The 57,671-nt window shown below is 41.7% G+C and carries 57 protein-coding genes and 1 tRNA gene (1 of these 58 cut by a window edge); 50 read left to right on the top strand and 8 right to left on the bottom strand.

Annotated features, from left to right (window positions below):
• The 36 genes from QJ048_RS09370 to QJ048_RS09545 all read left to right on the top strand — a co-directional run.
• Positions 1 to 667: the 3' portion of a hypothetical protein gene (locus QJ048_RS09370; protein WP_282334078.1), read on the top strand. It extends 8 nt beyond the left edge of the window; the window shows 667 of its 675 coding nt (coding positions 9–675); its start codon lies off the left edge, out of view; the stop codon is at positions 665 to 667.
• A 132-nt stretch (positions 668 to 799) separates the two neighbouring features.
• On the top strand, positions 800 to 1,435 hold the full coding sequence (locus QJ048_RS09375; protein WP_282334079.1) for a hypothetical protein: 636 nt from the start codon (positions 800 to 802) through the stop codon (positions 1,433 to 1,435).
• A complete protein-coding gene (locus QJ048_RS09380; RefSeq protein WP_282334080.1) occupies positions 1,435 to 3,327 on the top strand; it encodes a phage terminase large subunit family protein in 1,893 nt (630 codons plus the stop codon). The genes QJ048_RS09375 and QJ048_RS09380 overlap by 1 nt, the downstream gene beginning before the upstream one ends.
• An 11-nt stretch (positions 3,328 to 3,338) precedes the next feature.
• A complete protein-coding gene (locus QJ048_RS09385) occupies positions 3,339 to 3,713 on the top strand; it encodes a hypothetical protein (RefSeq protein ID WP_282334081.1) in 375 nt (124 codons plus the stop codon).
• Positions 3,680 to 3,892: a phage head-tail joining protein gene (locus tag QJ048_RS09390; RefSeq protein ID WP_282334082.1), complete on the top strand. Its 213-nt coding sequence runs from the start codon at positions 3,680 to 3,682 to the stop codon at positions 3,890 to 3,892. Before QJ048_RS09385 ends, QJ048_RS09390 begins: the two co-directional genes overlap by 34 nt.
• A gap of 10 nt (positions 3,893 to 3,902) precedes the next feature.
• The gene (locus QJ048_RS09395) at positions 3,903 to 5,414 is read left to right on the top strand and encodes a phage portal protein (protein ID WP_282334083.1); all 1,512 of its coding nucleotides are present in this window, start codon (positions 3,903 to 3,905) and stop codon (positions 5,412 to 5,414) included.
• A gap of 122 nt (positions 5,415 to 5,536) precedes the next feature.
• Positions 5,537 to 7,591, top strand: coding sequence for a phage major capsid protein (locus QJ048_RS09400; RefSeq protein WP_282334084.1), 2,055 nt, complete (start codon positions 5,537 to 5,539; stop codon positions 7,589 to 7,591).
• 66 nt (positions 7,592 to 7,657) lie between these two features.
• On the top strand, positions 7,658 to 7,984 hold the full coding sequence (locus QJ048_RS09405; RefSeq protein ID WP_282334085.1) for a DUF2190 family protein: 327 nt from the start codon (positions 7,658 to 7,660) through the stop codon (positions 7,982 to 7,984).
• 19 nt (positions 7,985 to 8,003) lie between these two features.
• Positions 8,004 to 8,342, top strand: a complete 339-nt coding sequence (locus QJ048_RS09410) for a head-tail joining protein (protein ID WP_282334086.1) — start codon at positions 8,004 to 8,006, stop codon at positions 8,340 to 8,342.
• The gene (locus QJ048_RS09415) at positions 8,339 to 8,812 is read left to right on the top strand and encodes a Gp37 family protein (RefSeq protein WP_282334087.1); all 474 of its coding nucleotides are present in this window, start codon (positions 8,339 to 8,341) and stop codon (positions 8,810 to 8,812) included. The genes QJ048_RS09410 and QJ048_RS09415 overlap by 4 nt, the downstream gene beginning before the upstream one ends.
• Before the next feature lie 3 nt (positions 8,813 to 8,815).
• Positions 8,816 to 9,022 (top strand): hypothetical protein, encoded by a 207-nt coding sequence (locus QJ048_RS09420; protein ID WP_282334088.1) that lies wholly within the window; start codon positions 8,816 to 8,818, stop codon positions 9,020 to 9,022.
• Positions 9,022 to 10,443: a phage tail sheath family protein gene (locus tag QJ048_RS09425; protein WP_282334089.1), complete on the top strand. Its 1,422-nt coding sequence runs from the start codon at positions 9,022 to 9,024 to the stop codon at positions 10,441 to 10,443. The genes QJ048_RS09420 and QJ048_RS09425 overlap by 1 nt, the downstream gene beginning before the upstream one ends.
• A 5-nt stretch (positions 10,444 to 10,448) precedes the next feature.
• Complete coding sequence (locus QJ048_RS09430; RefSeq protein ID WP_282334090.1) at positions 10,449 to 10,973, top strand: phage major tail tube protein; 525 nt, start codon at positions 10,449 to 10,451, stop codon at positions 10,971 to 10,973.
• Positions 10,974 to 11,052: 79 nt separating this feature from the next.
• The gene (locus QJ048_RS09435; protein WP_282334091.1) at positions 11,053 to 11,454 is read left to right on the top strand and encodes a hypothetical protein; all 402 of its coding nucleotides are present in this window, start codon (positions 11,053 to 11,055) and stop codon (positions 11,452 to 11,454) included.
• On the top strand, positions 11,451 to 11,621 hold the full coding sequence (locus QJ048_RS09440; RefSeq protein WP_282334092.1) for a hypothetical protein: 171 nt from the start codon (positions 11,451 to 11,453) through the stop codon (positions 11,619 to 11,621). The genes QJ048_RS09435 and QJ048_RS09440 overlap by 4 nt, the downstream gene beginning before the upstream one ends.
• Positions 11,614 to 13,440, top strand: a complete 1,827-nt coding sequence (locus QJ048_RS09445) for a phage tail tape measure protein (protein ID WP_282334093.1) — start codon at positions 11,614 to 11,616, stop codon at positions 13,438 to 13,440. The genes QJ048_RS09440 and QJ048_RS09445 overlap by 8 nt, the downstream gene beginning before the upstream one ends.
• Positions 13,440 to 14,306 carry a phage tail protein gene (locus QJ048_RS09450; protein WP_282334094.1) on the top strand — a complete coding sequence of 289 codons (867 nt, stop codon included), beginning with the start codon at positions 13,440 to 13,442 and terminating at the stop codon, positions 14,304 to 14,306. The genes QJ048_RS09445 and QJ048_RS09450 overlap by 1 nt, the downstream gene beginning before the upstream one ends.
• Complete coding sequence (locus QJ048_RS09455; RefSeq protein ID WP_282334095.1) at positions 14,303 to 14,551, top strand: tail protein X; 249 nt, start codon at positions 14,303 to 14,305, stop codon at positions 14,549 to 14,551. The genes QJ048_RS09450 and QJ048_RS09455 overlap by 4 nt, the downstream gene beginning before the upstream one ends.
• 1 nt (position 14,552) lies before the next feature.
• Complete coding sequence (locus QJ048_RS09460) at positions 14,553 to 15,581, top strand: phage late control D family protein (RefSeq protein WP_282334096.1); 1,029 nt, start codon at positions 14,553 to 14,555, stop codon at positions 15,579 to 15,581.
• 1 nt (position 15,582) lies between these two features.
• A complete protein-coding gene (locus QJ048_RS09465; protein WP_282334097.1) occupies positions 15,583 to 16,266 on the top strand; it encodes a phage baseplate assembly protein V in 684 nt (227 codons plus the stop codon).
• Between the two features lie 85 nt (positions 16,267 to 16,351).
• Positions 16,352 to 17,287 (top strand): GPW/gp25 family protein, encoded by a 936-nt coding sequence (locus tag QJ048_RS09470; protein ID WP_282334098.1) that lies wholly within the window; start codon positions 16,352 to 16,354, stop codon positions 17,285 to 17,287.
• Positions 17,287 to 18,396, top strand: a complete 1,110-nt coding sequence (locus QJ048_RS09475; RefSeq protein WP_282334099.1) for a baseplate assembly protein — start codon at positions 17,287 to 17,289, stop codon at positions 18,394 to 18,396. Before QJ048_RS09470 ends, QJ048_RS09475 begins: the two co-directional genes overlap by 1 nt.
• Positions 18,389 to 19,033: a phage tail protein gene (locus tag QJ048_RS09480; RefSeq protein WP_282334100.1), complete on the top strand. Its 645-nt coding sequence runs from the start codon at positions 18,389 to 18,391 to the stop codon at positions 19,031 to 19,033. Before QJ048_RS09475 ends, QJ048_RS09480 begins: the two co-directional genes overlap by 8 nt.
• A gap of 11 nt (positions 19,034 to 19,044) precedes the next feature.
• Positions 19,045 to 19,389, top strand: coding sequence for a hypothetical protein (locus tag QJ048_RS09485; RefSeq protein ID WP_282334101.1), 345 nt, complete (start codon positions 19,045 to 19,047; stop codon positions 19,387 to 19,389).
• A 3-nt stretch (positions 19,390 to 19,392) separates the two neighbouring features.
• Positions 19,393 to 20,481, top strand: a complete 1,089-nt coding sequence (locus tag QJ048_RS09490; protein ID WP_282334102.1) for a hypothetical protein — start codon at positions 19,393 to 19,395, stop codon at positions 20,479 to 20,481.
• Positions 20,481 to 20,900, top strand: a complete 420-nt coding sequence (locus QJ048_RS09495; protein WP_282334103.1) for a hypothetical protein — start codon at positions 20,481 to 20,483, stop codon at positions 20,898 to 20,900. The genes QJ048_RS09490 and QJ048_RS09495 overlap by 1 nt, the downstream gene beginning before the upstream one ends.
• Positions 20,900 to 22,423 carry a hypothetical protein gene (locus QJ048_RS09500; RefSeq protein ID WP_282334104.1) on the top strand — a complete coding sequence of 508 codons (1,524 nt, stop codon included), beginning with the start codon at positions 20,900 to 20,902 and terminating at the stop codon, positions 22,421 to 22,423. The genes QJ048_RS09495 and QJ048_RS09500 overlap by 1 nt, the downstream gene beginning before the upstream one ends.
• Before the next feature lie 26 nt (positions 22,424 to 22,449).
• Positions 22,450 to 22,854, top strand: coding sequence for a hypothetical protein (locus QJ048_RS09505; protein WP_282334105.1), 405 nt, complete (start codon positions 22,450 to 22,452; stop codon positions 22,852 to 22,854).
• An 8-nt stretch (positions 22,855 to 22,862) separates the two neighbouring features.
• Positions 22,863 to 25,964: a hypothetical protein gene (locus QJ048_RS09510; protein WP_282334106.1), complete on the top strand. Its 3,102-nt coding sequence runs from the start codon at positions 22,863 to 22,865 to the stop codon at positions 25,962 to 25,964.
• A 17-nt stretch (positions 25,965 to 25,981) separates the two neighbouring features.
• Complete coding sequence (locus QJ048_RS09515) at positions 25,982 to 26,179, top strand: hypothetical protein (RefSeq protein WP_282334107.1); 198 nt, start codon at positions 25,982 to 25,984, stop codon at positions 26,177 to 26,179.
• A 1-nt stretch (position 26,180) separates the two neighbouring features.
• Complete coding sequence (locus QJ048_RS09520; protein WP_282334108.1) at positions 26,181 to 26,429, top strand: hypothetical protein; 249 nt, start codon at positions 26,181 to 26,183, stop codon at positions 26,427 to 26,429.
• Positions 26,426 to 26,944, top strand: coding sequence for a hypothetical protein (locus QJ048_RS09525; RefSeq protein WP_282334109.1), 519 nt, complete (start codon positions 26,426 to 26,428; stop codon positions 26,942 to 26,944). Before QJ048_RS09520 ends, QJ048_RS09525 begins: the two co-directional genes overlap by 4 nt.
• A gap of 2 nt (positions 26,945 to 26,946) precedes the next feature.
• Complete coding sequence (locus QJ048_RS09530; protein WP_282334110.1) at positions 26,947 to 27,174, top strand: hypothetical protein; 228 nt, start codon at positions 26,947 to 26,949, stop codon at positions 27,172 to 27,174.
• Positions 27,171 to 27,521, top strand: coding sequence for a hypothetical protein (locus QJ048_RS09535; protein WP_282334111.1), 351 nt, complete (start codon positions 27,171 to 27,173; stop codon positions 27,519 to 27,521). Before QJ048_RS09530 ends, QJ048_RS09535 begins: the two co-directional genes overlap by 4 nt.
• 2 nt (positions 27,522 to 27,523) lie before the next feature.
• The gene (locus QJ048_RS09540) at positions 27,524 to 27,793 is read left to right on the top strand and encodes a hypothetical protein (protein WP_282334112.1); all 270 of its coding nucleotides are present in this window, start codon (positions 27,524 to 27,526) and stop codon (positions 27,791 to 27,793) included.
• Positions 27,790 to 28,344, top strand: coding sequence for a lysozyme family protein (locus QJ048_RS09545; protein WP_282334113.1), 555 nt, complete (start codon positions 27,790 to 27,792; stop codon positions 28,342 to 28,344). The genes QJ048_RS09540 and QJ048_RS09545 overlap by 4 nt, the downstream gene beginning before the upstream one ends.
• A gap of 438 nt (positions 28,345 to 28,782) precedes the next feature.
• Here QJ048_RS09545 and QJ048_RS09550 read toward each other — a convergent pair whose 3' ends face one another.
• Together QJ048_RS09550 and QJ048_RS09555 are read right to left on the bottom strand one after the other, a co-directional pair.
• On the bottom strand, positions 28,783 to 29,925 hold the full coding sequence (locus tag QJ048_RS09550; RefSeq protein WP_282334114.1) for a site-specific integrase: 1,143 nt from the start codon (positions 29,923 to 29,925) through the stop codon (positions 28,783 to 28,785).
• Between the two features lie 126 nt (positions 29,926 to 30,051).
• A tRNA-Cys gene (locus tag QJ048_RS09555) sits at positions 30,052 to 30,122 on the bottom strand.
• 145 nt (positions 30,123 to 30,267) lie between these two features.
• Here QJ048_RS09555 and QJ048_RS09560 point away from each other — a divergent pair.
• From QJ048_RS09560 to QJ048_RS09590, 7 genes are all read left to right on the top strand, one after another.
• On the top strand, positions 30,268 to 31,140 hold the full coding sequence (locus QJ048_RS09560; RefSeq protein WP_282334115.1) for a nucleoside phosphorylase: 873 nt from the start codon (positions 30,268 to 30,270) through the stop codon (positions 31,138 to 31,140).
• Between the two features lie 153 nt (positions 31,141 to 31,293).
• Positions 31,294 to 32,082: a diaminopimelate epimerase gene (dapF, locus tag QJ048_RS09565; protein WP_282334116.1), complete on the top strand. Its 789-nt coding sequence runs from the start codon at positions 31,294 to 31,296 to the stop codon at positions 32,080 to 32,082.
• A gap of 201 nt (positions 32,083 to 32,283) precedes the next feature.
• Complete coding sequence (locus tag QJ048_RS09570; protein WP_282334117.1) at positions 32,284 to 33,222, top strand: magnesium transporter CorA family protein; 939 nt, start codon at positions 32,284 to 32,286, stop codon at positions 33,220 to 33,222.
• A gap of 108 nt (positions 33,223 to 33,330) precedes the next feature.
• Positions 33,331 to 33,786 (top strand): NUDIX hydrolase, encoded by a 456-nt coding sequence (locus QJ048_RS09575; RefSeq protein WP_282334118.1) that lies wholly within the window; start codon positions 33,331 to 33,333, stop codon positions 33,784 to 33,786.
• Between the two features lie 90 nt (positions 33,787 to 33,876).
• Positions 33,877 to 34,281: an HYC_CC_PP family protein gene (locus QJ048_RS09580; RefSeq protein WP_282334119.1), complete on the top strand. Its 405-nt coding sequence runs from the start codon at positions 33,877 to 33,879 to the stop codon at positions 34,279 to 34,281.
• A gap of 115 nt (positions 34,282 to 34,396) precedes the next feature.
• On the top strand, positions 34,397 to 36,961 hold the full coding sequence (locus QJ048_RS09585) for a TonB-dependent receptor domain-containing protein (protein ID WP_282334120.1): 2,565 nt from the start codon (positions 34,397 to 34,399) through the stop codon (positions 36,959 to 36,961).
• Positions 36,962 to 37,269: 308 nt separating this feature from the next.
• The gene (locus tag QJ048_RS09590) at positions 37,270 to 39,222 is read left to right on the top strand and encodes a M1 family metallopeptidase (RefSeq protein ID WP_282334121.1); all 1,953 of its coding nucleotides are present in this window, start codon (positions 37,270 to 37,272) and stop codon (positions 39,220 to 39,222) included.
• A gap of 142 nt (positions 39,223 to 39,364) precedes the next feature.
• On the opposite strand, the gene QJ048_RS09595 is transcribed toward QJ048_RS09590, so the two are convergent.
• The 5 genes from QJ048_RS09595 to QJ048_RS09615 all read right to left on the bottom strand — a co-directional run bounded on the left by QJ048_RS09595 (position 39,365) and on the right by QJ048_RS09615 (position 47,985).
• The gene (locus QJ048_RS09595) at positions 39,365 to 40,795 is read right to left on the bottom strand and encodes a SusD/RagB family nutrient-binding outer membrane lipoprotein (RefSeq protein ID WP_282334122.1); all 1,431 of its coding nucleotides are present in this window, start codon (positions 40,793 to 40,795) and stop codon (positions 39,365 to 39,367) included.
• A 30-nt stretch (positions 40,796 to 40,825) separates the two neighbouring features.
• On the bottom strand, positions 40,826 to 44,104 hold the full coding sequence (locus QJ048_RS09600; RefSeq protein WP_282334123.1) for a SusC/RagA family TonB-linked outer membrane protein: 3,279 nt from the start codon (positions 44,102 to 44,104) through the stop codon (positions 40,826 to 40,828).
• 523 nt (positions 44,105 to 44,627) lie between these two features.
• Positions 44,628 to 44,936: a DUF3467 domain-containing protein gene (locus QJ048_RS09605; RefSeq protein WP_282334124.1), complete on the bottom strand. Its 309-nt coding sequence runs from the start codon at positions 44,934 to 44,936 to the stop codon at positions 44,628 to 44,630.
• A gap of 164 nt (positions 44,937 to 45,100) precedes the next feature.
• Positions 45,101 to 47,158, bottom strand: coding sequence for a ComEA family DNA-binding protein (locus QJ048_RS09610; RefSeq protein WP_282334125.1), 2,058 nt, complete (start codon positions 47,156 to 47,158; stop codon positions 45,101 to 45,103).
• A complete protein-coding gene (locus QJ048_RS09615) occupies positions 47,155 to 47,985 on the bottom strand; it encodes a hypothetical protein (protein ID WP_282334126.1) in 831 nt (276 codons plus the stop codon). The genes QJ048_RS09610 and QJ048_RS09615 overlap by 4 nt, the downstream gene beginning before the upstream one ends.
• A gap of 206 nt (positions 47,986 to 48,191) precedes the next feature.
• Between QJ048_RS09615 and QJ048_RS09620 the strand changes: the two genes are divergently transcribed.
• From QJ048_RS09620 to QJ048_RS09630, 3 genes are all read left to right on the top strand, one after another.
• Positions 48,192 to 49,073 carry a bifunctional 5,10-methylenetetrahydrofolate dehydrogenase/5,10-methenyltetrahydrofolate cyclohydrolase gene (locus QJ048_RS09620; RefSeq protein WP_282334127.1) on the top strand — a complete coding sequence of 294 codons (882 nt, stop codon included), beginning with the start codon at positions 48,192 to 48,194 and terminating at the stop codon, positions 49,071 to 49,073.
• Between the two features lie 19 nt (positions 49,074 to 49,092).
• Entirely contained in the window at positions 49,093 to 49,713 is a 621-nt protein-coding gene (locus QJ048_RS09625) for a 7-carboxy-7-deazaguanine synthase QueE (RefSeq protein WP_282334128.1), read from the top strand.
• A gap of 150 nt (positions 49,714 to 49,863) precedes the next feature.
• Positions 49,864 to 51,783, top strand: coding sequence for an OmpA family protein (locus QJ048_RS09630; RefSeq protein WP_282334129.1), 1,920 nt, complete (start codon positions 49,864 to 49,866; stop codon positions 51,781 to 51,783).
• A gap of 95 nt (positions 51,784 to 51,878) precedes the next feature.
• Here QJ048_RS09630 and QJ048_RS09635 read toward each other — a convergent pair whose 3' ends face one another.
• Positions 51,879 to 52,253: a hypothetical protein gene (locus QJ048_RS09635; protein WP_282334130.1), complete on the bottom strand. Its 375-nt coding sequence runs from the start codon at positions 52,251 to 52,253 to the stop codon at positions 51,879 to 51,881.
• Positions 52,254 to 52,408: 155 nt separating this feature from the next.
• Here QJ048_RS09635 and dprA point away from each other — a divergent pair, with 155 nt between their 5' ends.
• From dprA to QJ048_RS09655, 4 genes are all read left to right on the top strand, one after another.
• Positions 52,409 to 53,506 carry a DNA-processing protein DprA gene (gene dprA, locus QJ048_RS09640; RefSeq protein WP_282334131.1) on the top strand — a complete coding sequence of 366 codons (1,098 nt, stop codon included), beginning with the start codon at positions 52,409 to 52,411 and terminating at the stop codon, positions 53,504 to 53,506.
• Positions 53,507 to 53,799: 293 nt separating this feature from the next.
• Positions 53,800 to 55,299 (top strand): IMP dehydrogenase, encoded by a 1,500-nt coding sequence (guaB, locus tag QJ048_RS09645; RefSeq protein WP_282334132.1) that lies wholly within the window; start codon positions 53,800 to 53,802, stop codon positions 55,297 to 55,299.
• Between the two features lie 179 nt (positions 55,300 to 55,478).
• Complete coding sequence (locus QJ048_RS09650; protein ID WP_282334133.1) at positions 55,479 to 56,666, top strand: lipoprotein N-acyltransferase Lnb domain-containing protein; 1,188 nt, start codon at positions 55,479 to 55,481, stop codon at positions 56,664 to 56,666.
• A gap of 99 nt (positions 56,667 to 56,765) precedes the next feature.
• Positions 56,766 to 57,560, top strand: coding sequence for an alpha/beta fold hydrolase (locus QJ048_RS09655; protein WP_282334134.1), 795 nt, complete (start codon positions 56,766 to 56,768; stop codon positions 57,558 to 57,560).
• Positions 57,561 to 57,671 lie beyond the last annotated feature (111 nt).

A 57,671-nucleotide genomic window follows, 5' to 3' on the forward strand; every position in this document is an offset into this window, starting at 1 on the left:
TATTTCTGTTAAAGACGCTTTAAAAACTCTCGATTCAGCAAAGGAGCAGCTTTCTGAAAGGCAGCTTAATTCTGTCATCTCAAGAGCAATAAACGAATCAATTCTTCAAGGGCGTACAGAAGCAAGAGCTTCTGTAAAATCATTATATAACATACCTCAACGGTATGTTTCTGGCATTAATGTAGATAGAGCGACGCCTGGTTTATTAATCGCAAAGCTTAATGCTAGCTCTACTCCTATTCCGATGGATGCCTTCGCGCCAAAATTCCAGACTGCAGCAAAATCATTGACGATATCAAAAAGAGGAGAACAAAAACAACGCACTTTCAAAAGAGCCAAATCAAACTATGCAGTGGGTGTTAGTATCGAGGTTGTAAAAGGCAAGCGTGAAACCGTTCCTTATGCCTTCCTTATACCAGGCGCTAAGCCACGCGTATTTGCTCGAGGTGAATACAGAAACGGCACTGCCTATGGATTTGTACAACGCAATAAGCGTGTTAATAAAGATGGTTCTGATAAGCCTGTCAAACCGTTATTAAGCATCACCACTCATGCAGCTGTAATCAATAAAGAATCATTAAACAGGATAGAAACGCGGGTTAATAGTGTATTCCCTGTCTCAATTCAAAGGAATATTGAATTCATGTTGAGCAAGGTAAGCACTTAAAGGAGTGTAAGGGGGAGGGCGGTTTGGGTCCTTAACTCGTTGACAATCATGCGGCTACCCCGAGCCGCAAAAAATCGCTAATGAAAGAAATTTTATAAGTCCGCATTTGGTAATCAATCCGCAGGTGTCAGTATGGCAGAAAATAAAGGAAAAGCTATCTCAATTAGGGCATATGCTGCGCTTTTAAAGGTTGATGAAAAGACCGTCAGAAAAGCGCGGGATGCCGGTTTGATAAAAGAAGGCTATGACCCTGAAACAAAAAAAATCTTTCCGGAGATCGCGGACAGGGAGTGGGGTTATAGTCAGGTTATTAAACCAAAAGCTGGCGTGAGCAAAGAGAAAGCTGCAAAGAAGCTTTTTGAAAAGTTCGACAACAACGATAAAGATGATTTCTCCTTTGATGCTGATGAAGATGAAAACAAATGGATGGATGAAGAAGAAATTCGGACGGGAACGCTGGTCAGTGAAATTAAGGTAACGAGTAGCTTGACTGCGCAGGAGGCAGTAAGACGGAAGCTGATCGTTGAGCTGGCCCTGGACAAAAAGAAACTGGAAGAGGCGGAAGGCATTTTAGTGAGGCGCGACGCAGTTGAGAAAGCTTTGTTCCTCCTGGGTAATGAATTAAAAAGAGCGCTGCTTGATATTCCATCAAGATGCATAGCCGATGTACTGGCATCTAAAAACGAAGTGGAAGGAATGAAAATACTCAATGATGAACTTTCCCATGTGCTTAACATATATGGACAATTAAAACAGAATTCATTTTAATGTTTGACGGCATAGGCAATATCGATTTTTCTTTAGTAGCTGCTTTTCAAAAAGGCATCACTCCGGATCCTACTATCTCATGTAGGGAATGGGCCGACACGTATCGCTTTTTGCCGTCAACATCCGCTCGACCTGGGAAATTCAGTAGCGAGTTCACTCCGTATGTTCAGGAAATCATGGAGCGCTTATCCGTGTACGATACGGCGCAAAAGGTTATCGTAAAGAAGTCCTCGCAAACGGGCCTGACCGAAACTGGTAACAACTGGCTTGGATACGTAATCGACATGGCGCCAGCTCCTTTTCTGTATGTTATGCCAACGGACATGATGATGAAGGAAACTTCAAAGAAACGTATCGCTACGATGATCGCAAGCACACCAGCGCTGAATGCAAAGATCAGTGTAGGCCGGTCGCGTGACCAATCAAACACGTTGCTTTATAAAGAATTTCCTAATGGATTCGTGAAGATGGTAGGCGCCAACTCTCCCAACGGCTTGAGTTCTGATGCGGTCCGATTCGTTTACATGGATGAGACAGACCGTTATCCAGCTTCCGTTGATGGAGAGGGGTCTGCTGAAGGTCTTGCAGAAACGCGTACAATAACTTTTGGATCTCGGAAGAAGATATTCCTAACAAGCACGCCAACACGAAAAGGCGAAAGCTTCATTGATCAGCGATTTGAGACTACTGGCCAGCGATACTACCACGTGCCATGCCCATTCTGTGGAGAGTACCAGCGGTTAGTTATTGAGCAGATCCGTTACGAGGCGGGCAACTATAAAACAGCAAAGTACGAATGCGAGCACTGTAAAGAGCTGATTGAGGAACGCTTTAAAGCACGGATGCTTAAGCAAGGGAAATGGGTGGCCAAGTATCCGGAGAGAGAAGACGGTTTAACCTACGGCTATTTCATTAACGCCCTATACTCCCCTTCTTCCTGGTACCCGTGGAGCCAACTTATTAGAGAAAGAGACGAATCAGAAAATGATATCCCCAAGAAAATTGTATTCACCAACACAAAGCTTGGTGAAGCATACGAAGAAGAGAATGGAGAGAAGCTTGATTGGGAGGGATTGTTTGAAAAGGCAATAGAGTACGAACCAAACAAGCCGTTTACTACAGTGGCATTCCTTACAGCTGGGGTCGATGTGCAAGCTGATCGATTGGAAATTGAAATAGTAGGTTGGATGAAGGGAAAAATTAGTCAGAGCGTAGATTATCGGGTGATCATCGGAGATACAAGCCAAAGTGAAGTGTGGGCTGAGCTCGGCAAGATACTTGGCCAGACTTGGATAAGAGAGGACAATGCCATCATGCCATTGCGTTTAATGGCTATAGATACGGGTTATAATACGGAAAAAGTATATGATTTTGCCCAAAAACACGGGGTTTCAAGGGTAATTCCAGTAAAAGGAAAGGATAATCTTTCTGTTTACTACTCCGCGCCACAATCCATTGATATTGCTAAGGCAGGAAAGAAAATAGGCAAGATCAAAGTGTGGGGCGTAGGGGTATCGTTGCTAAAAAGTGAACTGTATGGCCTATTGAAAAAACGCATCAATGCTGAGACCGGCGAGGTGCCTGAAGGATACTGTTATTTCCCAAAAAGAGAACCGTCATATTTCAGAGGCTTAACAGCGGAGGAACTTGTTTCCGTGGTTTCTAAAAAAGGCAGTATGAAATATGAGTGGCATAAGAAATATAAAAGGAACGAGCCCCTTGACTGCCGCAACTATGCCCGGGCTGCTGCTGCAATGATAGGGTTAGATCGCTGGAGCAATGACAGATGGGATCGCGAGCGTGATATGTACGAAATCAATGTTCCGGAAGAAATAAAACCCACAATTCAAAAGTCATCAACACCAAAAAAGAAATCGAATTTCTGGAAATAAAAAAGACTGATATGGAAAATACTGAATACAAGCTGCCACTATGTGTTTCGCCTGATGATCAGGAACTAATCGAATGTGTCATCAAAGCCGCCTGCAGGCATTTTGAGATATCCGAACAGCAACTGATCGGAGAAAACAAGCTGGCCAACATACGCCATCTTTGTTTTTACATCATCTACAATGGTACCCATGGCGTTTACGACTACGCTATCGGCCAATTCTTTAAAAAGAAAAGAACAGCCGTTCAATATGGAATCGATTTGATCGAGCATCAGAAAAATATCTATAGGCAAACTTTAGGCAACCTTAACAGCATCACCGCTATTGCCAATAACTTTGAAAAAAAATATTCATGGCATTTACCAACGATCAATATAACACCTTAGTGGAAGCGATCGCTCAAGGTGCGCTAACTGTGAAATATGCAGATAAGGAGGTAACATACCGCAGTCTGGAGGATATGATTCGAATCAAGAACCTAATGGAGGCAGATTTGGGAATGTCTTCCGGCGGCATCAAAACGACATACGCTTCTTTTTCTAAAGGCCTTAACAGCAAATGCTAAACATTTCATGATGAGAAAAAACATTTTCGATAGAGCAATTGAACTAGTGAGCCCCGCCATGGCGTTAAACCGGTATCACGCAAAAGCTCGGTTGGAAGTTGCAAATAAGCACTTCGAAAAAATGGTAAAGAACCAAGAAAGAAAATATGATGGAGCCTCTAAAGGGCGCCATTATTCTGATTGGTTCTCTCCGGAACAGAGTGTGAACCAAGAGGTGATTGCAGCGTTGACGACCCTACGCAATAGATCCCGCGAGCTTGGACGTAACAATCCATATGCGATTAATGCTGTAAGAGCAATTCGAAATAATGTTGTTGGCACCGGTATCATTCCAACAGCAAAAGGAGCAGGAATTGGTAAAAACCAACTGAAGCAATTAAAAGAAGCATGGAATGATTGGGCTGGGAAAACCAATTGCGATTTCGATGATATGAATACCTTCTACGGGTTGGAAAGCATTATCATGAAAACGGTTGTCGAATCTGGAGAGTGCCTTATCCGTAAGGTCCGTAGCACAAGCGCAGACGACATCCCGCTGCGATTGCAGATATTAGAAGGTGATTATATCGACAGCTCAAAGCACAATGGCCAATGGCAACCGGACAATACAATGCTATACTACGGCATCAAGTTCGCCAAAGATGGTAAGCGTTTAGGCTATTGGATATTCAGACACCACCCTAACGAGTTTGGAGCCGTGTCTGATTTTGTTCCTGCATCAGATATGATTCACGTCTACGAGGTAGAGCGTCCCGGCCAGATGAGGGGTGTGCCATTTAGCTGTGGCGCCATGCTGCGTTTAAAAGATCTGGATGATTATGAATTTACTGAACGGATAAGAAGTAAAGTAGCTGCAGCTTTTGCTGTATTTATCACAGACGATGCGACCTCGGAAAACAAGCCAGGGGATGGCGTTGACGATTTGGAAAAGGTAGAACCTGGAATGATTAAACATTTGAAACCAGGACAAGGTATTTCGGTTGCTCAGCCTCCAATGACACAAGGGTTTTCCGAATTTGTAAAATCAAATCTTCGTGGAATATCCGCAGGCTTCGGAACCAGCTATGAAACGCTGACAAACGATTACAGCAATGTAAACTTTAGCAGTGGTCGTATGGGATGGCTTGAGTTCAATCGGAACGTCGAACATCTGCAGTGGAATTTACTTATCCCTCGTTTTTGTGATAAAGTTTATCCATGGTTCGTTGAAGCTTGCCAGTTGAAAGGGATTATACCTTTTGGTGCCAAAGTAAAAGTAACATGGACGCCACCACGCAGAGAAATGATAGATCCGTTGAAAGAAATACAAGCCATTAAGGAACAGTTGCGCGCCGGTCTATGCTCATGGCAAGATGTAGTGAGAATGTTCGGATACATACCTGAAGAGTTGACGGAAGAATTGAAACAAGATGCTGAGATGTGGGATAACCTGGAACTCAAACCAACCATTGATGCCCGCTTTGATCCCAACAGACCTCCGGATCAAGAACCGCAAGATGTTTCTTCAGAAAAACCAGAATAACATTAAGGCTCCTTCAAAGGGGCTTTTTTGTTGCTCACAACTTGCCTAAAGTTTGCCTAAAGTTTGCCTATAAACACGATTGACTGATTTCTAGTTTTGAATTCGATAACAAAAATGCATCGATGCCGAAAGAAAACAGAACGATAATAGGTAAGCAGTATTTCAGAGCAACATTTGACAAAAATTCAATCTCAAAGGAAGATAGAACGGTCGATGTTGTATTTGTAACAGAGCGCCAGGTAATGATGTACAATTGGGATATCGGTCTTTTCTATGAAGTTCTCCCATGCAACGAAATCAATGGTGATTTAGGAAGGCTTAATAATGGAGCTCCGCTATGCGACACACACGACACTTCAAGTGTTCGTAATGGATTAGGAGTTGTCGAGAAGGCTTGGTTTGATAATGGTATTGGTCGCGCTACTGTAAGGTTTTCCAAAAGAGCCGATGTTGATCCTGTATGGCAAGATGTACAAGACAGTATCATTACAGGAGTTAGCGTTGGATATATCGTTTACGAATATGAAGAAGTTGGTGTAAAGGAAAACATTCCACTCATCAGAGCAAACAAGTGGGAAGGAACTGAAATATCTCTTGCTCTAGTTCAAGCTGATAGCGGTGCAGGTGTTGGCCGTGCAGCGTCCGATGACGTTAAGCAAGATGTAATAATGATTCGCAAAAATTCAAATTCAAATACAATGACAGAAGCTGAAAAAGCTGCACTGGCAGCAGAGCGCAAAAGAAGCGCCGAAATTTTAAAAGCATGCCGTGCGGCTAATTTTAGCAATGAGTATGCTCAGGAATTGATCGAAAGTGAAAGAAGCCTTGAAGAGGCTTTGACCGCCATCAATGCCAAAAAAAGTGAAACGCCTCCTGTTAACGAAAGCGAGGTTCGTACACAAGCAACTAAAGCTGAAAGAACACGTGCTTCGGAGATATCAAAAGCATCCCGCGCAGTCGGCTTGCCTGACTCATTTGCGCAAAAACTTATTGATGACGGAACAAGCTTGGAAAATGCCCGCGCTGCGATCATTGATGAAGCTGCAAAAAAGAATCCTGTGGAACCAAAACCTCAATCCGGCGTAATAATTGGAGCGGATGAAAAGGATAAGAAACAACGCGGCATGGAATCTTCCATCATGCATCGTGCGGGTGTTTTGAAAGCTGAAACAGCTGGTGATCCTGGCGAATTCCGTAGCATGACCTTGATGGATCTTGCAAAGGATTGCTTGACAAATGCAGGCATCAATTATCGCGGCTTGTCACAGATGGAAATTGCATCCCGTGCGTTACAAATGGGCTCTCGTGATGGCGGCGGATTAGCGACAGGTGATTTCTCTTATATTTTGGCCAACGTTTTGAATAAAACATTGCGCACAATGTACGATCTGCAAGCAAGGTCATTCACGCAGTGGACTCGCAAATCAACAACCTCCGACTTCAAACAGATTTTACGCACGCAAATTTCCGACTTGAAACTGACACCAGTTCAAGAAGGTGGCGAATACCAATATGCGCAAATTTCTGATTCTGGTGAATCATACAAGGTTGCGAAATGGGGTAAGATCGTTAATATCAACTGGGAAGCGATCGTTAACGATGACCTGAGTGCATTTTCAAGAATCCCCTCTTTCCTTGCCGGAGCTGTTGCTCAAATGCAATCTGATGTGATCTATGCGATCCTTACAGGCTCTCATATTATGGGCGACACTAACGAGTTGTTTGATGCTACAAATCACGGCAACTATACATCAACTGGTACTGCGATCAGTGCAGTCAGTATTGGCGTTGCTCGTCAGATGATGCGTGATCAAAAATCTCCTGGCAACAACATTCTGAATATCGCTCCTAAGTTTTTGATTGTTGGTTCTCAAAACGAGGCCCTTGCGTTGCAGTACAGCTCACAAAACTATGTTGCTACGAAGCAAGCAGATATTAACGTTTGGACTGGCCTTATCACTCCGATCGTTGATGCCCGTATTTCTGGCAAACAATGGTTCATGACAGCTGATCCAGCTTTGATCGACACAGTTGAATATGCAACGTTGGAAGGCAATGACATTTACACTGAATCCAAATACGGATTTGAAGTGGATGCATTGCAGTACAAACTGCGTACTGTATTCGGGGCAAAGGCAATCGATTGGAGAGGCATGTACAAAAACACTGGCGCGTAATTCAATTTCAAAACCACATTAAATAACGCCCCATTGCAAAGGCAATGGGGCACTAAATAAAACAAGATGAACACGTTAGTAAGTAGCGGTAAAACAGTCGAAGTTGTAACCCCTTCTGGTGGCTATGGTAGTGGCCAACCAGTATTACTTGGCAGCATCGTAGGGATTAGCGCAAATAAATATGCGCAAAATGATACTGCGGTAATTTACCTGGTTGGAGCACATAAGGTAGCAAAAGCATCTGGAGCAGCATGGGCCGTTGGTGATAAAATTTACTGGGACGATACAGCAAAAGTATTTACCAAAACAGCAACCAGCAATACTCTTGCGGGATACGCATGGGCAGCAGCTTTAAGCGCAGATGCAACGGGCGTAATTTTCCTTCGTCAATAAAAATATTCGCCAATATTTTATGAATCTGTTTGATGGATTACAAAGGGCAGCACAAAACGTTGTTACCAATGCAATGGGTTATGATGCCCTTTGGACGCCATCAACAGGCGGCGAAACATTAACGGCCAGAGTTCTTTTCAATAAGCCAACGCAAAAAGAAAATGTAAGTGATGATGATTATTTAGCAATCAGGCCGCGCATGGAATATTTCTCCGGAGATTTCCCTGGTCTGCTTGATAGCGTTAGAGACAACAACAATGAAATGGTGATCATCAGCGATATTTCTTACGTCGCTTTCCGTGGCGAAATGAAGTTTGATGGCAAAACAATCATAATCTATTTAGAACAGCAACAATGAACATCAGCGCAATTCAAAGCAGTATTGTAACCAAGCTTTCGACAGAGTTTGAAGCATTAGGATTACAGTTTCTTGCGAAAGATGTTCCTGATTCTGATAAAGACTATGACATTGCTGTTACAAAGCCGGTCGCTTACGTCGTATACATGGGAAGCCAGGCACTGCCAAGCATCTCAACCAATGTAATAGCACAGGTTAGAAACCTTCAGTTCAATGTTGAAATTCATGCCCGCACATTGTATCGGGAAAACGGATTGCATGTTGTAAGAGACATTGTTGAACAAATTCTAATTGGATTCAAACCATTAAACAGCCAACGGCTTTTCCTACTTAAGGATGAAATAAGCAAAACTGATCAAGGCATTTGGGTCCACATCCTGCAATTACAATGCGAGTCAAGACTCATTCAGGTCGACGAACCCCGAAACATTATCATCCCAGAATTTAAAGAACTGGTAAAAGAAGATTAAAACATGAAAAACTTTTTATACATCGGCCAACAGCCACACAATTCAACCATCTTGTTCGATGAACAAGGTAAGAAAGTGCAAAAAGATATTCGCCTCGCTGCTGGAGATGAGGCGCTTCTCCCGGAAGAAAATCCGGTTGTAATTGCACTCGTTGCAAATGGTTTGTTGGTGGAAAGCAAACAAAATTCTACACCAAAAAATTCAAAATAATGTCCGCAAATTACTTACACGGCGTTGAAACAATCGAAAGCGAAGTTGGCGGGCAACCGATAACAGTTGTTAAGTCAAGTGTTATCGCGTTGATTGGTATTGCTCCGGTCGGAGCAAAAAACGTATTGATTTGCTGCAACAGCGCAAAGGATGATGCTGTATTCGGCAAACCAGTGCCAGGGTTCAACATTCCTAAAACCCTGCAAATCATTCGTGCGATCGCTGGCAGTGCTCCCATCCTTGTTGTAAATACATTCGATGCAACGACAAACACTGTTGCTGTATCGAACGAATCGCAGACCGTTACAAATGGCAAATTAAAACTTGCATTTGCGCCGATCGGGACTGTTACGATCAAAGCGAGCGATGGAACTACACCAGCACCGATCGTAAAGGATGTCGACTATACGCTTGATGAGTATGGAAACTTTCAGGTGATCAGTACAAACATCGCGGAAGGAACTACTTATAAGTTCTCTTATAAAAAGCTTGATGCAAGTACTGTTACAACTACGCAGCTTATTGGTAGTGTGGATGTAAACAACAACCGCACCGGTATGGCTTTGTTTGATCTTGCGTACAACACATTTGGCTTTAAACCCAAAGTGATGATCGCGCCAACATACAGCAGTCTTTCGGCAATTTCTGACGCGCTGGCAACATGTGCGCAAAAGTTCCGCGCAATCTATTTGTTAGACGCACCTTATGGAACTACGATCGCAGGTGCAATTGCTGGCCGTGGCATCGCTGGTACCATTGTGTTTAACACAAGCGACCAGAGAGCGGTACTTCTTTATCCATATGTCAAAACGTTTGACGATTACTCTCAAGCGGATGCGGACTACCCGTTCTCTGCATTCATGGCGGGTGTCATCATAAAAACCGATAGCAATCTTGGCTACTGGTATTCTCCATCTAATAAGGAGATCAGCAACGCATCAGGAAGCGAAAGAGTTATCGAGTGGGCAATCAATGATGCGAATTGTGAAGCCAACCAGTTGAACGCTGTTGGTATTGTTACCCTTGCGGCAGGATTCGGTACCGGCATTCGTACATGGGGCAACCGTAATGCTGCTTTCCCTACTGATACTACCATCAAAAACTTTATCAACATCAGGCGTACTGATGATATGGTAGTAGAAAGCATGGAGATTGCATCATTGCCATACATTGACCTGCCGTTGGATCAGGCCCAAATTGACAACATCCGTGAAGCCGGCAATACGTTCATGAGAACACAGATCCAGAGAAAAGCTGTGTTGCCTGGTAGCCGTGTTGAGTACAATCCGGAGGATAACAGCTCCGCTGATCTGGCTGCCGGCAAGCTAACGCTTACCAGAATTTACATGGTGCCGCCTCCAACCGAGCGCATAACGTTCAAGGATGTTTTGGACACTTCATTGCTTAACCAATTCAAATAATAACGATGGCAGGTATACAAATAAATAGTCTCGTGAATGCCAATGTATATAACAATGGCAACAGCCTTCTTGGCAAGGTTGAAGAAATTCAACTGCCTGCGATCAAAGCGAAGGCAGTTGATGTAAAAGCCTTGGGCATGTTCATGGCAACTGAAATCCCGAGCGGGTTTGAAAAGATGACCGGCAAAATGAAATGGAATGCTGTTTATCCGGACCTGATTAAAGAATTTGGTAGCCCATATTCTACAAAGCAGATCCAGGTGCGCGGAAATCTTGAGTCGTGGGATTCAAGCGGACGCATTTCAGAGGTACCGGTTGTTGCTTTCCTTACAGTTCGTTTCAAAGACGTAATGCCAGCGATAACGTACAAACAAAACGACAACCCAGAGCAGGAAAGCGAGTTTAGCTGCAGCTATTACAGACTTGAAATCGACGGTAAAAAGATGATCGAGGTAGATGCAATGGCGAATGTTTTCTTCATCGGAGATGAGGATCAACTAACAAAGTACCGCGCAAATCTCGGTTTCTAATTAAAATAAAAAGGCAAATCAAATTATAGGCTGACTGTAAATGCAGTCAGCTTTTTTAAGCACTATCAACACAAAAAAAATGGAACAACTTAATCAAGACAACACAACACAAGCGTCAACAACAACTGCAACTGAGCCAGCCGTTACCTACCCAACAACTCCGAATGCAGAAGGGTTCTTTTATGAATCAGAAGAAGACAGCGAAATAGGAATATTAACAAAAATATACCCTAATGGAAATAAGATTAAAAAGGTGCTTCTGCCAAAGTGTGGACGAATTGCTGTAGTAAGAGAGTTGACAGGAAACGACAATAAGGAAATTGCCAAATTCATGGGGAAAGACGTTGAGAAATATCAAAGCGCTTCACTTACGATAGCGACTACCATCGATGGGCAAAGAGAAACATTCGAATTTTTCAATTCGTTAAAACTGAAAGACTACAACAGATTACTAGCTATTCACTCTGATCTAAATTTTTGATCAGCCGCGAAACGATCGCCGACGTAGCGGCATATTATGGACAGAGTCCACTGCAGGTGGAAAGGTGGACAACGGCTCAAATATATGAATGGCATAGTGCAGCGATAAAGCTGGAAAAGATGGCAGCTGAATCATACAAAAAGAAAAAAGAAAAAAACAGTGGATAAAAATTTAAAAATAGTACTTGTCTTAACTGCATATGATAAGGCTTCTGCCGTAATGGGTAAAGCTTTTTCCAATGCAGAAAAGCATGCAAAATCCATTGAAAAGGCAAGTAAGGCAGTCGGAGAAATTGGCGATAAGAGCCTTATCGCCGGTGGAGTTATAACAGCTTTCTTTGGCAAGACTGTAGAAGATGCCAGGGAATCTGAAAAAGCAGTGAGGCGACTTGACCAGGTATTCAAAAGCATGGGCGAAACATCTTCAGCTGCAGCCGAGCAAGCAGCGGAGTTTGCCGGTAATCTAGAGTTTAAAATCGGTGTCGAGGATGAGGAGATTATGGCAGTGCAGGCAAAGCTTGCAACATTTAAAAAAGCAAGTGATGAAGCCGCCAGAAGTACGGGAATATACAATAGAGCTACCCAGGCAGCATTTGATTTGCAAGCGACTGGATTTGGAGACGCCCTGAGCAATGTTACACAATTGGGAAAAGCATTGCAAAACCCTGCACTTGGTGCTCAAGCATTGGCAAAAGCCGGCGCGATCAACAAGGAAGATATGCCGATGATTAAAATGCTTCAGGCAACAAAGGGTGTTGCGGCTGCTCAACAATTCGTTTTGGCAGCAGTAGAGAAGCAAGTAAAAGGAGTTGCCGAAAGAACTGCAGATCCTGTTAAAAAAATGAAGATTCAGTTCACTGAATCTTCTGAAGCAATAGGGAAAGCGTTACTTCCTGAAGTGAATAAGCTTGCTGATAAATTTGCGACGTTCGCGCCGAAAATCATCGACTTTGTTGAAAACAACAAATCATTGATAATTACTGCCGCTAAAGTTGGCGTTGCGCTTTTGGCTTTCGGTGCTACTATGAAAGTTGTGCAATTCATTATGACAGGATTCTCCACTGTTATGAATGTTATAAAAGCTGTCAAGGAGGTAGGAACCGTAGTGGGGACCGTTGGAAAATTTATGTTAGCGAATCCTATGATTTTGGCGATTACGGCAATCGCAATCGCGGCTTTTCTAATTATTAACAACTGGGATAAAATCAAAGTGTTCTTTATCAATCTATGGGATAAAGTGAAGCAAATTTTCACAGCCACATGGGAGTGGATAAAGAAGCTATTTTTGAATTACACGCCGGAAGGTCTTATAATTAAGAATTGGGATAAGATATCGGCATTCTTTACAAATCTATGGAACAAAGTAAAACAGGCATTTGTAGCTGCTTGGGAATGGATAAAAAGCATGTTCCTGAATTACACTCCCGAAGGTTTGATAATAAAACATTGGGACAAGATTGCTGAATACTTCAAGGGTATTTGGGATAAAGCAAAAAAAACATTTCTTGAATTTGTCGGCTTTACCTTGACGTTGGGAGACAAATTTCTGCAAGCTGGCAAAAACATTGTCAACAGTTTATGGGAAGGAATGAAGTCAATGGCTCATAAGCCTATTGAAATGATTGAAAACATAGTAAAAAAGGTTCGCGACTTTCTCCCATTCTCTCCGGCTAAAGTTGGTCCTTTAAAAGATATCCATCGCATAAAGCTTGTGGAGACAATTGCACAGAGCATTAAGCCCCAACCAATGATAATGGCTATGGCAAAAGCTACTGGCTCTTTGTACGGTCAGATGAATCAGCCATTGCCATCATTAGGCAGATCAGGAGGCTCTACGCAATTGCATTTCAATCCTGTGATTCACTTATCAGGAAGTGCCACAAAAGAAGATGGGCAGATGTTGACCGACGCTATGCGAAAGGACTTTTCAAAGATGATGAGAGAATATAATCGAAATCAAGGCAGAGTATCATTCAATAATAGCTAATGTTTGCACAATTAGGAACTACAGTATTTGATGGGCAGAAAAGCTTTGTATCGTTCAACAACGAACAAGAGGCAATCATTGTTGAGCATGCTCTTATTGGGAGAAGGGCGCAATTACAAGGAGCTGCTATCGGATTGAGAAATATAAACCTCACCATTTTCCTTCACCAGGAATACTGCAAGGTTTCACAAGAGATAGAGAAACTTCGAAAATCTCTCAACACTTTTGAAATATTGCCTCTTCTATGGGGTAATGGCAAAATTGAGGGAGAATTTGTAATACAGAGCCTGTCAGTTACGAATCAAGACATGGACGCGCTCGGCAATATCATTGCAGCAGAAGTAAGCCTTTCATTGAAAGAAAACGTTAGTGATGATAGGGTAAATCAGCAAGAACAGGAGGCAAAACAAAACGCCTTTGCTGTTGGCGATAAAAAACCACCAACTAAAAGTAACAGGATTAATCCTGAAAAATGTAATGCAAAAGTTAGCAATATTATCTCTGAAATCAAGTCCCATGCTTATCAAGTGGATGTGCACAGCCTAAGATATTCAAGCACCCCAAACGATAATAGTGTAATTCTTAAATGCTTGTCAATAATATTCAGTGGCTGTCAAAAGCTCATGGATGCATCAAATGATACTACAAGCTGCATTTATCAGACAAGTGTCGGACCAAGCGCCGTAAAAGTTCAATCAAGAGCTAAAATAATGGCAGATGATGTCAAAGCAAATCAGGCAGATTACTTAAATCCATTTCCAAATATTTCAGGGATAAAGGCAGACAATTACAACTTACAAACCGAAGTAAGAGTGTTACAAAGTTCAGCTAACGGTATAATTCAATCATCAATAGTTAAGAAATGAGAACAGCTGAATACATAACAAAGCCGGGTGACAGATGGGACCAGATCGCTTATAAAGCGTATGGGACTGTAAACAATGTCACGCTTGAAGATGGGAGAATTGTTAATGCTATCAGCCTGATCATTGAAACAAACTCATCACTGGCCATCGATAGTATTTTGGAGCCTGGACTTTTATTGAACATACCGATCATACCGAGCACAACCATTAAAACACAAGCGGATCTGTTGCCGCCTTGGAAATAATATGAATTTACCCGTTGCAGAATACACGCTTGTTTACAATACAAAGGATATCAGCCGTGATATCGCTGATCAGGTTATCAGTATCAACTACACCGATAAGATCGGTGGCGAAAGCGACACGTTGGAGCTGGTATTGATGGACAAGGACCTTCGCTGGCAAAACTCATGGTATCCGCAAAAAGGAGATTCAATAAATCTGATCATCAGGCAAAATGGTTTACAGATGGATTGCGGTTTGTTTGAAGTCGATGAGCTTTCATTGAGCATCTCTACATCCGGAGACGTGTTTTCCATCAAAGGCCTAGCAGCCGGCATTAAAAAACCGATGCGAACAAAAGAAAGCTACGCACATGAGGATAAAAGCCTGAAAGAAATCGCCAACACCGTTGCCAACGATATGCAATTGAAACTATTGGGTAATGTGCCGGCGATATCAATTCACCGGGCAACACAGTATAGAGAATCGGCCCTTTCCTTTTTAAATCGTATCGGTAGCACCTATGGATGTATCTTTTCCGTTCGTGGCGCGAACCTGGTATTTACATACTACAAGGATCTGGAGAATAGAAGCGCGTCATTAACCCTCACCAAGCAACAGTTGATATCGCTTGAGGTCCACGATCAAACGCACAAAACATTCAAGGCCTGCAGGGTTCGCCATCATGATCCCCTAACTAAAGATGTTCAGGAGTTTACAGCGAATCCGGATGATGATAGTGACAGCGATGTCGATAGTTCCGACACGTTGGAAATTCGTGGCAGAGTAGAAAATAAACAGCAAGCGGAGCAAAAGGCTCGTTATGCTCTTTATAAAAACAACACTGAAGGTGTTGGCGGTGATATCACATTGCCAGGGAACATCCTGTTTGTAAGTGGAAACAACTTCCAGCTGAACGGCGCTGGAAATTTCTCCGGCATTTTCCATATAATGGAATCCTCGCACTCCATTAGCAGCAATGGAGCTTACGTCACATCCGGAAACATCAAGAGAGTTAAAACAATTGATTCCGTAAACTTTAAAACACAATAGCATGCAGTTTAAGATAGGACTTGTAAGTGATGCAAAGGCTGGATTTGCGAAAGTGTATTTCAAGGATGACGATATAACTTCTGATTGGTGGCCCGTGATCGTTCGCACTTCCCTAAAGGACAAAGAAAGCTGGATCCTAAATGCAAATGAGCATGTTGCTTGTATTACTGATACCCATTGCGAAGAAGGGTTTATTATTGGTGCCATACATAGCAATGCGGAACCGCCAGACAGCGGAGCCAGTAAAAACAAATTCAGAAAAGTTTTTGAAGATGGAACTTACCTTGAGTACGACAAGTCATCGCATGAACTCACTGCCAACGTGCAAGGTAAAGTAACAATATCTGCAAACGGAAACATTAAGGCCACAACCAATACGGGAAATATTGAAGCAACAACTACTGCAGGAAACATTAATGCGAAAGCTTTGCAGGCAACAATCGAAGCGCCTGTGATCACACTGAAAGGAGCCGTGACAGTACAAGGAACTATTACTGCCGGTGGACTATCACTCACTGCAATGCCCGGTGTGTCTGGTGCTGATGGTAAAGTACAAGGTGACATTAATGTTACTGGTGCAGTTAACGCAGACGGCGCAGTTAAATCAGGCGCAATATCGCTCGGTACACATAAACACACTGGAGTACAAACAGGCAGCGGCACATCAGGTACACCTGTCCCATAATCAATTTGCCTAAAGTTTGTCTAAAGTTTGCCTAAAAACGGAATCACATTAATTCAATTTTTGTGATTCATAACGCAAGCTAATATTGGCAACTCTTCAACAAATAAAATCACCAGTATGGACCTATAGTATAGGAGGTGGCGGGGCAATCGCTGAAGGCGTTGCTGCCATCCGTCAATGCATAGACGTAATCATTCGCACAACCAAAGGAACGGATCCTTTGCGTCCTGAATTTGGTAGCGATGTTTACAAATACCAGGATCAGCCAGTTGATGTTGCAATTCCCAATATTAAGAAAGCAATCCTTGATGCTATCGCAACGTGGGAGAAAAGAGTTTCAATCACCTCGATCGATCATGAAGTAAAAAAAGAAAACACACAGTTCTTTATTACTTATGCACTCGTAGATGAAAATCTTTCTGACACGCTGCTTATTGATATCGGCAATGAAAATATTTCCACTGGTGTTTCGATAAACCGTTTGATTTTACAAGGTTTATTTCCTCCCAATCCTTCGGCTCTTCAATATCAAATTCAATGTTCGTTAGATAATAGTGATCTATTGCCTTCGCCACCGGCGCAAGGATTTGCTGATACCTATGAGATGTACCTGTGGGTGAAAGAAAATTGGTCCAACTATGGCCAATGGTACTATACATCAAGCAGCATTGTGGGATATATCAATCCTCAATATTCGATTGGTTCGATCTCAATAAAAGTCCTAAGCAAAACGAAATTTCTAGGAGGCATCCCCTCATTGCCAGTTGGCTATAAATACAATGTATTGATTAATGTAGACTCAACAACCTACGTTAACGCTATTGATCTTTTCACCGCTGACCAAATAAAACAGTGGGCAAATGATACACTTGGTAATGTAGGTGATTGGTTCATTGAAACAAATGGCGGCGCTTTTAGCGATGACTTTAATGAAGATTTTGAAATATTTCAACAGCTGCTCGTGGTTTATACCGACCAGGCAAAAAGCGTAGTAATTAACATCACAACCATACCGCAGTAATGGCAGAAACTTTACCAATAGTATTTGAAGAAGATATACAACCGATTTTACAGCGGATGCAAACCAGCTTGGAAAGTCAGTTGGGTAGAGCTTTGGCGCCAGGTGACATTGAGATGTTGTTGATTAATTCTTTTGTTTATGAGCTGCAGCTCTATCGCGTTGCCGGTAACCAGGCTTTCAGACAATGCCTGACAAGATTTGGAACCGGTGCGGCCCTCGAATTTCTCGGAGAGTTAGTTGGAGTTAAACGACTGCCGGCAAGCAGTGCAGAGTGTACCATCCAGATGAATCTCATTGATGGGCACAATCCCGTACAGATCCCACAAGGAATAAGAGTTCAATCGATCGATGGCAATGTAACATTCATTACCAATAGCCCTGTAGCTGTGCCACTTGGAGTGAATGTAGTAACAGTGACAGCGCTTTGTCAAACAGCTGGCGTTGCAGGTAATAACTATGATCCTGGTAAGATTGCAGTTGTCCTTGACCCTCAACCATATCTCGTAAGTGCTGCCAATATAGATAAAACTGCAGGCGGTAGCGATGCAGAAACGGATGATCAATTAAGAAGCAGGATCAACCTTGCCCCTTCTTCTTTTTCCGTTGCCGGTCCAAAGGGAGCATACATATTTTTTGCAAAGTCTGCTCATCCTTCCATCGTTGATGTTACCTGCGTGACAACAAACCCAGGAGAGGTTACTCTATATCCTCTTTGTGCCGGTGGCGAATTGCCATCTGATGAAATTCTTGATAAAGTGCTTTCAACCTGTGACGATGAAAAGGTACGTCCGCAAAACGATACAGTTTTGGTAGATGTGCCGACTGTAATTGAATACGCGATTGAAGTTGAACTCGAAATCTACACTGGCGCTATTGATGCAGAAGTGCTGGCCCAGGTTAATACAAATCTGAACGCGTTCAAAGATGAGCGAAATAATAAACTAGGAATGGATGTGATCAGATCTCAAATATCTGCGTTGAGCATGGTTAAAGATCAGGTGTACGATGTAACAATAGTTTCACCAGTTGCCGATATCGTAGCAGATGAAAAAACATACCCAAAATGTACGGGAATTAATGTAACAATAACTGGCAGTAACAATGGGTAATGTAGCAATGGCCGATAGCATCTCGTACTTACCAGAGTTTAAAAGCTGGTATAGTGTATTCAAAGAAGAGCTTGGACAACTTGACTTAAGCAAGCTACTCGTATACATCATTGAGACTGTTGACGCAAGTGCGTTGCCATACCTCGCTGAACAGTTTGATGTATTGGGATACAAAGGGTTTAGAATGGCACAGACCGAAGCCGATCAGCGAGAGGTCCTGAAAAGAGCAATTGAATTGCATCGATATAAGGGAACAGAATGGGCGATAAAAGAAGGTCTTAAAAGTATTGGTTTCCCGGATGTCGAATTAAAGAAAACAGGTTATGATCATTGGGCAAAGTTTGGCGTAAAACTCACAAACTCCAATGTTCAATTAACGGCCAATTCTTTTAACGACATCATTCAAATGGTTGCAGAATACAAACGGGCCGTTTGTGTTTTGATGGATGTCACCATAGATCTTTTATTCGACGACACGATTGATTTAAGCGACGATGACGCAAATGCATTACCGGCTGTTTCAGGAGATGATAATATCGAGATGACCGGAACACTCAAATATGATGGCGAAGGAATGTACGATGGAGATTATGACCACAGCGGAGATAGTGATGTAGTAACAATTACACCGATTTAAACAAAAATATTATGCTTTTAGCAGCAGGAAGAACGAACGTTGAAAAACTACTGGCGGGCGATGCAGCCGGAAAAAAAATAACGAAGATCGTCGTGGGAACGAGCAATACCGCTGTTTCAGAAGGAGACACTACCATCAGTGGCGCTGTCGCAAAGGATATCGAGACTGTTGATTATTTCTCCGACGGACATGTGCAGTTTAATGCAACGCTTGTGGCTGGGGATCCTTCAATGGTAATTCAAGAGATCGGTCTTTATAACCAGGATGGAACATTGTGCCATAGAAAGGTGGTCCCGTCGATCAACAAGGTTTCCGGAACTACTTATGCTTTGTCTTACAAAATAAAAGTTCAATAACCAATGATAGATTATACCGCACTGGATGAATTTACAGACACACAGATCTATGACCTTTCAGATTTGGTGAAGGGCGGAGATCTTGGTGCAAGTAACATCCCAATCAAAGCGCTATTGGATAGATCGCTTTACCTGTTAAACAGGTTGGTTTCTTATGAAGGAATTGTTCTGCAACCAGCTGACTACACATATGATGTCGCGGATAAAAGAAAGCTGTTTGTATTCAATCTGTCAACCAATGCAACATTCAATCTTCCGGACGTTGCGTCTTTAAGAGTTGGCAGCATCGTGCCTATTAACTGTTATACAACCGGTATCAAGGCGCTTACAATTCAATGTAATGGAACGCAAAAAATAAAAGGCGGCAACTTCGATGGAACTGATACATCAGTGATGTACATGCATAACAATGAGAAGCTTTCTTTGGTTGCAGCCGGTGATCATTGGGAGATAGACAAGGCAGATGGCAATTTCTTCACCGTTGGCGAAAGTGTTTATTCACGCCGGATCGTCGGTAATTGTGTCGGCACTAATGGTACGACGTTCAATAGAGCAGACATGCCGCGTCTATCCGCTTATGCATTGTCATTAGGTATTAATCAGGGAATTATTTCTGATGTAATCTGGTTAACCGATAACATAAATAAAGGATTTTTCAGCACTGGAGATGGTGCGACAACATTGAGATTGCCTGATGAGCGAGGACTCTTCCTAAGAGCGCTTGATCAAGGTCGTGGCTTTGATACCAGTAGAATAAATGAATACCCTGGCGGCTTCGCAAATGACTCCAATAAGAAGCACAACCACACCGAAACGCCCGATACAGCAGCTGATGCCAATAACGCTGTAAACACCAGTAGATCAAACTATGACTTCGGCAATATTCCAAACGGCGTTCCGGAAGGGAAACCAGGATTGATTCGTCGATCCTACAAAACAGGTGGAGTGGGCAACCCAACTCCCGCAGGCGGTGATGACACCGGACGAGGGTTTGAGCCAGCTTTCCGTGAGACGCCGGTAAACATTCCATTCGACGGAGGCCCACAAAGTCAACCTAAAAACATCGGACTGTTAAATCAAATCAGATACTAATGACACTCGAAGAACAAATAGAGTCAATCAGGAGCTATGTCAACACGAACATCGTTCCTAACGGGACCAAGAGCATTAAGGCTGATAAGGTCAATATTCCGTTCAATGAAATTCTGAATGTAATGATAGCCATTCTTGGTACAGGCGGCGGCAGCGGTAGCGGATATGAATTTAAGGAAGGCTATGCGATAACTGCCGGTGTTACTTCAGGCTTTGTAGGAAATACAAATACAGTAACTCATGCCGATTGGATAGGATGGGAAATCCAGCCGTTCAGAATGGGTTATGGCCCGCTTGATGAATCTACGGACTTCACCTACAACAAAACAACTGGCACACTCACACTCTCCAACTCAGGAGATGTATTTGGCCCTAACGAAAAACTGTTCATAACATTTAAACCTCGATTGATAGTATAATGAAAGGAATAATCAAACTCATCTTGGCGATTTTCACAATTGCCATTTCGTTAAACTGCGTTGCGCAAGATGTCTTCTATTTAAATCCTAACGCACCAGGGTATCGATACAAGCGCTTGCTTATTGACAGTGCATTAAGAGTGCCGAAAAAATACAACCTGAAACAACAGGATAGCAACTCCATTGCATTAGATCATGGTTTCATCATCTATTGGGACGGTATTAAATGGGACACTGCATCTGCTAAAGGCAGTGGTGGTGGAGGTGGTGGTATCGATACGGTTGCGCATGGTTTAACGCTGAAAGGGAAAGGTATTTCTTCCAGCAAACTTGAAGTGGATACGAATTACCTCGCTACAAGGAATTATGTCGATACTCTTAGCTTGAACATGCAAAATATTGGCACTGCAACGGGAGCGGTTGGATTCTTTTCTCCATTGTCAAACAAGTACACTGCCAAGTATAAAAAAATATACTCCAGCGATAACGCATTTCAATTTACCAACGTCAATGATTCTCTTGTCAATGCAACCGCTCTGAATGTTTATAAACGGGGCGGCAACTCTTTTGGCGCAAACGGTATCATTGGCACCAATGACAATTACCCATTTATTTTCAACCAAAACGGCGTTGAACGGGAACGGTTAGCCGCCACAACGGGCAACCATTTGATCAACACCACATCTGACAATGGCACCGATAAACTACAGGTGAACGGAAGCGCTTCCGCTAAATTTTTAACGCTGCATAGCGAAGGAATAGGAAACACAGAAGATTATAATTTTAATTTAACCAGATCCGAAAGCGGTACTACATTTGGTCTTTTGATCGGTACAAATTATTTCTATGGATCAAGTGCTATATATTTTAGAACGGATGTTCCTATTTCATTCGGTACACCGCTTGCCTCTTTTTCCGGGTCCACGTATGTTGAAAATGGTATTACTACCGGCGGCGGTCTTCTGTTTAGTGGAAGAGCTGCAATCGCATCAAATGACAAGGAAGGCCTAGATTTTATTTCAGGGTGGTACACAACGGGCCGAGATGCAACAAAGCCTATTTTAAAAATAGGCAACGATGGACAGGTTAAAATATCAACATACCCAACTACTACAGACATTGATAACTATGCGGCTGCCTTAGATATTCAAAGCACATCGGGCGGTTTTTTACCGCCCCGCATGACAACCGCAGAAAGAGATTCATTAACCGGAATATTTGCGTACAAAGTGACAAACGGTGGAAGCGGGTACGTTTCACCCACTGCGACCATAACAGGCGGCGGCGGTACAGGTGCAACAGCTAACGTGGAAATTTCGGCGGGCACGATAACAAAAATATTTGCAACAACGCACGGTGTTGGGTACACTAGTCAACCCACGATAACAATCACAGATAGCGGCGGTACCGGTGCAACGGCGGTTGCAAAACTTGGGATTCTTGCAGAGGGGCTGACTATCTACAACCTTACTACACACAAAATGCAAGTGTGGAACGGCTCAAGCTGGAACGATCTCTATTAGAAATTTTAATCAAATACATTACCAAAATGAAAAAAATAATTATTCAACTACCAATGAAGCTTGCTCTTTGGGCAGGTCAGGGCTTGTGGCACAATATGGATTATTTGCAAGAAACAAGAAGCTTTGATGCGGCGATCTTGAACAAGTCATATAATGCTACGGAAAATATTTCCATTGAGCTTCGTCCCGACACCATAGTTGACATCTATAAAAGACTGTCGAATCTTCCGGAGGGAATTGCAGCACGTCCAAACAAAGATGCAAAGGATATTCTGTTGCCTCAACTCATTGCCATGACCGAAGGCGCAGATACTGATCTTGCCCAAAGTGCCGGTTATGTTTTGACAACGCTGCAAGCGTGGGACAACAAACAAATTGCAGATACTGCAGGGATCATCAACCGCCTTGCATCAGAATTATTCATCTCATAAACTTTGGCATGCGAAAGATTTTAATCACGATTTTGCTTTGTATAGGTACTGTTGCAATGTATGCACAGTACAACGGCATGGATAGTGTTATGATTGGATCGTCCAATATCAAAACACTGATTTATCCGCGTGCTGCTAATCGCGTACCTGGAAAGAAATACGCAGTGATGATTCACTACAACAGTGATTCAACGATCGGAGCAGATCTTTCGCTAATGTTCAAAACTGGATTTCCGCGTCAGGTGGCTAATGGTAAGGTACAAGGCACTATTGCTGATTCTATCATTCACGTTTGCCCGCAAGCTTATACTGCAGGGGCGCTCAAAACACCTGATATGTTCAACCAGGTGATGGACTATATCGCGGCGTCTCTTCCATGGGATTCTACCAAGTGGACCAATGGCATGTACAAGTACATCTGTCTCACCGGCATTGCGCAGGGAGCCAATGATGCATGGGATGCAATTGCATGGTATGGTACCGGTAACGGTGAATTGAAATACACGTTGAAGATTAGTCATGCAGTATTCAGCAGCTTACCAAACATATATCCTGCATCCCAGGCGTTCGATAATTACATGGGAACAACGACTAAGTTTTTCCATGAACAAAATACGAATTCTTGTTGTACATATGGGCCTGCACAGTCTATTAGTACAACGCTTTCCGGTCAGGGCGGCGGAACGATCAGCACGTTTACATTAATGTCATTTGCCGGAAATGGTTATAACAATCTTGTTTGGGACAGTGTATTTTCTCCGGTTGCTATAGATACTATTAAGAACATTTATCGTTGGTTGCTGCAAATGCCTGGAGCACCTACAGGGCCGGTAAGCCAGAAGATCAAAGTATATGAATCGTCTGTGTATGATCTTTCGGGCCGAATCAATCATAAGGATAGGCCTTTCAATTACTTTGATGGTTTTGAAACGGTTGATCCCGCAAATGGAGATAACACTTTTAATGCTCAATGGCTCTATGACGAGAAAGGTAAACTACGATTGATCAAAGGTGATACTACCAGTGCCATCCCGGGCAGTGGTAGAGATCAGGCTTACTTCAATGGTGATCCTTCTTATACGCCTGCATTCGCTGGATATTACTTTCCGGGCAAACGCGGTAGGTGCATTGTTATTGATCTGAATAACGATCCTTACATCAAAGATGCATTGCGTACGCAAGGGAAGAAATGGAAGATCACAGACATCTACGGCTATGAAAACAACTTTGAACCAAACGACACTCTGTATTTCTACAATTTCGATAAAGTGATTGAGGAAACGGATGTTCGAAAGATACCTTACATGATTAGCCGACCTGACAGCACGATGACTCCGTTTGCTTACCTGGTAACTACCGGTGGCACTGCGTCAACACCTGCATGGAGATTTGTTGATGGACTAGCTGATTCGATGAGATACATCATGATCCGGAATACACTTCAACAAAGAAGCGGCTATATCTCTACCGCATATCACAATGAACTTGTGTTCTATGGTATTCCACCGTACACAAAAGATACTGCGAAAGCGTGGGGATCATACACCGGTCCACTGCCGAAACAAACAACCATCTATGACAAGTTGGGCGTAAACACGGGGGTGCAGATCGATACAAACACGATCGGGTTTCTTAAGAATATCCGTCAGTATGTGAACGTAGATTGGTACGATACAGACACAGCTGCAGCAACCAAGTATAAACAACTGTTCAACGCGGATTACTTTCCAGGTTACCTGCTTTGGAATCAGTATTGGAGAAACAAACACCTCAATCATTGGCTTGCCGTTTTTGGCGCCTCAAAGAGAGCAGGTAAAGAAGCTGGATTCTCTGTTCGAAACAATATCGATACCGTCTTCAGCGAGCCGGGCGACTGGCTGCATTATAAATCTCACGGAAGGCTGTTCTATCAACTGGCTTACAAGTGGGGCAACAACCAATCGTTAAATGGTAGCAAGTACAGATGGTTCAACGATACTACCATAAGCGGTTACTCGCAAAACTGGCACAACTATTTGGAATTGGGAAATGAAGATGACACCTACGAGCCACCTGCAGTGTCAGCTGCGAAATTGATCATGGCCGTAAACGGCAACATGAATCGATTAGGCGACACCCTTGGAATCAGGAATGCAGATCCTGGCACCAAGATCATTTATGCCGGCCAGACATATCCAGACACGTCGCGTATAAGAACCGTAATGCTGTTGGCTTATGCCATGATGAAAGATACGACAACAAGATTGTTCGACGTCTTCAGTTATCACGATTATTCCAGGTCGCTTGATACGGCTTCAAATGTAGTAGGACCCACCTATGAAGAGCAGATCGGCAACGGCGGCATGGTGCCGGAAAGAAACCATTGGTTCCAGGAGTGTGACCAGATTGCAAAATACATCTATCGTATTACGAGAGATACCACAATTCAAACATGGAACACGGAGTACGGTTGGGACAACAATCCTTTTCGATCAACGACAACGGCTGACCTTGCTGCCACCTTCACAACAACAGGAGTGCCGATGATCGCAGGTTATGACAGCGTGCAAAGCAAGGCCATCGCCATGATGCGAATTGATCTGATCATGTGCGCAACAGCACTGATGGGATGTACTGAGTTTAATGCTCATAATGGCAACTTGGATCAAACCAATAATGTACCGGTGAACTTCTATACTACTGGATACGGCGGAGGCACCTATGCTTTGAGTACTAAGTTCCCGAATTACTACAGCAAGCGATGGATGGTGCAACGCATGGGCAACTACTATATCGATCAGGTAATGTCAAAAGATAGCACCGGTCTATGGGTGATGAAATGGAGAAATAAGAATGCGACTGATTCGGTAATGTATTCCATCTGGAAGGGAACGGAAACTGGCGCAACAACACCAGCAACGTTTTCAGTTACACCGGTTATATCTAACAGTTACCAGAAAGAGGTTTACAATTTCAGTACGCAGGCGAGTACGATAACAACTGTTTCAGCTACAGGGCTTACAGTAAACATTACAGCCGGGGAGATGCCAATTTTCTTATTCGCAAAAGAAGCTGGACAGTCAGCGGACCCAATAATAAATTTTAGACGCGGAAGATTCAGAATTCAATAATAAAAAAAATTGACCCTATGCAACCAAGCAGTGGTTTTTATGGAATGGACAAAACAAGTATAGGCCTATGTGCCATCACTTACGCACTGAATATCATTAGCACGATTGACTTATCAACAGCTGTGAGTTTTGTCGCGCTGATGGCAGGAGTGTCAACACTTTCATATAACTGCATTAAAATCTATTACGAGTTCATCAAAAACAAAAAGAAATAACATGAAAGAATTTTTCAAGCGAGTAGGCAAATCTGAAATTCAAAACATTTTGGGCGTTATTGTAGTAGTGGGCTGTTTTGTCCTGCTTTACTTAATGCTCATGAAGCCAATCCCTGCAGAAAACAGAGAGGTGTTAAATATCGCGGTTGGTTTCATTTTCGGCGGGGCTCTTGCCGGCGTAATTGGCTTCTATTTCGGGGCCAGCAAACAACCTGTTAATAAAGATCAAAATCCACAAAACACGCCATGAAATTAAGAACATATAAAGCTCTTCTGATTGGCTTAGTAATCATGTATTGTGCATTCTTATTGTTTGGATGTACAACTCAAAAAAAATGTTTGGAGCGGTTTCCTCCACAGATCATCACAAAGGACAGTATTGTTTTAAAGGATAGCCCAATCTATTTAAGGATATATGTTCCAGTGCCAGGTGATTCAGTAACCATGCATGATACTTTCCCGTGTCCGGATATGATTTATCATAAGGAATTCAAAAGTGCATCAGGTCGGACAATTGGGATCGTGAATGTCAAACAAGGACAATTAATAGTCAGCTGCAAAACAGATTCATTGAATCGAATAATTGATTCTCTCGTTCATCTTCAAACAAAGGAGGTTTATAAAACAGAAACTAAAATCGTTGAAAAGCCAGTGGTCAAATACCGAATGCCTGGTTGGTGCTGGTGGCTGATTATTGCGCTCCTTGTGTGCCTCTGCTGGATATTCCGTAAACCTATCATTTCAGTTTTAACCAAATTAATATAATCATGAAAAAGTTATCTCAAATCAAAATCGGCAAATGGCCGCTTTACAACTACCTGAAAGTTGCAGGTATGTTCGGTGGGCTAATTATCGGAGGGATCGGTTGGCATCTCACTGATGAATTTAGTGACTGGTATAATATCATGGCCTTCGGTGGCCTGCTGATGTTTATCGGGTCTATTTTTTGGGCGGCTCAAAAGCCCGGTAACGCACCAGGAAATTCTGACCGATGATAACGCTAATCCTTTTCTTCCTTGCAGGGATGTTCAACGCGGTCATGGATCGAACCGGTGATCGCGTTGCCTTCAATGGCTCTATTTTCCATCTGAAGAATACAAGATTTTGGAGCAAGGAGGATTCCTGGCAATACGCCACAAAAGTCTTCGGATGGAAAGCTGATGCCTGGCATATTGCTAAGTCTTGCATGGTGACCTGTTTGGTATGCGCAGCCGTGTTCTACAAGCCGATTTTGCATATATGCAAAGATTCAAGCACAAATGCAATTTTCGATGTACTGTTACTCGGTACAACGTGGAATGCATCATTCAATTTATTCTATAATAAAATTTTAAAGAAATAGTTATGGCACTTATAAGACAAGTTAGGCAACATCCAGAAAGTTGGGCATGGGCCTTCGTGGAATGGTCAGATGAAAATCCTAATCATTTTGTTTTATTGGGAGGAAAAGAATTCCTGAGAAAGGAAGAGGCAGAAGATTATTCACAAGGATTTGCAATTGATAGTTACGATTGGGTTGAACCGCGTGATTTGAAACTAAAGCGCCTTACACGAGAAAAAGAAAATTTGCAAAATAGATTGTCTGAGATTGAAAAAGAGCTATCGGAATTATGACTGAAAAACAAATAGCACAATGGATTAAAGTGAACTTAGGTCCAATTATTCAAAAAGCTCTTTCGCAAAGACCGGGCAAGATATATACTGAAGAATGGCTTGGCGCCATGGTGCAAAGAGAAGTCGGTTTCCTAATCGCTCGTTATGTTGAACAGAACGCAAAGTTCGATGCTATCTGTAGCCTGATGAGAGGAGACTACAGCCAGCGAACCGGGGAAACAGAAAAGCAATATCATGGCTTTGGATTCTTCCAAATAGATGTTGCCAGTTTCCCTGATTTTGTAAAGTCTGGTGCCTGGAAAGATCCGTTGAAAACATGCCTTAAAGCCATCGATGTTCTGGAAGCAAAAAGGAAGTATCTGGAAACGAAATCAGAGTACCAAGAGTTGACAAATGATCAGAAATGCCGGGCAATAACTGCAGCTTATAATACCGGTGAAGGAAATGCCTTCAAAAGCATCCTTGCAAAACGGGATGTTGATTTCACGACTCACAATAAAGACTACTCGAAAGAGGTCTGGAGATTCAAGGATATTTATAAATCCGTATAGAAAACTAATTTCAGTGTTGATGATTAAGCCAAAAGAGCCTGGTATTTCCATACCGGGCTTTGTGTTTTTTAAGCATATAAACTAAATTTATTAGTATTAAAAAACTAATTAATTTAGTGCTCAATTCAGGCTTATGAACTTCACTATTGGAAAATTCACAATAGACTTCAATTATAAGGGAACGACCTACCGAATGCTGGTAGATCAGGTTTTTCGTTCGAATGACGTAGAGCGATTTATGATATCCGCTGGAGGAAAAGCTGTTATACTTCAATCGAATCGACCGGCTTTGCGATCAAGTGGAATGAAAACGGATAAAATAACCTGGACTGTTTATGAAGGACCAGCCAACTGGCCAGAACCCTTACGTGAGGCGATCAAGATCATCGAAAACAAGATACTGTCAATCGAGGGGCAGCGTGATCATTGGCATAGATCTTAAAGTCCTTTCCATGCTTCGTTGGTTTCCTTGTCTATCTTACGATTGGTAACTTTATAATAATTCTCTACGCAAGTTTTGACCGTAATACCCATTAACTCTGCACAAGTCTCGCTGCTTATTCCACGCTCAGCACACATGGTAATTGCGAATGTGTGGCGTCCGGTGTGAGAAGTGATATGCTTTCTAATTTTTAACTCTTTGGCGATATCCTTTAATTTTTCATTCAAGGTAGGTTCTTCAATGTCAAGTGGCATCTCACGAATGCGGTCCAAGGTCCTTTTCAGTGGTGTACTAAGCGGCATTGTAACCCATTCATTATTCTTTGTTGCTCTTAAGTATATTCGTTCCTCTACCAGGTGTTTGCTGATTTCGAATTGCTTCCAGTCAGAAATTCTCAATCCGGAATAACAACCAAGAAGGAAATAAACGGCGGTTTGCTTCATGACGTGATTAGTAACCTTGTCAGCATATTTTTCCCAGTCTTTGAGCTCCTTAAGGCTTAGATAGTCCTTTTGAGGCGCTTCATATACAGGATTTTCGTAGACATTAAATGGATAATATTGTGTCACGCCTCTCTTTATCGCGGCATTGAAGAAGGTTCTTATGGTCTTGAATAAAGCGTGAACGTAGTTCCCTCCTACCTCCGAATCACGCAGGCTGTTTTCGTATTTTGACAGGTAGTCCGTTGTTATTTCTTCGAATCTAAGATTTCGGCTCCCATGGAAATCCTCCAGCTTTTTAAGATGCTTTCTGTAGTTTTCGAGCGTGCCGGGTTTCCGTTTATGACGGACCTCGTCAATAAACCTATCTGAAAATAAAAAGATGTTCTCCTGGTTGCCATGCTCCATTTGTGATTTTACCTGTTGCACTGAAATGACCTCACCCTTAATCTGGGTATGGACCAACATCTGCATCACCTCGGTTTTTTTTGAGGTGATATCTGCATTAATAATAGAATGATCTCGGTACGAAGACTTTACCTGCTCTTTCTTTTCGTCCCAAAACTTTGCATCAATGTGATAACCAGTTGCTTTATAAGACGTCTTCCTATTAATGATGACACGTATCCAAATAGGGCTTTGGCCTTTTTTATTGTGTTTCTTGGTGTTTAGGATGAGTTTTGCGCTATATTTCTGCATAATCTTGGTAAAACATGTATAAAACAAATGTACCCTTTTTTACCACAAATACGCATTGTTGCACACTCGTAAACACACAAAAGCCGCTGTAGAAGCGGCTTTATGTTTTTTGCATTTGTTATTTCGAGGTCCCGAGCGGATTCGAACCGCTGTAGAAGCTTTTGCAGAGCTCTGCCTAGCCACTCGGCCACAGGACCGTATATATCCCTTTTGCGAGGGGTTGCAAAAATAAGGGTATTTTTATGTTTAAAAAAAGAACTTTCTATAAAATATTTAATCTTCAATTAAGTTTGAGGTGTTAGCTTTGAATGAACAGACCTTTCCCGTAAAAATTTCTGCAAAATGAAACAAATAGCACCTTCTGAATTGATAATCAACAGCCGTGGAGCAGTGTATCACCTGGATGTTCGTCCAGAAGAATTGGCAACTACCATTATAACTGTCGGCGATCCTGATCGTGTAGCGTTGCTGAGCAGGCACTTTGATAACATAGAATTCAAGCGCCAGCACCGCGAATTTATCACCCACACAGGCACTATCAATAACAAAAGACTTTCTGTTGTTTCTACTGGAATTGGCCCCGACAATATCGATATCGTGATCAACGAACTTGACGCTTTGGTAAACATCGATTTTGAAACCCGTATCATTAAAGAAGACCTCACTTCTTTGCAGATCATGCGCCTCGGCACCTGTGGTTCGCTCCAAAAAGATATTCCCGTAGATAGTTTTGTTGCTTCTACCCACGGCCTTGGCCTGGATAATCTGCTTAACTTCTACCGCCATGAGCATAATGATGAGGAGAAATTAATGCTGCAATCTTTCATGACCCAGACGCAACTGAATAATTCTTCCCAACCTTATATAAGTGGAGCGTCGGCGTCGCTGCTGAAAAATTTTGTGGATGGTTTCCACCAGGGTATTACTGTTACTTGTCCGGGATTTTATGGCCCTCAAGGCAGGGTTTTGCGCCTTGGTTTGAGCAATCCGCAACTGGTGGACCGACTTACGGATTTTAGCTTCGGGCAGCACCGGATCTCCAATTTTGAGATGGAAACATCTGCGATTTACGGCTTGGGCCGCCTGCTTGGTCACCATTGCCTCAGCCTGAACGCTGTAGTAGCAAACCGCGTGGTTAAGGAATTCTCAAAAGACAGCGCTGCTGCGGTTAACAGCCTCATTGAAAAGGTGTTGGGAATTGTAAGCACGATATAACTAAAGCTCAATGTGTAACGCCAAACGCTAAATGCCTAACGCCGGTAGCCTCGCGTTGAGCGTTAGGCGTTCAGCATTAAGCTTTAAGCGTTGTAAAGCAACAAATCTTACCTTTGATAATTGCCCGACCAATCAAAAGTATAAAGGAGATATATGAAACTTAATTTTTTTAAGTACCAGGGAACAGGAAATGACTTTGTGATTCTTGATAACCGTAACCATGAATATGATGGCCTAACCAATGAGCAAGTAAAATTTTTGTGTGACCGCCGTTTTGGAATTGGAGCAGATGGCCTTATGCTGTTAAACAGTGCTACTGATTACGATTTCGAAATGAAGTACTACAACTCAGACGGAAACACGAGTACGATGTGCGGAAATGGTGGTCGCTGCCTTGTGAAGTTTGCTTTTCATCGCGGTATTACCAGAACAATTTATCGTTTTATTGCAGCCGATGGATTGCATGAAGCAGAAATAGATATGGATGGCACCGTAAGTCTGAAAATGAAGGATGTCAATAATATCGAAGAGCTCAATCATAAAGATTTTTTATTAGATACAGGTTCCCCACACTATGTGAAAATGGTAAATGATGTGATGGATTACGATGTGTACCAAAAAGGTCACGATATACGTTACAGCAACAAATTTGCAAAACAAGGCGTGAATGTAAATTTCGTAGAGCAAAAAAATGATGATGAAATCATTGTTCGCACTTACGAACGCGGCGTTGAAGACGAAACCTTAAGCTGCGGCACCGGCGTAACAGCAAGTGCTTTGGTTAATTTTCATAACGAAATTGGTTTTAACGAAGTAATCGTTACAACAAAAGGCGGCAAACTGTCTGTAGAATATGATCGCCATAAAGACGGTAATTATTCTGATATCTGGTTGTGCGGCCCTGCTGATATGGTGTTTGCAGGATGCATTGAGATTAATTAATAATTGGTAATTAATAATTAATAGGTGCAACATACTTTATTGTGTCGTTACACCTTAACTTTTGATCTTTTTACCAATCGTTGCGTGTGAAGAGTTGTGTGTAAGCAGCAGCGTTCCTGTTTTAATATTTTGCAATTGCCACTGTTTAAAAAACACAATATCGTCGCCTTTTAATTATTAATTATTAATTATTAATTTCCCTTGATTCAAATTTTCAAAAACATTAACCATCAAACGGTTGCTATCGACAAGGCTGAAAATGGTGCATGGATCAATGTGTTGCCCCCTTTGAAACAGGAAGAGTTTAACGACCTGTCTGAGCAACTGGATGTACCCTTAGACTTTCTAACCGACTCACTGGATATCGACGAACGTTCGCGTTATGAACAGGAAGATAATGCGAAGCTGATCGTTATCAAAACCCCTACCGAGAACAACTCTTTTAACGAAAGCGACGCGTTTTACATTACCATTCCTATTTGTATTATCCTTACACATAATCAAATTATTACCGTAAACTCTTTCGAGAATGCGGCGATAAAAAAATTCCTCAGCACATTTCAAAACCGCCATCCTGACAACAGGAAAATGATGGTGCTGAAGATCTTCGAAAAGATCGTTCAGAACTACATGGCGTATTTGAAAGAGATCAACCAGCGTAGAAACATACTGGAGCAAAAGTTGTATGACTCCAACCGTAATGAGGAGCTGCTTGAATTGATGCGTATTCAAAAGAGTCTTGTATATTTTGTAACAGCGCTTCGTTCAAACGAATTATTATTATTAAAACTCGAAAGAACAAACTTCCTCGGCCTAAACGATGAAGAGAAAGAGTTCCTTAATGACCTTGTAGTAGACGTTTCACAAGCGCTTGAAATGGCGAACACTTACACAAACATCTTAAGCAGTACGCTGGATGCATTTGCAAGCATCATCAGCAACAACCTTAACAATGTAATGAAGCGCCTGACATCTATCACGATCATATTATCCTTGCCAGCTTTGGTAGCAAGTATCTACGGCATGAACGTGCCAATTCCATATCAAAACTCAGCACACGCTTTTTATATTCCAATGATTCTGTCAGTTGTTGCGTCGATAATTTTGAGTTGGTATTTCATGAAAAAGAAATGGTTCTAGAGCAATAACTGAATGACTGAATAATTGAATAACTGAAAGGTTTTGAATGTACCATTCATTAAAGTACAGCCGCCTTCTTAACTCTTAATTATTAATTATTAATTCCTCATGATCACTCTTCGCGTATACGGCATTTTAAAAGACGAGGCCGGAAGAATTTTAGTAAGCGATGAATTTATTCGCGGCGCTTATTACACTAAGTTCCCAGGCGGTGGGCTTGAGTTTGGTGAAGGCACACGCGATTGCCTCAAACGTGAGTTTAAAGAAGAAATGGATCTTGATGTAGAGGTATTGGATCATTTATACACCACCGATTTTTTCCAGATGAGTGCCTTCCGCGAAGGCGATCAAATCATTTCTATTTACTACTGGGTGAAAGCTCTGGAACCCATCAAAGCACCACTTCGTGAAACGCCATTTGACTTCGATGAAAGAGAATTGAAGATGTACGAAGCAACGGGCGAAACAGAAACTTTCCGTTTTATTGATGGTAAAGATTTTTCTGCAGAATGTGTATCGCTGCCGATTGACAAGGTAGTAGCGGATATGATAAGGGAGAAATAAGGAGCCTACCCCGACCATTCACCCCCTTAAACGGTCCATTCGTGCGTTTTATCATCTCGTAAACAAATAATTTTCTGTAACCTTGCATTGATGAAAAAGTTCGCCGCACTTATATTGTTTTGTGTTTATTCCCTTGCGTCTCTGGGCATCGGAATAGAGCAATTCTATTGCTGTGGCAAATTGAAATCTACCGTTGCCACTCTTTTTCATACCTCTAGGCAGAGCGAGAAAAATTGTCCTCCGGCAATGGCAGCAAGCATGAAAAATTGCTGCAAAAAGAATATCATCACTTTACAGGTAAAAGATTCTCACATCGCCTCCGACGTTAAATTTTCTTTTGCCAAATTCCAATTCGAAAGCATTTTCCAGCAATTCTTTTTATTGCCCGAAGCGCAGATAATTCCATCTGCTAATTCCTTGTGCTATTATTCAAAAGCGCCGCCACCTTCGCGGAACATACCACTATACATTCAATACTGCGCTTACAGAATTTAGAGAGTCTTCCCTTCTGCCTAATTGCTGCTTCCTGGCAGCTATACATTCGTCATTCATTAACCAGTGGATCGACGCAGTTTTCTTACCATCAAATAATCGCAGAAAAAATCATTCAATGAAACTATCGATATATATAATTCTTGGTTTGTTCATTGCACTGTTTTACACAGACGCAAGTGGGCAATCAAACAAGAATACAACGGCAACAATTACCGTTGCCGGCACTTGCGGACAATGCAAAAGCAGAATTGAAAAAGCCGCGAAAGTTATAGGTGTTAAATCTGCCAAATGGGATATCTCCTCTCATCTCCTGACCGTTGAATACAACGAAAGTCAAACATCGCTTGATGCCATTGCAAACAATATACTTGCAGCGGGTCACGACGTAGGCGATAAAAAAGCAACAACTAGCAACTACGACAAGTTGCCTGACTGCTGCAAATACAGAGAAGAGTTGTCTGATTCCAGCAATGCGAATCATGAGGATTCTCTTGCAACATCAACAGGCAACATTGTTAAAGGCATCGTTTTGCAAAGCGACAAAAAAGGCAACCTACTTCCGCTTACAGGCGCTAGCATTGTGTGGTTAAGCAACGGCAAAGGTGTTACAACCGATTCCTTTGGCGGGTTTCAAATACCAAAGTCCGACACAGACAACAGACTTGTTATTAGCTATACCGGCTATCGCGCTGATACGATTACAGTAACCGGTCACGATGAATTAAAAATCGTAATGGCATCAGACAAAACGTTGAAGGAAGTAATTGTCACCTCAAGGCAACGATCAACATATTTATCCATGTTATCTCCTATCCGCACAGAAGTGATAACGGGCAAGGAACTTTTAAAAGCAGCCTGTTGCAACCTGAGTGAAAGCTTTGAAACCAATCCTTCTGTAGATGTTTCTTACAACGATGCGGTGACTGGTTCCAAACAAATTCAACTGCTCGGCCTTAGCGGAAATTACACGCAACTCACAGTAGAAAATTTGCCCGGTCCACGCGGCATTGCAACGCCACTTGGATTGAATTCAATCGCGGGGCCGTGGGTGGAATCAATTCAACTTACAAAAGGAATCGGCTCTGTAGCAAACGGCTATGAAAGCATTGCAGGTCAAATAAACGTTGAACTGAAAAAACCTGAGAGCGAACATTTGTATGCAAACGTATATGTAAATGATTTTGGCAAAACAGATCTCAATCTTAATCTTTCGCAACGCATCAATAAAAAATGGGGAACTGCATTATTGCTGCACGACGATTTCCTCGCAAATAAAAATCTGGATCAAAACAAAGATGGTTTCCGTGATTTACCCACCGGCAATCAATTCAGCCTTGTGAACCGCTGGGCTTACAATGACGAAAAAGGTCTTTCATCACAATTTGGCGTTAAGGTATTAACTGATAACAGAACAGGCGGCCAAACTGATTTTAATGCATCTGAAGACAAATACACGACCAACAGTTATGGGCTTGGTATAAAAACCAACAGATATGAGTTTTTTGCAAAAACAGGATATATTTTTCCAGAAAAGCAATATAAAAGCATTGGCTTGCAATTATCCGGCATCAGTCATCAACAGGATTCATATTTTGGATTAACAGATTATAATGCGAAACAACAAAACGTTTACGCGAATCTGATTTATCAATCCATTATTCATTCTACAACCCATAAGTTTAGAACAGGCATTTCATTTCTGTATGACAACTATGATGAGGTTTTCAAAAAAACAGATTACCAAAGAAGAGAAGTAGTGCCCGGCGCTTTTTTTGAATACACCTACACTCCTGTTGAAAAACTGAATGTGGTAGCAGGATTACGTGCAGATCACAACAATCTGTTCGGCTTCTTTGCAACTCCGCGTATCCATGTACGTTATGAACCAATAAAAGGAACTACTATAAGGGTAAGTGCAGGTAAAGGACAACGAACGGCAAATATTTTTGCAGAAAACATGAGCGTGTTTGTGAGTTCGAGAACAGTGAACATCATTAATGCAGAAGCAGGTAAAGCATACGGCCTAAACCCCGAAGTAGCGTGGAACAAAGGCATTAGCGTTGATCAAAAATTCAAGCTGTTTCACAATGATGCATTGTTGAGTCTTGATTATTTTAGAAACGATTTTACTAACCAGGTTGTAGTCGATCTTGAAAATACGAGAACAGTTAACTTCTACAATTTGCAAGGCAAATCATTCTCCAACAGCTTTCAGGCGCAAATGAATTTTGAGCCTGTTAAAAAATTAGAGGTCCGTCTTGCTTACAGATACTATGATGTGCGCACCGACTACAATGGCAAGTTACTGGAACGTCCATTGATGGCAAAGAACAGGGCATTTGCAAATATTGCTTATGCGATATCTGGTTGGAAATTTGACTACACTATTAACTATGTTGGTAAAAAGAGAATTCCGAGCACTGATGGTAACCCTGCGCCATACCAGCTTTCAACCTCCTCTCCAGACTATGTGTTGATGAATGCACAGATCAGCAAAACTGTTGGTAAAAAACAAAAAATGGATTTCTATGTAGGTTCCGAAAACATTTCCAATTACAAACAACCAAACGCGATCGTCGCAGCGGATCAACCTTTCAGTCCTTATTTTGACGCCTCGATGATATGGGGACCAGTTAGTGGCAGAATGTTGTATGCGGGATGGAGGATGAAGATCGATTAGAGAGGAACGCAGATTTTCATGATTGTGATGGCTTATCAGCATCAGCTTTTTCACCACTAAGACACTTAGGCCACTAAGCCCACTAAGAGATTCAAAACATTCGGAGAACCTTAGGAAACTTAGTGGCCTAAGTGTCTTAGTGGTAAATCTTGATGCCAGCGCTATAGTGCTCCTCCACCCTAAATACTAAAATCGTGACCAATCATCACAATCATCAAATCTGCCTGCCCGAAAGAATTTCATTCAGGTGGGCGTCCCTTTCCTAAAATCTTATTCTATCTTTAGAGCCTTAAACACAATAACTAAAAATGAGAAAAGTTTTTACGGGAGTATTCTCCGTACTCTTTTTTGCGGCGCTCACCGCCCAATCGCAAACCCCGTCCAAATTTGACCAGCACGAAGCCTTTGCTCCTTTCTTCTATCCTGCTTATGGTGATGATATTCGCACAGCTGCAGGTACTCCGGGAAAAGCATATTGGCAGAACAGCGCCGATTACAAAATCGATGTTTCGCTGGATGATAGCAACCACGTGATAAGCGGTTCTGTAATCATTACTTATAAAAATAACAGTCCGGAAAAGTTGCCATTCCTTTGGCTGCAACTGGACCAGAATATTTACAGCCTTAAATCAAGAGGTGTTGCTACAACCGCCATCACTGGCGGACGCTGGGCCAACAGAGGTTTTGACGGTGGCTACGATATCAAGTCCGTTTCATTGATATCCGGTAAAAAAGAAGACAAAGCTGACTACAACATTACCGACACGAGAATGCAGATTACTTTGCCAAATGCCATGAAAGCCAACGGCGATTCACTGAGAATCAAAATTGATTATTCTTTCGCAATTCCTGAATATGGCACAGACCGTATGGGCAGACAAAAAACAAAGAACGGTTGGGTGTATGAAATTGCACAATGGTATCCACGCATGTGTGTATATGACAATGTGCTTGGATGGAATACTTTGCCTTATTTGGGCCAGGGAGAGTTTTATCTTGAATATGGCAATTTTGATTTCACCATCAATACTTCTCCTAAGCAAATTGTAGTGGCTTCCGGTGAGTTGGTAAACCCAAATGAGGTGTTGACTGCAGATCAAATCAGCCGTTTGAAGCGAGCGAAAGAGAGCGACAAAACAGTAATGATCAGAAGCGATAAAGAAGTTACCGACAAAACTACAAGACCTGCAAAAGGCAGACTGACATGGCATTTCAAATGCACCAATGCAAGAGACGTTGCATGGGCAGCATCTGAGGCTTTTGTATGGGACGCCGCAAAGATCAATTTGCCAAGCGGTAAAAAATCTTTGGCAATGTCTGTTTATCCTGTTGAAAGCTCGAAAGAAACATCATGGAAAAGGTCCACTGAATTTGTGAAAGGCTGTATCGAACATTACTCAACTCAATGGTACGAATACACATATCCTGTAGCAACCAACGTTGCAGGCATTGTAGGTGGTATGGAATATCCCGGCATTGTTTTCTGCTCTTCTTATGCAGGAGGCGGTTCATTGTGGGGTGTTACGAGCCACGAGTTTGGTCACAACTGGTTCCCGATGATTGTTGGTAGCAACGAAAGAAAATATCCATGGATGGATGAAGGTTTCAATACTTTCATCAATGGTGTTGCTGACAAGAGCTTCAACAAAGGAGAGTTTGTTAACACCAACAATGCCAACAGACACAAGGGGGCAAAATATATGTTTGGCGATAAATCTGAAAGCATTATGACTGTACCCGATGTAACAGCTCCTTTCAACCTCGGCAATGTTGCATATGGCAAACCTGGAATGGGCCTTGACCTTTTACGTGATGTAATTCTCGGCCCAAAACGTTTCGATGAATCCTTCAGATATTATATCAACAACTGGGCATTCAAGCACCCAACTCCGTGGGATTTCTTCCACGCCATGGAAAACTATAGCGGCGAGAACCTCGACTGGTTCTGGCGCGGCTGGTTCATGAAGAACTGGAAACTTGATCAGGCAGTTACTAATGTTGAGTATGTGAAAAATGACAGCACTCAAGGATCTATTATCACGATCGATAACCTTGAGCAGTTACCAATGCCTGTTACACTGGAAATCAAAGAAGCGAATGGAACTGTCAGCCGTGTTCAATTGCCTGTTGAAATCTGGCAGCACGGAAGTTCATGGAAAGTGAAATATGCTTCTACAAGCAAAATAGAATCTGTAACCATTGATCCGGACAATGTATTGCCTGATGTAGATGATTCAAACAATACATGGAAAGCTCAGTAAGATAATACGCAGATAGTGCAATAATTATCATTTAAAATAAATAGCCGCTCGGACTCGAGCGGCTATTTATTTTAAAAATAGATTTATAACATTATTTTCCTAAAGTCATAATCTATAATTCTTAGTGTGTACACCAAAAATCCTAGTGTTTGTCCCAGAAAAGTTTTGTTTCTACCTTATCGCCTCCAATAGCAGTAGATGCAGCATTGTAATTATCCTTATTCAAATTCTGTTCTTGCACAGGATATGTGTATCTAACAGGGAAACCTGATTGTGCTGCGGCCGGTGGGGCCAGTTTTGGAAAATCCAAACGCCTGATCTCTGTCCAGCTTTCAAAACCGCGATTGTAAAGAGCCAGCCATTTTTGATAACCGATCTTTTGTTTGTAATCTCCTTTTGAAGTTCCGTAAGCTACATCTGGTTTTGCAAGATATGTGTTGGCATCTGCTGTTGTTGCGCCCCAGTAAGTAATAGACGCTGTAACGCCGTTGTTATAGTGTTGAGCCGCCGTGCCACCCACGTTCATTCCACGCTCAACTGCTTCTGCAAGGTGCAATTCAACTTCTGCATAATCCATTACCAAAGCTTCGAAGCTTGCATTTGTTATTTTGGAGCTTGGAGGAGAGAATTGAGAATAAGTATTACCCTTTCCTACAATACCACCTACATAGTTACCATCCTTGTTAGTTCCAAAATACTGAGACAATCTTGGATCGCCCAAAGTCTTCATGGTATCTATGATTGGCTTAGCGCCAACAAAGTCATGACGGCCACTTTGAATAAGGTCAACCCAGATAGGATTTGTATTGGGAGGTGCCGCAAGGTATTTAAATACTGCATTATCTGCATTTGATTTAAACACTTTTGGAGCTGCAGACTCAACTACTGATTTTGCTTTAACTGCATCGTAATCAGAGATTGTCATGCCCAATCTTAATTTCAAAGAATTACCAAAAGCAACCCATTTAGAAACGTCTCCACCATACAGCAGATCGCTCTCGCCAAAACCATCTGCAGTTGGATCCAAAGCTGCGAGCGAAGTGTCGATCCTTGTCAGCAGGTCATAGTAAACAGTTTTCGCGTCGTCATACTTCGGCGTAAGATTGTTTACATCTAATGCCTGGGAATATGGAACATCGCCAAATGAGTTTACCAGAATTGAATAAGTGTACACTTGCATGATATCTGTGATCGCTGCCTGGTTCTTCAACTGAGCAGCTGTAACAGTGGCCGGATCCTGCGCATAGATTTTGCTTTTTGCCAGCTTCAGGTTATTAAGGATATCGCGGTACAATGTGTTCCAGTATGATTGAGGAATATTTCTTGTTACTAAATCATAGTTTGTTTCATCGGTATAAGTTGTTTCTGTCCAGTATTGATCGACCAATCTGAAGATATTGAAGTTCACGCTGGAACTGGTCATAATATCCACCACGTTCTTTTGCGCATTGGCAAAAAGCGATGGTGCAGGAACATCAGTCGGTTTTTTATCTTCAGCGTTTAGATCCTGAATATCTTTTTTACAAGACACCATCAGCACGCCAACAGACAATATTGCTAATAATTTTTTCATTTTTTAATCTTTTAGTCTTCCTTTAAAAAATTAGAATTTCAGTTTTACGTTCAAACCAATGGCTCTTGTTGAAGGATAAGCACCCACCTGATAACCTTGAAGGTTTCCAGAGCTAATGCCTTCTTCAGGATCTGAGTAAGGAAGGTTCTTGTGAATGATCCAAAGGTTACGACCAAATAAAGACACATCTATTCCTTTGAAGACTTTTGTTGACTCCATCATTCTGTCAGGGAAAGAATATGTCAAAGTAAGATCTCTTAATTTAACATAGCTCGCATCATAGATAAATGCTGCGGCAGGTTTCCTGTAGTAACCATATGCACCAAACAATGTGCTGATATCAACTCTTGTAGTGTTTGGTTTTCCATCAGATTGGTTAACACCCGGGTTGATGATACCACCACCATCTGCAATTGAATTTCTTACAGGATTTCCTTTGTCGTTCAGGCCCGCTGTTTCAGGATACAATCCTGTAGCTAAACCGTAATACATATCAAGAGAGAACAAGTCTCCGCCCTGACGTATATCGATAAGGAAACTCAACGCAAGGTTTTTGTATTTGAAAGTGTTGTTGATACCGCCGATCCAATCAGGATTGATATTACCAATCACATCGTTAGAAGTAGCTGATTTCACGTAGTAACCATTTGCTTTAACTTCTGGTTGGTGACTATCCGGATTGTACACAAAGTTCTGACCGCGGATCGTTCCGTAAGGCTCGCCCAATGCAGCGTTCAATGTTACACCACCCTGGAATGACCCAAGCTGGAAGTTTTGAATACCTTCACCCAAAGACACAACCTTGTTACGGTTTCTTGTCCAGTTAAGAACGATGTTCCAGGAGAAGTCTTGTGTTTTGATTGGCGTACCGTTCAATGAAACTTCAACACCTTGGTTATCAATTTCACCTACGTTGATGTATTTAGCATCGAAACCAGTTGCTCTTGAAATAGGAGCCGGAACGATCTGGTTAACTGTTTTTGTGTTGTAATAAGTAACATCAAAACCTAAACGGTTTTTAAGAAAAGCCATTTCCACACCCCCTTCGAAAGATTTTGTTTTTTCAGGAACAAGATTAGGATTGTTCTTGATTACCAGTGCCGGATTCAACGAACTGATTGAGTTGTTTGAACCAACAGAAGTCATCGCAGTGTTACCAAATGCAGGGTTAATGCTGTAGTAGTCAACCAATGCTTTCGGATCGGCACTGTTACCCACTTCAGCATAGTTCAACCTTGCTTTACCATAAGATAACCATGCAGCATTGTCAATGAGTTTAGAGAATACAAAACCCAAAGAAGCAGATGGATAATAGTACGTATTGTTGTCAACAGGCAATGTTGAAGATTTATCTCTTCTTCCTGTCAAATCAAGGAACAACATGTCTTTGTAACCCAAAGTTGCACTTGCGAAAAGTCCATCAACTCCAATTTGATAATCGTTTTCGATAGCAGGCAAAGGAGGATTTTTTGTATTGTTCAGCGCATAAATGTTAGGCACTGACAAACCACCGTTTGTAGAAGCGAATGTTGAGCTGACACTGGTTCTTCTAATGTTAAGACCAACAGTTGCTTTCAAATTCAAATCCTTTGCAATGTCTTTATTGAAGTTCGCCAACAGGTCGTAGTTATACTCGCTGAAGCTTCTCAGGAATTTAGAATAGTAGGGAACTTCAAGACTTCCGACGGCAACTCTTTCTTCTTGTTTTTCATTGTAAGAATCAAGACTTACTCTACCCAACACATCTAACCAGTCTGTGATTTTGTAAGTAAGGCCCATGTTGCCGAAGTATCTTGAACGGCCGTCTGTTTCATAGTTTTTGTAACGCACCCAGTAAGGGTTGTTCCAGAAAATAGGCACCAAACCATTAACAGGATCTGTTGGATCGGCCCAGTTCCATGTTACGTTCTTACCTGTTCTGTCATAAGCATCTTTGAGCTCTTTAACGTCTACGTTAGTTTGCCACCACTGTCTGAAGTTTGTCATCAGGTTAGTAGAGTGATCCCCGGAATAACCTGTACCATAACGTCCCTGGCCTGCAATTTTAGAGAAGTTCACGCTTGCAAAGGCCGTAAGTTTGGTGGTAAGATTGTAAGTGGCTCCAAAGTTAACAAGGTCCTTATTCACAAAGCTATTTGGCAAAACGCCTTTGTCGTTGGACTTTGTATAACCGAGTTTAAAAGAACCTTTATCACCACCACCATCAATGTAAATACTGTTATTGAAATTAACAGGCTTTTCAAAAAAGGTAGTTGGGTCGTTTGCTCCTGCAATCCATGGAGTAGCTTTTCCATAATTAGGAGAAGATGCGTCAAACGCGTTCCATTGGTATACCATTAAGCTCGGATCAAACTTGGCACCCCAGGAAGCATCTTCAGTAGTTGGTGTAACAAGATCGTCTACACCATCTCCGTTTGCATCAAAGTAAAAGAAATTGCCATCAGGAGAACCATAGTCGTTTGCAGAACCATAGCCTCCGCCATAGCTGTGCTGATACTTTGCAAAAGTAGATTTGTCAATGGAAGCCATTGTAACTCCGGAGTTTATAGTCACTCCTAAACCTCTTTTGCCCTTTTTCGTGGTGATCATGACCACCCCATTTGCTGCTCGGGAACCGTACAGAGCAGATGCCGCAGCACCTTTCAACACGTTAATGGACTCGATATCATCCGGGTTGATATCGGCAGCGGCGTTACCGTAGTCATAACCGCCACGTCCGGTTCTTTGATCAGAAGTATTGTTGTTACTGTTGTCGATAGGTACTCCATCCACAACAAATAACGCCTGGTTATTACCAACCAGAGATTTTGAACCGCGGATAACAACGTTGGTTGACCCTCCCAATGTGTTGTTTTGTTTAATTTCTATACCGGATACTTTTCCGGACATCCCGCCGATGAAATTGTTAGCTCTTGTTTTAGCTACTTCATCTCCGTTTACTTGTTGTGCAGCATAAGGAAGAGAGTTTTTAGTTCTCCTAAGACCCATCGCTGTCACAACAACTTCGTTCAATTGGGTATCACCAGCTTTTAGCGCGATAATAACAGTAGACTCGCTTTCGATAGCAATCGCGGATGGCGCGAATCCTGTAGCAGAAACCAATAACTCTTTTGAGTTGCCGGCTTCAATTTTGAAATTACCATTTTGATCTGCTGATACACCGCGGGAGTTTCCTTTTAGTTTGACGGTGGCATAAGGGACAGGATTTCCCTTATCGTCTTTAACTTGTCCCGTAATTAAACGGGATTGACCATAGGTCAAAGCAGAGCATAGCAAAAGCCCTGCAAAGGCAGTTACGATTTTTCTCATGTGTGTTACTAATAGATGTTAATTAATCTTGATTAACCCTTTATATAGGCCGCAAAAACCAAACGACCGATGCATAACAAATTGCAAATATTTTGTTAAACTTAAAACGATAACAAAAAATTAGACCTTTTTGATTACCAGAAAAACTAGTAATCAACTTTCTAATTCAGGTTTTGGGATAATAAGGTAATAAGTAAAATGCGCAGGTTTTAAGAATGCATTGTATTGCATTCTGTAAATGATTTAGCATTTTCTCACGTGTGTTTAATTTAAAAAATGGATGCAATCTGGAAATTTTCAATTTTTTATTTCCGGCGTACAGTTGATTGCATTTTTTAGATCGCAATCAACAATATTAAAAAACATTAAATTCCAAAATCGGCGCCACATTTTAACAAAACTAAAAGTTATAATGTATCAAGAAAAGTACCAAAAAAGAAAAGTATGGTACAAAACGAATATATATGACGTTTTGAGACCATACTTTTTTTGAAAAAACCGAAAGAGCTCATCTAATAACCGATCAGGCTTGAGCCGCTGGACCGCCGAAATTCATTGGCAATTGAACTTCTTCCAAATCCTTTATATCACCGTTTACGGCTTCAAATCTGCTAATATTGTCAACCAATGCCTTCATTAATCTTTTCGCATGTTGAGGCGTTAGTATGATGCGGGATTTCACTTTGCTTTTAGGTGTATTTGGCATTACGTTTACAAAATCAACTACAAATTCCGCATGTGAATGTGTAATGATCGCCAGGTTTGCATATTGCCCTTCTGCCATTTCTTCGGATATCTCAATGTTTAGTTGATTCTGTGGGTTACTTTCCATGACTTTTTTTTTGTAAAACTAGAATAATTAATAATTAATAAAGAATAATTAATAGGGTTATACACCAGAGAGCAGCATGCTCCAAATCTGTCTAAAACTCGTGGGGGTCCATCTTCTAGCGGGTGCAGCCTTATTAATTATTCATTATTAATTATTAATTACCTCTAAAATTCTGCAATGATCTGCGCTTTTATTTCTGATCGTTTATTTCCGTTGATGACATCCAAACCGGAGCCTATTGTTTGTTTGTTCGTATAAATCGTTTGACTCCATTTCAACCAGCATGCAAGATCATAGCGCTTGTTCATTTTTAGCAAAGCAGCCATGTTCAATCTGCAATTGAAATAATAACGAAAACCATTGTCAAAAAATTCAGGTATAGAGTAATTATAAAGCAGATCACTTTCATAAGTGTACAATCTTGAATTGTAACCATCAGTTTCAAAATATTGCAACCGCACATTTCCGGATAATATTTTAGAAGGCTTGTAATCACCTTGCGCATACATCAAAAATCCCTGCTCTCTTAACGGGCCATTATTATCATACCAAATGGCTTCTACCCTATCGCTCAAAGTAAATTTTTCATTGAGTTGTGTCGAACTTTGAACTCTAAAATTGTTTTGCGGTAAATCCTTTAAAACCTTTCCAGGATTGCCATCAGTGAGAAAACTCTTCTGCCTGGTTTTTGATTTATAAAATACCAAAAGTGTCGTTTTCTTATTTGGCAAATAAGTTAATTGGAGCAAATATTCTTTACCACGCGATGGGGCGTCAACAAGATATTTCAGCCATGGGAAGCTAAATACATCAGCATATGCATCCATCCTGATGTTGGAAAATGGCTTAAGAGAAATGGCTGCATAAAAACCTCGCTCATTATTGGGAAATGTATTTTCTGTAAACGCATTCGAGTATAAAGATTGATATGCTTTGCTAATCGATCGATAGAGAAAAGCTGCATCAGCTCTGGCTCCCAGGCTCAGTAACAAACCTTGTACAAAAGCAAGTTTTCTGTTTTTGTCTGTTGCTATTTCTCCAAACAAATGCATGTTTCTGTAAGTATAACTATAATCCACGCTCACGTTGTTCCAGTTTTTTCCTTTTAATGCAAAGAGATTGTAAGATTTATCTTCTTTGTAAAATTCTTTCGAAAAGCTATAGAGCACAGCATTTGCAGCTACTTGCCAGTTATATTGCTTGTACTTAATTGAAACGCCACCGGCAAACTGTTGCATACTGTTTTTATCACTCAATTCAGCCAACGTTCTATGATAGCCTGATGTTTGAAAGGATGAGATATGGTCACCATTTTCATCTTCAACAATATTGCCGCTCAACTTCCTGAAAGAAATAAATGAGGTGAAAGACCAATGTCCGTTTTCAAAAACACAACCTGCGCCGCGATGAAAATTATAGGAGCCTGAAGAATTGTAAGGTCGCAACGTTGGCGCTTCTCTTTTTATGTTTAAAACGGAAGCACTTTTCCCGAAAGCCAGGCTTTGCCACTGTATCAACCCTTGTCCAAAATTCACAGTAAAGTCGCCTAATGCAAGCAGTTTTATTTTACCAATATTTTTTGCAAAAAAATGAACCGTGTAAAAGTCAAAACCATTTTTTTGTGAGCCTTTAAAGAACTCTTCGCCGGCATCTTTATCAGCGGCAATACCATATTGCAATAGGTTATTGTAGTTGTATTTGTATCGCACAAAAAGCCCATCGCGACTACCTGAATAATGACTCGCATTTTCTGTTGACGGAGATTGATAACCCTTTGCCTGTTCTGCAATTTTCCCATATCTCACAAGCAAAGAATGACTACCCCCATGAAATCGATCCCCAACATCAGTTAGTACATCTTTAGTATTTCTTACTTCTACATAGGGCAACAACGCTCTTATTGTTGCAAGATCCCAGCCAGGAACTGCCTGCAACTCATAAATGCTTATAAGCTTGCCAAGCAATTGCCTGTAACGTAAAAAACTTTCTATTTGCGGGTCGGATAAAAACCAGAGTTCTTTCAAATCATTTTCGCTTGCATTGTTAAGGTTAAGCGGATGCTTTTTGTAAAACATTTGGCTCTGCCAGTAACTATCGTCAGTTACCGCATCATTGCTGCTTTCAACAGCCGTTTCCATTTGTTCTTCGCCAATGGCAGTTTGTTTGTCCTGGGGAAATGCATTCAGCGACAACAGCAACAGCAATGTAAATACTATTTTCATTTTGTTGCCGTTTCTGAGAAATTAAACACCATCATTAATGAAGGAGAAAAACCCAATTGCTGATGATAAGAGCTAATGATATCGAGCCTCATAGCGCTCCACAAAATTCCAACACCCACAAAATAATTTGCTGTCGCGGAGCTCACACCACCTCTTGCTAAAAAATGCTTGTTGAAGTTATATTGCATCGCTGCATTTACATTGACCGGAAGGTTTTCTTCTTTGGCAATTTCAGCACTTACAAAGAATTTATCCGAAGCTTCATATCCTACTCCGGCTTTGTAAATGGATGCAAATTTTTCGTGTTTATTTTTTCCAAATTTGCCCCCTGCAGGATTGTAAACATGCAATCCCATTATCACTTTATCTGACAAGGCGAACAAAGCGCCCAATTCAAAATTTACTGTACAAGCAGAGCCATATCCGCTGATACGGACCTGGTTAAAATTTATCTGCGTGCCTATGGAAACATTGTTTGACAACAACATCCCATAAGCCAATCCCGCCTGGGTTTCATTAAAGTCCTCCCCGCCCGAGTAATACATGTTCAATCCTACACCGGCATTCCTTAGAGGCACGCCGATGACGCCATGGTAATTGCTCAGCGCTTTTAAATTGAAACGTTTTTCTCCATATAAACCCGCTGATCCATTTTTCAGATTTCCCAAAGCGGCTTGATTTCCGGAAAAAGAAAATACATCCGCAAAACTTTTGCTGTAGGTTACTGCACCTGTATAATGATTACTAAGTGGGGAGCGAACAATTTGAGCGAAAGAAATGGAAACAAATAAACAAGAGGTAAGTATCTGCAAGAAAAATATTTTCATCAGATACGGTTAGATTGTGAGCTAAATAAGTCCTTTTTCAGGAGAACGCCAAATTTTCGGATGTTGTTTGCAGTTAGCGGAAAATTGAAAATTGAAAGTTGAAAATGAGGCTTCAACGATAGCGCCTTCCCAAGCTTACGTCAGTTCTTCATTTTCAACTTTCAATTTTCAACTTTCAATTAGACTAAAAAATTTACCTTTGCGCCATGCAAATTTTAGACGGAAACCTAGTATCAAAAGCAACCAAGGAAGCACTTACGCTTAAAGTAGCACAATTAAAAGCCCAGGGAAAGAAAGTACCGCATTTAGCTGCAGTTTTAGTAGGTAACAATGGCGCCAGCGAAACATATGTAGGAGCCAAGGTAAAAGCCTGCGAAGAGATCGGCTACAAATCTACACTTCTTCGTTATGATGACGATATCAGCGAGTTTAAACTGCTGGAAGCCATTGAAGGCTTGAACAACGATCCGGATGTAGACGGTATCTTGGTGCAACTGCCTCTGCCTAAACATATTTCTGATGAAAAAGTGATCAACACGATCGCTGCTTCAAAAGATGTGGATGGCTTCCATCCGATAAGCGTAGGTAAAATGGTACAGGGATTGTCAACATTTATTCCGGCAACTCCGTACGGAATTATGTTACTTCTAAAACATTACAATATCGATACAGCGGGTAAACAAGCCGTTGTGATCGGCCGTAGCAATATCGTGGGCAGACCAATGAGTATTTTGTTGAGTGCCAATACCAATCCGGGTAACTGCACAGTAACCATTTGCCATTCCCACACAAAAAACCTTAAAGAACTTTGCCTTTCGGCAGATATTATAGTGGCCGCTTTGGGTCGCCCCGAGTTTGTTAAGGAAGACATGGTAAAAGAAGGCGCAATCGTGATTGACGTGGGTATCAGCCGCGTTCCGGATGCTACTAAAAAGAAGGGCTTTGCATTAAAAGGCGATGTTAACTTTGCAGAAGTATCTCCAAAGTGCAGCTTCATTACACCAGTGCCAGGCGGCGTTGGACCAATGACCATCGCGGCGCTTATGCAGAATACGTATAAAGCATGTGAGGATAAGAACGTGCTGTAATGGAAAATTGAAATTTAGAATGAGTACGACAACAGAAATACAAACTTCGTTTCCAGTAATGGAAGCTTTTTATACGTTACAGGGTGAAGGTTTTCACCAGGGAAAGGCTGCTTATTTCATTCGCCTTGGAGGCTGTGATGTGGGCTGTGTTTGGTGCGATGTAAAGGATAGCTGGGATGGAGGAAAACACCCTATACAAACCTTCGATAAAATCGTGGCAGATGCAGCAGCATTTCCGGGAAGACTTGCCGTTGTAACCGGCGGCGAACCGCTGATGCATAATTTGGACGAACTGACTGCTGCCCTGCATGATGCCGGTTTTCAGACAAATATTGAGACCTCCGGCTCTTCACCTTTAAGCGGAAGCTGGGACTGGATCTGCCTTTCGCCCAAAAAATTCAAGGCCCCCCTGCCGGAAATATTGCCGGTGGCCAGCGAACTAAAAGTGGTGATCTTCAATAAATCAGACTTCGAGTGGGCCGAAAAATATGCCGCACTCGTTTCACCTGAATGTAAGCTTTACCTGCAACCTGAGTGGGACAAGGCCGCGAAAAACACTCCGCTCATTATTGATTACATTAAGGAAAATCCCAAGTGGGAGCTGAGTTTGCAGATACACAAGTATATTAATGTGCCGTAGTAATTTGAATTAAAGATTTTAAATTTGATATATATTGATACCCGGATTCTTTGAGTCCGGGTATTTTGTTTTAAGAAAATTAGGAACACGGTAACAAGAATTCCAAATCTCAAATTTCAAATTTCAAATTTTCCCTTTAATTTACAGACCATGCAAAGACTCTGTACCACAATTGCCATTTTCCTATTGATGATCAGTTCTGTAAACGCGCAATTTGATCCTAATAAAGTTGACAAAAAAGCGGCGCAGTTGTATAGCAAAGCTCTCGAACTGGCGCAGGGCGACGAGTTTGTTCAAAGTATACAGGTTCTAAGAAACGCCATTAAAATAGATCCTCTTTTTGAAGATGCTTATTTGTCGATGGCCGGCATGTTTGGGCAACTCAAGGTATACGATTCCGCTATTCTTTATTACGAAAAAGCACGGTCAATTGACGCGGCCTATTTTCAGGATTATAACCTGCCCTACTCCATCAATCTGGCTGGTAAGGGACGATTTGAAGATGCTTTGCGTGCGGTTGATACTTTCCTTTCTATTCCCAATCTCAATGAATCAAGTGTAAAAGCCGGTTCTTACAGAAAGAAAACCTACGAATTTGCAATTGACTACGGCAAAAATAATCCTATTTCCAACTACACCTTTGCCCCAAAAAATCTTGGAGACAGCGTTAATAGTGAAACATCCGAATATTATCCCACACTCACCATCGATGGTAAGCAACTCATTTTCACAAGAAGGGTTGATCACATGAACGAAGATTTTTACGGCAGTGATCTTGCAAAAGATGGCAAGTGGGCCAAGGCAAAATTGCTGGGCGGAAATATCAATTCCAACCTGAATGAAGGTGCACAAAACATTTCTCTCGATGGCAAATGGCTTGTCTTTACAGGTTGTAATTTCCCAGAGGGTTACGGAAGCTGCGATTTGTACATCTCTTACCTTACGCCTACTGGCTGGAGCTTTCCTGAAAATCTGGGCGGAAAAGTAAATACCGAAGATTGGGAATCTGCACCAAGCCTCTCGCCCGATAAACGTGACTTATACTTTGCCAGCAGAAGACCAGACGGCTACGGCGGCAGCGATATTTATGTATGTCATTTGTTGCCAAATGGCAAATTCGGGCAGCCGGAAAATCTCGGGCCAACCATCAATACGATCGGAGATGAAAGCTGTCCTTTTATTCACGCAGATAATCAAACGCTTTACTTTACTTCAAATGGTCACCCCGGTTATGGCGACGATGATTTGTTTATGGCACGCAAGGGACCAAAGGGACAATGGAGCACACCAAAAAATCTTGGCTTTCCCATCAACACCATCGAGAAAGAAGGTAGTCTTGTAATTACCGCCGATGGAAAAACCGCTTACTATGCGAGCGACAGAAGCGACTCCAAAGGCGGCCTTGATCTCTACACTTTTGAAATGCGAAACGACGTTCGTCCTATAAAGACGTTGTGGGTTAAAGGAAAAGTGTTTGACGCAAAAACAAACAACGGCTTGCCTTCCGCGGTTGAGCTAACAAATCTTTCCACACGCGAGGTGGTAAGTAAAATACAAACTGATGAAACAGGAAACTATCTTATCACTTTACCTATCGGCCGCGACTATGCGTTTAATGTAAACAGAAAAGGCTACCTGTTCTATTCAGAAAATTTTTCTTTTGTACAAAAATCACCAGACTCGACATACAACATCGATATACCATTGCAGCCTTTGGAAGCCAATGCATCTATCGTGTTGAAGAATATTTTCTTTGACGTAAATAAAACAGAACTTAAACCTGAGTCGCAAGTGGAGCTGAATAATGTGGTACAGTTAATGAAGGATAATCCGACATTAAAAATACAGATCAACGGACACACAGATAATGTAGGTAAAGCAGCGGACAATCTTAAGTTATCAAATGGCCGCGCAGAAAGCGTTGTGGCTTATATCACTTCAAAAGGTATTACGGCTGACAGGCTTTCTTCAAAAGGATTTGGTGCTACACAACCGGTTGACGCCAATGACACAGAGGAAGGAAGAGCGAAGAATAGAAGAACGGAATTGAAGGTGTTGAGCACGAAATAATTGAAAATTAAAAATTGAAAGCCAGTGGATTGCTACTGGCTTTTGTTTTGATTTGAATACGATAGTTTTGAAGAAAATGCAGCCATGAATATCGGCTAATATTTTGCAACAGCTTCCGGATGTTCTTTTCCAATACCCGCTACAATATCAGCAAAGTTGTTATTGAACATCTCAATTCTTGCTTTGTTTTTGGATGTCAAAATAGACTTTGCAATCATAGAACCAAAGGCACCTAAAGCAACACGGCCAATAGTCATTCCGATTGATTTTGAAAAATCAACATTGACAACAAAATCTTCTTTCCTTTTCCTGATAACAAAAAGAATTTTTCCGTCAGCTATTTGCAGTGTTTCTGAACCTATCAACGGCTTCTTAATTACCGCGTCCGGATAAAGTTCCTGTGCTCTTGGCAAAATGTCTTGAAGGGTTTCCTGGTTTGGGTTGGGTACGTTCATAATGATAGTTTTCATTTTTAACAATGTGCAAAATACTTATTAAACTAATAAGTAAGAACGCCAATAGTGTCGTAGTTTTTATTCATTCGGACATAAGTTAAAGTAATTTGCAGACTCTTCTTATTGCAGACTTATAACTCCTTATTTTTGCCGCCCTTAACCTAAATCTTATGAATGATTTGTTGTACAAAATAGCACTCACGCAGGTGCCATTAATCGGTCCTGTGCAGGCTAAAATCCTTCTTGAACATTTTGAAAATATCGAAGATATTTTCAAAGCAAAAAAATCTTCACTTGAACAAATTGAAGGTATTGGTGCCATCAAGGCATCGAACATTAAAGGCTTTGAGGACTTCGCATCCATCGAAAAAGAAATTGCTTTCATTGAAAAAAACAATATTCAACCGCTGTTTTTTACTGATGACAATTATCCTAAAAGATTGTGCAACTGCTATGATCCTCCAACCTTGCTTTACTACAGAGGTACCGCAGATTTAAACGCGTCTAAAATAATTGCGGTTATTGGTACCCGTTCTCATACTGAGTACGGCAAACAACTCACAGAAAAATTAATTAGTGATCTGGCTTCGCAAAATGTTGTCATTACAAGCGGGATGGCGTTTGGTATAGACGGTGTTGCGCACAAAGCCGCCGTAAAAAACAAACTGGCAACTGTTGGTGTTCTCGCTCATGGCCTGGATATTTTGTATCCGCCTGAACATAGCAGTTTGGCAAAAGAAGTGGTTTACAATAATGGTGGTTTACTCACTGAATTTCCAAGTCGCACAAAACCCGACAAACATAATTTTCCCATTCGCAACCGTATCGTTGCCGGCATGAGCGATGCAATTATCGTAATAGAAACAAATATCAAAGGCGGTAGTATGATCACGGCAAATCTTGCCTATGGCTACAACAGGGATATTCTGGCTTTTCCGGGCAGAACAACGGATAGCAGAAGTTCTGGCTGCAATAAACTGATCAAAGAGAAAAAGGCTTCTTTAATAACCGGAGCGGATGACGTGCTGGAAGCGCTTGGCTGGAAAGAGCAGACAGGGTTACGAAGGCTACAACGCGAACTCTTCATTGATTTTACTCCGAACGAAAAGATCATTCTTGATTTACTTGGCGAAAAGGAAACAACACATATTGATGAACTGAATTTAAGAAGCAGTCTCTCCAGCGGCGCCATTGCGGCAGCTATTTTAAACCTCGAGCTGCAAAATGTTGTGACCAGCCTGCCGGGGAAACTGTATATGGTTAATTAATTGAAAATTGAAAGTTGAAAATGGTAGCGACGAATCACAATCTCCTTTTTGTACTGAGTACAGTGTACGAAAGCCATTGGAATGTCACATGTTGATAGATATCGTACATCGTACTTCGTACATCGTACATCAATTTTCTTCTTAACATTTTCTTAAACAAGATGCATAAGCGCTTACATTACTTGCTCATTTTCAACTTTCAACTTTCAATTTTCAATCAATGGCGAATGCGATTCGCCCCTACATTGAAAAAAAGTTTTGGAGGCAATTTATCCGCCGCCCTATCTTTGCACATGGCAACAAGAAATACTTCCCCCCGCGACAATTCATTTCAATCAAGGTTTTTTGGCGAAGGTCTTACGTTTGACGACGTGTTATTAATGCCTGCATACAGCGAGGTATTACCGAAAGATGTTGACATACGTACCCAACTTACAAAGAACATTACGCTTAACATTCCAATGCTGTCTGCAGCGATGGATACCGTTACAGAAGCCAATCTGGCTATAGCGCTTGCACGTGAAGGAGGTCTTGGTATTTTACACAAAAACATGAGTATCGAAAAGCAGGCAGAGCAAGTTCGCAAAGTTAAAAGAAGCGAAAGCGGCCTTATCATCGATCCTATTACACTTCATGATGATGCTACCATAGGCGACGCACTTAAATTAATGCGTGAGAACAAGATTGGTGGTATTCCAATTGTTGATGGTGATAAAAGACTGGTTGGTATCCTCACCAACAGAGATCTGCGTTTTGAAACCAACAAAAAAATTCCTGTAAAAGATGTGATGACAAAAGAAAACCTCATCACTGCACCGGAAGGAACAGATCTTAAAAAAGCAGAAAAAATACTCCGTCAATATAAAATCGAAAAACTTCCTGTTATCAATAAGCAAAAGGCTCTGATCGGTTTGATCACCTACAGAGATATTTTGCAATTGCGCAATTTTCCGAATGCGGTTAAGGATAGCTACGGCCGTTTGCTGGTGGGTGGTGCGCTTGGCATTACAAAAGACCTGCAGGACAGAGCCTACGCTCTCCAACAAGTAGGTGTTGACATTGTGGCGTTGGATAGTTCACACGGTCATAGCAAAGGAGTTATCGATTCATTGAAAGCCCTTAAAAAGAATTTCAAAAATTTACAGGTTATAGCTGGTAACGTTGGTACAGGTGCTGGCGCAAAAGCTCTTGCAGATGCAGGTGCAGATGCAGTGAAAATCGGTATCGGACCGGGTTCTATTTGTACCACACGTATCGTTGCCGGAGCCGGTGTGCCGCAGTTGACCGCTATTGTTGAAGCTGCAGCAGCACTTAAAGGCAAAAACGTTCCTTTGATCGCTGATGGTGGTATCCGCTATACAGGCGACATGGTGAAAGCTCTTGCAGCAGGCGCAAGCGTAACCATGATGGGTAGCGTGTTTGCCGGTGTTGAAGAAAGCCCTGGAGAAACCATTATATATGAAGGCCGTAAATTCAAAGAATACCGCGGCATGGGCTCTATTGGTGCTATGCAACAAGGTAGCGGCGACCGTTACTTCCAGGAAGGCGAAGAAGATGCAAAGAAGATGGTTCCAGAAGGAATTGAGGGCCGTGTGGCTTATAAAGGAAACCTGAACGAGGTTATATCACAATATGTTGGTGGTCTTCGTGCCGGAATGGGTCTTTGCGGTTCTGCTAATTTAAAAGCATTGCAACAGGCAACTTTTGTTCAGATCACCAACGCAGGTATGCGCGAAAGCCATGCTCACGATGTTGACATTACAAAAGAAGCACCGAACTATAGCAGAAAATAGTATTGTAGCTACGAATTTCATTCGTCTTCCTACAACCCGAATGTGCAACAGAAAATGCGGAAATTCCATTTTTTTGTTGCACATTTAATTTGCGGCAGAATATGCGGAGATTCCGTTTTTTTTGTTGCATACGAATGTGCAATCAGGGCGAATGCAATTCGCCCCTACAAACGAATAACATGAAATTTTTCACCCGCATTTTTGCGCTTCTTCTTACTTTGCATTTTTCTTTTTTTTCGCAGGCGCAAAGCGATTCCTGTAACATTACAGTAAGCCTGCTTACTGCCGGCCCGGGCGATGAATTGTATTCCATCTTTGGTCACAGTGCGCTTCGTGTGGTGGACAAAACAAGAAACACTGACCTCGTGTTCAACTATGGCACATTTGAGTTTGGTGATGATTTCTATCAAAAGTTTATCAAGGGCGATCTTCTATATTTTTCCTCTATCGAGCAATTCAATAATCACGATGGCTATCTCGGTTTTTTAAATGAATACAAAGAGGAAGGCAGAAGCATTCAGGAACAAATCCTCAATCTTTCCTGCCAGCAAAAGCAAAAATTGTACGATGCGTTAAAAACAAATGCGCTTCCTCAAAACCGGTATTATCTATATGAATTTTTATTCGACAATTGTTCGACACGTTTAAGAGATATTGTTGAGAAAAACAATTCGCCTTTTTCTACCAGGAACATTTTGGAAAACAAATCACTTACCTTCCGCGACCTCATCTACAGCTATCTTAACAGAGGTAAACAATACTGGAGCAAATTAGGCATAGATATTCTGCTTGGTGCCAATATGGATCGCAAAGTGACCAACCGGGAAGCCATGTTTTTACCCGAATATTTATTAAAAGGTTTTGACAGTACTACCGTAAATGGCAAACCTTTGGTAAGCGAAAAACGTACACTTTTTGATGCGCCCAATAATACAGCATCGGCGGCCCCGGTTACGCCAATGGTTGCGTTCAGTTTCCTTTTCGCATTGGTTGGCTTTTGCAGTTTGGTAAAATATCCTTCGGCAAAAATGTTCCTCAAAATATTTGACCCGGCACTCTTTTTTCTTACGGGTGCATTGGGCATTTTGCTGGTGTTTATGTGGGCAGGAACAAGTCACATGGAATGCAAAAACAACCTCAACTTACTATGGGCAGTTCCTACTCATTTTGTGATAGCCTTTTTTGTAAATAGCAATAAAAAATGGGTAAAAACTTATTTTAAATTAACCGCCTGGCTAAGCTTGCTTTTGCTGATTTGTTGGATTATTTTACCACAGGCGCTCAATGTTGCTTTGATACCGCTGGTAGGCGTTTTGTTTTTGAGAAGTCAGAAGCGAAGCAAGGCAATCGTGAATGGTCAATCGTGAATCGAAAGAAACACGAAAATCTAAACATATCGCACAAATTTGATGTTGGGAAACCGCAACCTTTTTTGCCTTTTTAATTTTTACTTTTTTACTTAACGTATGAAAACAATTTCCATCAACAATAAGAAACTTGCCTACACTGTACATGGCTCCGGTGCGCCTGTTATGTTGTTGCATGGCTTTGCAGAAGATCACGAGGTATGGGCAAACCAGGTGGCTGTGCTGGAAAAAAACTACACCGTTATTATTCCTGATCTTCCTGGAAGTGGTGGTTCAGACAAGCTGGATGAAATCAGCATGGAAACTATGGCCGAAACAGTGAAGTCGATTTTGGAAAATGAAAAAATTGGGCAGGCCGTTGTTATCGGCCATTCAATGGGTGGGTATATAGCGCTGGCCTTTGCAGAAAAATACCCGCAGTTTTTAAAGGGACTTGGGTTGTTTCACTCTACCGCTTTTCCTGATACAGAAGAAAAAAAAGAGACACGCCGCAAGGGCATTGAGTTTATAAAGAAAAATGGCGCTTACCTGTTTATAAAACAAACTACTCCTAATCTTTTTACCGAAAATTATAAGTTAAAAAATTCTGATAAAGTTGTTACATTTATAGAACACCTTAAAGACTTTGAAGCCGAGTCGCTGATCGCGTATTATTATGCGATGATTGCCAGGCCTGACAGAACCCTCGTTTTGAAAAACTTTTCCAAGCCAGTTTTGTTAATTATAGGCAAGAACGACATTGCGGTTCCTTACAAGGACAGCCTGGCCCTGAGCCATTTATCTTCCACTACCTATGTAACCATTCTTGAACATTCTGCCCATATGGGTATGATGGAAGAAATTAGTAAAAGTAACGAGGCTTTGGAAAGCTATTTACAAGGCATTTTTAAGTAAAGGAAAAAGACGAAATCAGGATAAAGCAACAACCACTAAGGCAACCAAAAGCTGAGTGGCCACGTATCTTATTTGAGCCTTTACGTGACCTTTTAGCAAGCTTGTATACTT

It is taken from the genome of Pinibacter soli, assembly GCF_029961145.1.
GTDB lineage: Bacteria > Bacteroidota > Bacteroidia > Chitinophagales > Chitinophagaceae > Pinibacter > Pinibacter soli.

Bases quoted from the DNA above. Each gene is read 5' to 3' on its own strand.
- QJ048_RS09510 (WP_282334106.1), top strand. From the start codon at position 22,863: ATGCGAAAGATTTTAATCACGATTTTGCTTTGTATAGGTACTGTTGCA.
- QJ048_RS09530 (WP_282334110.1), top strand. From the start codon at position 26,947: ATGAAAAAGTTATCTCAAATCAAAATCGGCAAATGGCCGCTTTACAAC.
- QJ048_RS09550 (WP_282334114.1), bottom strand. From the start codon at position 29,925: ATGCAGAAATATAGCGCAAAACTCATCCTAAACACCAAGAAACACAAT.
- dprA (WP_282334131.1), top strand. From the start codon at position 52,409: ATGAATGATTTGTTGTACAAAATAGCACTCACGCAGGTGCCATTAATC.
- QJ048_RS09460 (WP_282334096.1), top strand. From the start codon at position 14,553: ATGAATTTACCCGTTGCAGAATACACGCTTGTTTACAATACAAAGGAT.
- QJ048_RS09545 (WP_282334113.1), top strand. From the start codon at position 27,790: ATGACTGAAAAACAAATAGCACAATGGATTAAAGTGAACTTAGGTCCA.
- QJ048_RS09655 (WP_282334134.1), top strand. From the start codon at position 56,766: ATGAAAACAATTTCCATCAACAATAAGAAACTTGCCTACACTGTACAT.
- QJ048_RS09395 (WP_282334083.1), top strand. From the start codon at position 3,903: ATGAGAAAAAACATTTTCGATAGAGCAATTGAACTAGTGAGCCCCGCC.
- QJ048_RS09635 (WP_282334130.1), bottom strand. From the start codon at position 52,253: ATGAAAACTATCATTATGAACGTACCCAACCCAAACCAGGAAACCCTT.
- QJ048_RS09420 (WP_282334088.1), top strand. From the start codon at position 8,816: ATGAAAAACTTTTTATACATCGGCCAACAGCCACACAATTCAACCATC.
- QJ048_RS09405 (WP_282334085.1), top strand. From the start codon at position 7,658: ATGAACACGTTAGTAAGTAGCGGTAAAACAGTCGAAGTTGTAACCCCT.
- QJ048_RS09560 (WP_282334115.1), top strand. From the start codon at position 30,268: ATGAAACAAATAGCACCTTCTGAATTGATAATCAACAGCCGTGGAGCA.
- QJ048_RS09435 (WP_282334091.1), top strand. From the start codon at position 11,053: ATGGAACAACTTAATCAAGACAACACAACACAAGCGTCAACAACAACT.
- QJ048_RS09380 (WP_282334080.1), top strand. From the start codon at position 1,435: ATGTTTGACGGCATAGGCAATATCGATTTTTCTTTAGTAGCTGCTTTT.
- QJ048_RS09415 (WP_282334087.1), top strand. From the start codon at position 8,339: ATGAACATCAGCGCAATTCAAAGCAGTATTGTAACCAAGCTTTCGACA.
- QJ048_RS09575 (WP_282334118.1), top strand. From the start codon at position 33,331: ATGATCACTCTTCGCGTATACGGCATTTTAAAAGACGAGGCCGGAAGA.
- QJ048_RS09425 (WP_282334089.1), top strand. From the start codon at position 9,022: ATGTCCGCAAATTACTTACACGGCGTTGAAACAATCGAAAGCGAAGTT.
- QJ048_RS09465 (WP_282334097.1), top strand. From the start codon at position 15,583: ATGCAGTTTAAGATAGGACTTGTAAGTGATGCAAAGGCTGGATTTGCG.
- QJ048_RS09390 (WP_282334082.1), top strand. From the start codon at position 3,680: ATGGCATTTACCAACGATCAATATAACACCTTAGTGGAAGCGATCGCT.
- dapF (WP_282334116.1), top strand. From the start codon at position 31,294: ATGAAACTTAATTTTTTTAAGTACCAGGGAACAGGAAATGACTTTGTG.
- QJ048_RS09520 (WP_282334108.1), top strand. From the start codon at position 26,181: ATGAAAGAATTTTTCAAGCGAGTAGGCAAATCTGAAATTCAAAACATT.
- QJ048_RS09495 (WP_282334103.1), top strand. From the start codon at position 20,481: ATGACACTCGAAGAACAAATAGAGTCAATCAGGAGCTATGTCAACACG.
- QJ048_RS09630 (WP_282334129.1), top strand. From the start codon at position 49,864: ATGCAAAGACTCTGTACCACAATTGCCATTTTCCTATTGATGATCAGT.
- QJ048_RS09485 (WP_282334101.1), top strand. From the start codon at position 19,045: ATGCTTTTAGCAGCAGGAAGAACGAACGTTGAAAAACTACTGGCGGGC.
- QJ048_RS09400 (WP_282334084.1), top strand. From the start codon at position 5,537: ATGCCGAAAGAAAACAGAACGATAATAGGTAAGCAGTATTTCAGAGCA.
- QJ048_RS09625 (WP_282334128.1), top strand. From the start codon at position 49,093: ATGAGTACGACAACAGAAATACAAACTTCGTTTCCAGTAATGGAAGCT.
- QJ048_RS09375 (WP_282334079.1), top strand. From the start codon at position 800: ATGGCAGAAAATAAAGGAAAAGCTATCTCAATTAGGGCATATGCTGCG.
- QJ048_RS09475 (WP_282334099.1), top strand. From the start codon at position 17,287: ATGGCAGAAACTTTACCAATAGTATTTGAAGAAGATATACAACCGATT.
- QJ048_RS09500 (WP_282334104.1), top strand. From the start codon at position 20,900: ATGAAAGGAATAATCAAACTCATCTTGGCGATTTTCACAATTGCCATT.
- QJ048_RS09610 (WP_282334125.1), bottom strand. From the start codon at position 47,158: ATGAAAATAGTATTTACATTGCTGTTGCTGTTGTCGCTGAATGCATTT.
- QJ048_RS09505 (WP_282334105.1), top strand. From the start codon at position 22,450: ATGAAAAAAATAATTATTCAACTACCAATGAAGCTTGCTCTTTGGGCA.
- QJ048_RS09590 (WP_282334121.1), top strand. From the start codon at position 37,270: ATGAGAAAAGTTTTTACGGGAGTATTCTCCGTACTCTTTTTTGCGGCG.
- QJ048_RS09650 (WP_282334133.1), top strand. From the start codon at position 55,479: ATGAAATTTTTCACCCGCATTTTTGCGCTTCTTCTTACTTTGCATTTT.
- QJ048_RS09385 (WP_282334081.1), top strand. From the start codon at position 3,339: ATGGAAAATACTGAATACAAGCTGCCACTATGTGTTTCGCCTGATGAT.
- QJ048_RS09540 (WP_282334112.1), top strand. From the start codon at position 27,524: ATGGCACTTATAAGACAAGTTAGGCAACATCCAGAAAGTTGGGCATGG.
- QJ048_RS09535 (WP_282334111.1), top strand. From the start codon at position 27,171: ATGATAACGCTAATCCTTTTCTTCCTTGCAGGGATGTTCAACGCGGTC.
- QJ048_RS09410 (WP_282334086.1), top strand. From the start codon at position 8,004: ATGAATCTGTTTGATGGATTACAAAGGGCAGCACAAAACGTTGTTACC.
- QJ048_RS09490 (WP_282334102.1), top strand. From the start codon at position 19,393: ATGATAGATTATACCGCACTGGATGAATTTACAGACACACAGATCTAT.
- QJ048_RS09450 (WP_282334094.1), top strand. From the start codon at position 13,440: ATGTTTGCACAATTAGGAACTACAGTATTTGATGGGCAGAAAAGCTTT.
- QJ048_RS09455 (WP_282334095.1), top strand. From the start codon at position 14,303: ATGAGAACAGCTGAATACATAACAAAGCCGGGTGACAGATGGGACCAG.
- QJ048_RS09595 (WP_282334122.1), bottom strand. From the start codon at position 40,795: ATGAAAAAATTATTAGCAATATTGTCTGTTGGCGTGCTGATGGTGTCT.
- QJ048_RS09515 (WP_282334107.1), top strand. From the start codon at position 25,982: ATGCAACCAAGCAGTGGTTTTTATGGAATGGACAAAACAAGTATAGGC.
- QJ048_RS09525 (WP_282334109.1), top strand. From the start codon at position 26,426: ATGAAATTAAGAACATATAAAGCTCTTCTGATTGGCTTAGTAATCATG.
- guaB (WP_282334132.1), top strand. From the start codon at position 53,800: ATGGCAACAAGAAATACTTCCCCCCGCGACAATTCATTTCAATCAAGG.
- QJ048_RS09615 (WP_282334126.1), bottom strand. From the start codon at position 47,985: ATGAAAATATTTTTCTTGCAGATACTTACCTCTTGTTTATTTGTTTCC.
- QJ048_RS09430 (WP_282334090.1), top strand. From the start codon at position 10,449: ATGGCAGGTATACAAATAAATAGTCTCGTGAATGCCAATGTATATAAC.
- QJ048_RS09600 (WP_282334123.1), bottom strand. From the start codon at position 44,104: ATGAGAAAAATCGTAACTGCCTTTGCAGGGCTTTTGCTATGCTCTGCT.
- QJ048_RS09605 (WP_282334124.1), bottom strand. From the start codon at position 44,936: ATGGAAAGTAACCCACAGAATCAACTAAACATTGAGATATCCGAAGAA.
- QJ048_RS09620 (WP_282334127.1), top strand. From the start codon at position 48,192: ATGCAAATTTTAGACGGAAACCTAGTATCAAAAGCAACCAAGGAAGCA.
- QJ048_RS09585 (WP_282334120.1), top strand. From the start codon at position 34,397: ATGAAACTATCGATATATATAATTCTTGGTTTGTTCATTGCACTGTTT.
- QJ048_RS09480 (WP_282334100.1), top strand. From the start codon at position 18,389: ATGGGTAATGTAGCAATGGCCGATAGCATCTCGTACTTACCAGAGTTT.
- QJ048_RS09580 (WP_282334119.1), top strand. From the start codon at position 33,877: ATGAAAAAGTTCGCCGCACTTATATTGTTTTGTGTTTATTCCCTTGCG.